The organism is Streptomyces sp. NPDC093064, assembly GCF_044754605.1.
Lineage (GTDB): Bacteria > Actinomycetota > Actinomycetes > Streptomycetales > Streptomycetaceae > Streptomyces.
On record NZ_JBIVPK010000005.1, the window covers coordinates 112,394 to 167,943 of the forward strand.

51 protein-coding genes and 7 pseudogenes (2 of these 58 running past the window's edge) are annotated in these 55,550 nt (G+C 69.9%); 22 read left to right on the top strand and 36 right to left on the bottom strand.

From position 1 onward, the window contains the following. The 5 genes from egtC to ACIQFZ_RS08595 form a co-directional block, all read right to left on the bottom strand. Positions 1 to 688 carry the 5' portion of an ergothioneine biosynthesis protein EgtC gene (gene egtC, locus ACIQFZ_RS08575; RefSeq protein WP_365424234.1) on the bottom strand. The gene continues 104 nt to the left of window position 1, outside the view, so the window shows 688 of its 792 coding nt (coding positions 1-688); its start codon is at positions 686 to 688; its stop codon lies off the left edge, out of view. After that, the gene (gene egtB / locus ACIQFZ_RS08580) at positions 688 to 2,079 is read right to left on the bottom strand and encodes an ergothioneine biosynthesis protein EgtB (protein WP_402690877.1); all 1,392 of its coding nucleotides are present in this window, start codon (positions 2,077 to 2,079) and stop codon (positions 688 to 690) included. The genes egtC and egtB overlap by 1 nt, the downstream gene beginning before the upstream one ends. Continuing rightward, the gene (gene egtA / locus ACIQFZ_RS08585) at positions 2,076 to 3,425 is read right to left on the bottom strand and encodes an ergothioneine biosynthesis glutamate--cysteine ligase EgtA (RefSeq protein WP_402690878.1); all 1,350 of its coding nucleotides are present in this window, start codon (positions 3,423 to 3,425) and stop codon (positions 2,076 to 2,078) included. The genes egtB and egtA overlap by 4 nt, the downstream gene beginning before the upstream one ends. Positions 3,426 to 3,720: 295 nt before the next feature. After that, positions 3,721 to 4,176, bottom strand: a complete 456-nt coding sequence (locus tag ACIQFZ_RS08590) for a type II toxin-antitoxin system PemK/MazF family toxin (protein WP_383058014.1) — start codon at positions 4,174 to 4,176, stop codon at positions 3,721 to 3,723. A gap of 23 nt (positions 4,177 to 4,199) precedes the next feature. Further along, the gene (locus tag ACIQFZ_RS08595) at positions 4,200 to 4,613 is read right to left on the bottom strand and encodes a hypothetical protein (RefSeq protein ID WP_402690879.1); all 414 of its coding nucleotides are present in this window, start codon (positions 4,611 to 4,613) and stop codon (positions 4,200 to 4,202) included. A 150-nt stretch (positions 4,614 to 4,763) separates the two neighbouring features. Here ACIQFZ_RS08595 and ACIQFZ_RS08600 point away from each other — a divergent pair, with 150 nt between their 5' ends. After that, positions 4,764 to 5,456 (top strand): helix-turn-helix transcriptional regulator, encoded by a 693-nt coding sequence (locus ACIQFZ_RS08600; protein ID WP_383058011.1) that lies wholly within the window; start codon positions 4,764 to 4,766, stop codon positions 5,454 to 5,456. Between the two features lie 168 nt (positions 5,457 to 5,624). Then, positions 5,625 to 6,065 carry a hypothetical protein gene (locus ACIQFZ_RS08605; protein ID WP_365424222.1) on the top strand — a complete coding sequence of 147 codons (441 nt, stop codon included), beginning with the start codon at positions 5,625 to 5,627 and terminating at the stop codon, positions 6,063 to 6,065. A 61-nt stretch (positions 6,066 to 6,126) separates the two neighbouring features. Here ACIQFZ_RS08605 and ACIQFZ_RS08610 read toward each other — a convergent pair whose 3' ends face one another. Together ACIQFZ_RS08610 and ACIQFZ_RS08615 are read right to left on the bottom strand one after the other, a co-directional pair. Beyond that, complete coding sequence (locus ACIQFZ_RS08610) at positions 6,127 to 7,326, bottom strand: glutathionylspermidine synthase family protein (RefSeq protein ID WP_402690880.1); 1,200 nt, start codon at positions 7,324 to 7,326, stop codon at positions 6,127 to 6,129. 3 nt (positions 7,327 to 7,329) lie between these two features. Continuing rightward, complete coding sequence (locus tag ACIQFZ_RS08615) at positions 7,330 to 7,689, bottom strand: hypothetical protein (RefSeq protein WP_365430324.1); 360 nt, start codon at positions 7,687 to 7,689, stop codon at positions 7,330 to 7,332. 382 nt (positions 7,690 to 8,071) lie between these two features. Between ACIQFZ_RS08615 and ACIQFZ_RS08620 the strand changes: the two genes are divergently transcribed. After that, entirely contained in the window at positions 8,072 to 8,725 is a 654-nt protein-coding gene (locus ACIQFZ_RS08620; RefSeq protein ID WP_383058008.1) for a PASTA domain-containing protein, read from the top strand. A gap of 85 nt (positions 8,726 to 8,810) precedes the next feature. On the opposite strand, the gene ACIQFZ_RS08625 is transcribed toward ACIQFZ_RS08620, so the two are convergent. After that, positions 8,811 to 9,374 (bottom strand): NAD(P)H-dependent oxidoreductase, encoded by a 564-nt coding sequence (locus ACIQFZ_RS08625; protein WP_365774632.1) that lies wholly within the window; start codon positions 9,372 to 9,374, stop codon positions 8,811 to 8,813. Positions 9,375 to 9,495: 121 nt separating this feature from the next. Here ACIQFZ_RS08625 and ACIQFZ_RS08630 point away from each other — a divergent pair, with 121 nt between their 5' ends. Together ACIQFZ_RS08630 and ACIQFZ_RS08635 are read left to right on the top strand one after the other, a co-directional pair. Beyond that, positions 9,496 to 10,185: a TetR/AcrR family transcriptional regulator gene (locus ACIQFZ_RS08630; protein ID WP_365430318.1), complete on the top strand. Its 690-nt coding sequence runs from the start codon at positions 9,496 to 9,498 to the stop codon at positions 10,183 to 10,185. A 529-nt stretch (positions 10,186 to 10,714) separates the two neighbouring features. After that, entirely contained in the window at positions 10,715 to 11,749 is a 1,035-nt protein-coding gene (locus ACIQFZ_RS08635; protein ID WP_402690881.1) for a LacI family DNA-binding transcriptional regulator, read from the top strand. Positions 11,750 to 11,968: 219 nt separating this feature from the next. On the opposite strand, the pseudogene trxA reads toward ACIQFZ_RS08635, so the two are convergent. Further along, positions 11,969 to 12,352: pseudogene (trxA, locus tag ACIQFZ_RS08640) on the bottom strand (thioredoxin); the annotation flags it as partial. Positions 12,353 to 12,481: 129 nt separating this feature from the next. Between trxA and ACIQFZ_RS08645 the strand changes: the two are divergent. Further along, on the top strand, positions 12,482 to 13,912 hold the full coding sequence (locus ACIQFZ_RS08645) for a dihydrolipoyl dehydrogenase family protein (protein WP_402690882.1): 1,431 nt from the start codon (positions 12,482 to 12,484) through the stop codon (positions 13,910 to 13,912). A gap of 67 nt (positions 13,913 to 13,979) precedes the next feature. Here ACIQFZ_RS08645 and ACIQFZ_RS08650 read toward each other — a convergent pair whose 3' ends face one another. Next, positions 13,980 to 14,624, bottom strand: a complete 645-nt coding sequence (locus tag ACIQFZ_RS08650; protein WP_402690883.1) for a peptide deformylase — start codon at positions 14,622 to 14,624, stop codon at positions 13,980 to 13,982. 224 nt (positions 14,625 to 14,848) lie between these two features. Between ACIQFZ_RS08650 and ACIQFZ_RS08655 the strand changes: the two genes are divergently transcribed. Both ACIQFZ_RS08655 and ACIQFZ_RS08660 read left to right on the top strand, forming a co-directional pair. Then, positions 14,849 to 15,283, top strand: a complete 435-nt coding sequence (locus ACIQFZ_RS08655) for a BlaI/MecI/CopY family transcriptional regulator (protein ID WP_402690884.1) — start codon at positions 14,849 to 14,851, stop codon at positions 15,281 to 15,283. Positions 15,284 to 15,289: 6 nt separating this feature from the next. Continuing rightward, positions 15,290 to 16,219, top strand: coding sequence for a M56 family metallopeptidase (locus tag ACIQFZ_RS08660; RefSeq protein ID WP_402690885.1), 930 nt, complete (start codon positions 15,290 to 15,292; stop codon positions 16,217 to 16,219). 21 nt (positions 16,220 to 16,240) lie between these two features. On the opposite strand, the gene ACIQFZ_RS08665 is transcribed toward ACIQFZ_RS08660, so the two are convergent. Continuing rightward, positions 16,241 to 16,588 carry a tetratricopeptide repeat protein gene (locus ACIQFZ_RS08665; protein ID WP_365774629.1) on the bottom strand — a complete coding sequence of 116 codons (348 nt, stop codon included), beginning with the start codon at positions 16,586 to 16,588 and terminating at the stop codon, positions 16,241 to 16,243. Positions 16,589 to 16,743: 155 nt separating this feature from the next. Between ACIQFZ_RS08665 and ACIQFZ_RS08670 the strand changes: the two genes are divergently transcribed. Further along, a complete protein-coding gene (locus tag ACIQFZ_RS08670; RefSeq protein ID WP_365437680.1) occupies positions 16,744 to 17,709 on the top strand; it encodes a pirin family protein in 966 nt (321 codons plus the stop codon). A gap of 456 nt (positions 17,710 to 18,165) precedes the next feature. Then, a complete protein-coding gene (locus ACIQFZ_RS08675; protein ID WP_402690886.1) occupies positions 18,166 to 18,633 on the top strand; it encodes a DUF5959 family protein in 468 nt (155 codons plus the stop codon). Positions 18,634 to 18,707: 74 nt separating this feature from the next. Here ACIQFZ_RS08675 and ACIQFZ_RS08680 read toward each other — a convergent pair whose 3' ends face one another. After that, positions 18,708 to 19,118, bottom strand: coding sequence for an SgcJ/EcaC family oxidoreductase (locus ACIQFZ_RS08680; RefSeq protein WP_365774626.1), 411 nt, complete (start codon positions 19,116 to 19,118; stop codon positions 18,708 to 18,710). Positions 19,119 to 19,584: 466 nt separating this feature from the next. Between ACIQFZ_RS08680 and ACIQFZ_RS08685 the strand changes: the two genes are divergently transcribed. Further along, positions 19,585 to 20,775 carry an FAD-dependent monooxygenase gene (locus ACIQFZ_RS08685; protein ID WP_402690887.1) on the top strand — a complete coding sequence of 397 codons (1,191 nt, stop codon included), beginning with the start codon at positions 19,585 to 19,587 and terminating at the stop codon, positions 20,773 to 20,775. Between the two features lie 140 nt (positions 20,776 to 20,915). Here the strand turns inward: ACIQFZ_RS08685 and ACIQFZ_RS08690 are convergent, their stop codons facing one another. Continuing rightward, entirely contained in the window at positions 20,916 to 21,161 is a 246-nt protein-coding gene (locus ACIQFZ_RS08690) for an antibiotic biosynthesis monooxygenase family protein (RefSeq protein ID WP_402690888.1), read from the bottom strand. A 73-nt stretch (positions 21,162 to 21,234) separates the two neighbouring features. On the opposite strand from ACIQFZ_RS08690, the gene ACIQFZ_RS08695 reads away from it, so the two are divergent. After that, positions 21,235 to 21,600 (top strand): winged helix-turn-helix transcriptional regulator, encoded by a 366-nt coding sequence (locus ACIQFZ_RS08695; protein ID WP_402690889.1) that lies wholly within the window; start codon positions 21,235 to 21,237, stop codon positions 21,598 to 21,600. Positions 21,601 to 21,786: 186 nt separating this feature from the next. On the opposite strand, the gene ACIQFZ_RS08700 is transcribed toward ACIQFZ_RS08695, so the two are convergent. Then, positions 21,787 to 23,430, bottom strand: a complete 1,644-nt coding sequence (locus ACIQFZ_RS08700) for a multicopper oxidase family protein (protein ID WP_383060236.1) — start codon at positions 23,428 to 23,430, stop codon at positions 21,787 to 21,789. A 75-nt stretch (positions 23,431 to 23,505) separates the two neighbouring features. Continuing rightward, positions 23,506 to 23,913 carry a DUF6153 family protein gene (locus tag ACIQFZ_RS08705; RefSeq protein ID WP_365421613.1) on the bottom strand — a complete coding sequence of 136 codons (408 nt, stop codon included), beginning with the start codon at positions 23,911 to 23,913 and terminating at the stop codon, positions 23,506 to 23,508. Positions 23,914 to 24,648: 735 nt separating this feature from the next. Between ACIQFZ_RS08705 and ACIQFZ_RS08710 the strand changes: the two genes are divergently transcribed. Both ACIQFZ_RS08710 and ACIQFZ_RS08715 read left to right on the top strand, forming a co-directional pair. Continuing rightward, the gene (locus ACIQFZ_RS08710) at positions 24,649 to 24,948 is read left to right on the top strand and encodes a heavy-metal-associated domain-containing protein (RefSeq protein ID WP_402690890.1); all 300 of its coding nucleotides are present in this window, start codon (positions 24,649 to 24,651) and stop codon (positions 24,946 to 24,948) included. Between the two features lie 399 nt (positions 24,949 to 25,347). Next, on the top strand, positions 25,348 to 27,504 hold the full coding sequence (locus tag ACIQFZ_RS08715) for a heavy metal translocating P-type ATPase (protein WP_402690891.1): 2,157 nt from the start codon (positions 25,348 to 25,350) through the stop codon (positions 27,502 to 27,504). 208 nt (positions 27,505 to 27,712) lie between these two features. On the opposite strand, the pseudogene ACIQFZ_RS08720 reads toward ACIQFZ_RS08715, so the two are convergent. The 6 genes and pseudogenes from ACIQFZ_RS08720 to ACIQFZ_RS08745 all read right to left on the bottom strand — a co-directional run. After that, positions 27,713 to 27,860, bottom strand: a pseudogene (locus ACIQFZ_RS08720) (IS630 family transposase); the annotation flags it as partial. A gap of 329 nt (positions 27,861 to 28,189) precedes the next feature. Then, the gene (locus ACIQFZ_RS08725) at positions 28,190 to 28,780 is read right to left on the bottom strand and encodes an AAA family ATPase (RefSeq protein ID WP_365421620.1); all 591 of its coding nucleotides are present in this window, start codon (positions 28,778 to 28,780) and stop codon (positions 28,190 to 28,192) included. 486 nt (positions 28,781 to 29,266) lie between these two features. Beyond that, a pseudogene (locus ACIQFZ_RS08730) lies at positions 29,267 to 29,440 on the bottom strand (CPCC family cysteine-rich protein); the annotation flags it as partial. A 21-nt stretch (positions 29,441 to 29,461) separates the two neighbouring features. After that, on the bottom strand, positions 29,462 to 30,391 hold the full coding sequence (locus ACIQFZ_RS08735) for an ADP-ribosylglycohydrolase family protein (protein ID WP_365421625.1): 930 nt from the start codon (positions 30,389 to 30,391) through the stop codon (positions 29,462 to 29,464). 732 nt (positions 30,392 to 31,123) lie between these two features. After that, positions 31,124 to 33,088, bottom strand: coding sequence for an ABC transporter ATP-binding protein (locus ACIQFZ_RS08740; protein ID WP_402690892.1), 1,965 nt, complete (start codon positions 33,086 to 33,088; stop codon positions 31,124 to 31,126). A gap of 23 nt (positions 33,089 to 33,111) precedes the next feature. After that, positions 33,112 to 33,402: a hypothetical protein gene (locus tag ACIQFZ_RS08745; protein WP_402690893.1), complete on the bottom strand. Its 291-nt coding sequence runs from the start codon at positions 33,400 to 33,402 to the stop codon at positions 33,112 to 33,114. Positions 33,403 to 33,794: 392 nt separating this feature from the next. On the opposite strand from ACIQFZ_RS08745, the pseudogene ACIQFZ_RS08750 reads away from it, so the two are divergent. After that, a pseudogene (locus ACIQFZ_RS08750) lies at positions 33,795 to 33,938 on the top strand (pirin family protein); the annotation flags it as partial. Between the two features lie 624 nt (positions 33,939 to 34,562). Here the strand turns inward: ACIQFZ_RS08750 and rox are convergent. Together rox and ACIQFZ_RS08760 are read right to left on the bottom strand one after the other, a co-directional pair. Further along, positions 34,563 to 36,107 (bottom strand): rifampin monooxygenase, encoded by a 1,545-nt coding sequence (rox, locus tag ACIQFZ_RS08755; RefSeq protein ID WP_402690894.1) that lies wholly within the window; start codon positions 36,105 to 36,107, stop codon positions 34,563 to 34,565. A gap of 729 nt (positions 36,108 to 36,836) precedes the next feature. After that, entirely contained in the window at positions 36,837 to 37,601 is a 765-nt protein-coding gene (locus ACIQFZ_RS08760; protein WP_402690895.1) for an MBL fold metallo-hydrolase, read from the bottom strand. Between the two features lie 331 nt (positions 37,602 to 37,932). Here ACIQFZ_RS08760 and ACIQFZ_RS08765 point away from each other — a divergent pair. Next, a pseudogene (locus ACIQFZ_RS08765) lies at positions 37,933 to 38,247 on the top strand (Tn3 family transposase); the annotation flags it as partial. A gap of 192 nt (positions 38,248 to 38,439) precedes the next feature. Here the strand turns inward: ACIQFZ_RS08765 and ACIQFZ_RS08770 are convergent. The 7 genes and pseudogenes from ACIQFZ_RS08770 to ACIQFZ_RS08800 form a co-directional block, all read right to left on the bottom strand. Next, positions 38,440 to 39,666, bottom strand: coding sequence for an acyl-CoA dehydrogenase family protein (locus ACIQFZ_RS08770; protein WP_383060242.1), 1,227 nt, complete (start codon positions 39,664 to 39,666; stop codon positions 38,440 to 38,442). Then, on the bottom strand, positions 39,663 to 39,830 hold the full coding sequence (locus ACIQFZ_RS08775) for a hypothetical protein (RefSeq protein ID WP_365421640.1): 168 nt from the start codon (positions 39,828 to 39,830) through the stop codon (positions 39,663 to 39,665). The genes ACIQFZ_RS08770 and ACIQFZ_RS08775 overlap by 4 nt, the downstream gene beginning before the upstream one ends. Further along, positions 39,827 to 41,425 carry a type I 3-dehydroquinate dehydratase gene (locus ACIQFZ_RS08780; RefSeq protein ID WP_383060244.1) on the bottom strand — a complete coding sequence of 533 codons (1,599 nt, stop codon included), beginning with the start codon at positions 41,423 to 41,425 and terminating at the stop codon, positions 39,827 to 39,829. Before ACIQFZ_RS08780 ends, ACIQFZ_RS08775 begins: the two co-directional genes overlap by 4 nt. After that, complete coding sequence (locus ACIQFZ_RS08785) at positions 41,422 to 41,592, bottom strand: hypothetical protein (protein ID WP_383060246.1); 171 nt, start codon at positions 41,590 to 41,592, stop codon at positions 41,422 to 41,424. Before ACIQFZ_RS08785 ends, ACIQFZ_RS08780 begins: the two co-directional genes overlap by 4 nt. A gap of 8 nt (positions 41,593 to 41,600) precedes the next feature. Continuing rightward, positions 41,601 to 43,037: a hypothetical protein gene (locus ACIQFZ_RS08790; protein WP_402690896.1), complete on the bottom strand. Its 1,437-nt coding sequence runs from the start codon at positions 43,035 to 43,037 to the stop codon at positions 41,601 to 41,603. Positions 43,038 to 43,495: 458 nt separating this feature from the next. Beyond that, positions 43,496 to 43,735 (bottom strand): hypothetical protein, encoded by a 240-nt coding sequence (locus ACIQFZ_RS08795; RefSeq protein WP_365421656.1) that lies wholly within the window; start codon positions 43,733 to 43,735, stop codon positions 43,496 to 43,498. Next, a pseudogene (locus ACIQFZ_RS08800) lies at positions 43,629 to 43,913 on the bottom strand (DUF6207 family protein); the annotation flags it as partial. The gene ACIQFZ_RS08795 and the pseudogene ACIQFZ_RS08800, both read right to left, overlap by 107 nt. 197 nt (positions 43,914 to 44,110) lie before the next feature. On the opposite strand from ACIQFZ_RS08800, the gene ACIQFZ_RS08805 reads away from it, so the two are divergent. Next, a complete protein-coding gene (locus ACIQFZ_RS08805) occupies positions 44,111 to 44,818 on the top strand; it encodes a hypothetical protein (RefSeq protein ID WP_365421654.1) in 708 nt (235 codons plus the stop codon). 129 nt (positions 44,819 to 44,947) lie between these two features. On the opposite strand, the gene ACIQFZ_RS08810 is transcribed toward ACIQFZ_RS08805, so the two are convergent. Beyond that, on the bottom strand, positions 44,948 to 45,097 hold the full coding sequence (locus ACIQFZ_RS08810) for a hypothetical protein (RefSeq protein WP_365424656.1): 150 nt from the start codon (positions 45,095 to 45,097) through the stop codon (positions 44,948 to 44,950). A gap of 119 nt (positions 45,098 to 45,216) precedes the next feature. Next, complete coding sequence (locus tag ACIQFZ_RS08815; RefSeq protein WP_365424658.1) at positions 45,217 to 45,387, bottom strand: hypothetical protein; 171 nt, start codon at positions 45,385 to 45,387, stop codon at positions 45,217 to 45,219. A gap of 280 nt (positions 45,388 to 45,667) precedes the next feature. Here ACIQFZ_RS08815 and ACIQFZ_RS08820 point away from each other — a divergent pair, with 280 nt between their 5' ends. After that, a complete protein-coding gene (locus ACIQFZ_RS08820) occupies positions 45,668 to 46,459 on the top strand; it encodes a hypothetical protein (RefSeq protein WP_402690897.1) in 792 nt (263 codons plus the stop codon). 1,132 nt (positions 46,460 to 47,591) lie between these two features. Here the strand turns inward: ACIQFZ_RS08820 and ACIQFZ_RS08825 are convergent. After that, on the bottom strand, positions 47,592 to 47,744 hold the full coding sequence (locus tag ACIQFZ_RS08825) for a hypothetical protein (RefSeq protein ID WP_365424661.1): 153 nt from the start codon (positions 47,742 to 47,744) through the stop codon (positions 47,592 to 47,594). Between the two features lie 351 nt (positions 47,745 to 48,095). Here ACIQFZ_RS08825 and ACIQFZ_RS08830 point away from each other — a divergent pair, with 351 nt between their 5' ends. Beyond that, positions 48,096 to 49,616 carry an amino acid permease gene (locus tag ACIQFZ_RS08830; protein WP_365424663.1) on the top strand — a complete coding sequence of 507 codons (1,521 nt, stop codon included), beginning with the start codon at positions 48,096 to 48,098 and terminating at the stop codon, positions 49,614 to 49,616. 108 nt (positions 49,617 to 49,724) lie between these two features. Beyond that, positions 49,725 to 49,859, top strand: a complete 135-nt coding sequence (locus ACIQFZ_RS08835; protein WP_402690898.1) for a hypothetical protein — start codon at positions 49,725 to 49,727, stop codon at positions 49,857 to 49,859. A gap of 62 nt (positions 49,860 to 49,921) precedes the next feature. Here ACIQFZ_RS08835 and ACIQFZ_RS08840 read toward each other — a convergent pair whose 3' ends face one another. Then, complete coding sequence (locus ACIQFZ_RS08840) at positions 49,922 to 51,523, bottom strand: hypothetical protein (RefSeq protein ID WP_402690899.1); 1,602 nt, start codon at positions 51,521 to 51,523, stop codon at positions 49,922 to 49,924. A 402-nt stretch (positions 51,524 to 51,925) separates the two neighbouring features. Next, a complete protein-coding gene (locus ACIQFZ_RS08845) occupies positions 51,926 to 53,494 on the bottom strand; it encodes an MFS transporter (protein WP_402690900.1) in 1,569 nt (522 codons plus the stop codon). 192 nt (positions 53,495 to 53,686) lie between these two features. On the opposite strand from ACIQFZ_RS08845, the gene ACIQFZ_RS08850 reads away from it, so the two are divergent. Beyond that, on the top strand, positions 53,687 to 54,283 hold the full coding sequence (locus ACIQFZ_RS08850) for a TetR/AcrR family transcriptional regulator (RefSeq protein WP_383060254.1): 597 nt from the start codon (positions 53,687 to 53,689) through the stop codon (positions 54,281 to 54,283). A gap of 194 nt (positions 54,284 to 54,477) precedes the next feature. On the opposite strand, the pseudogene ACIQFZ_RS08855 reads toward ACIQFZ_RS08850, so the two are convergent. Then, a pseudogene (locus ACIQFZ_RS08855) lies at positions 54,478 to 54,819 on the bottom strand (sensor histidine kinase); the annotation flags it as partial. A gap of 336 nt (positions 54,820 to 55,155) precedes the next feature. On the opposite strand from ACIQFZ_RS08855, the gene ACIQFZ_RS08860 reads away from it, so the two are divergent. Further along, positions 55,156 to 55,550: the 5' portion of a PepSY domain-containing protein gene (locus tag ACIQFZ_RS08860; RefSeq protein ID WP_383060255.1), read on the top strand. The gene runs 145 nt beyond the window's last position; only the first 395 of its 540 coding nucleotides appear in the window; it begins with the start codon at positions 55,156 to 55,158; the stop codon falls past the right edge of the window.

The window sequence follows — 55,550 nt, forward strand, 5'->3', positions numbered from 1 at the left end:
CGGGCGCCTGAACCCAGTGCGGGTCGTCGTCGTAGGGTTCGGAGGCCACCACCGTGCGCCGGCCGGGCTCGGCCAGGTACCACAGGCTGTCGCCCCAGGCGGTCGCGGTGATCGTCTCGCCGTTGGTCAGCAGCAGGTTGAGCCGCGAGTCGGGGGCCGCCGCCGCGACCTCCAGGACGGTGTCGGCGAGCGCCTGCCCCTCCTCGTCGCCGCCGCGGAGCCGGGCCAGCACCAGCGTCCACACGAGCGCGGAGTCGTTGCGGGCCTCCAGCGTCAGCAGGTCCCGCGGCGGCAGGGTCCGGGACACCGCGGCGAGCGAGTCCGGCCAGCCGGTGACGGCGCCGTTGTGGCTGAACAGCCAGGTGCCCGCGGCGAACGGCGCCGCCGCGGCCTCCGCGTCCGCGCCCGAGAGGGTCGCGTCCCGCACCGCGGCGAGCAGCGCCGAGGTGCGTACGACCCGGGACAGGTCGGCGAAGGACAGGTCGGCCCAGATGGGCCCGGCGCGGCGGTAGCGGGCCGGCACCGGGTCGCCCGCCGCGTACCAACCCACCCCGAAGCCATCGGCGTTGACCGTCCCGTGCCGCTGGTGCCGGGGCGCCCACGCCTGCCGGTACAGGCCGTGCGCCGGTTCCACCAGATACCGGCCGAGCGGCTCCTCGGGTCCCAGGTAAGCCAGGTGACGGCACATCAGATAGCCTCCGAGCGGGCCGTGCGGAACCCGGAGAAGATCTGCCGCCGCACCGGGTAGTCCCAGTTGCGGAACGTGCCCCGGCAGGCCACCGCGTCCACGGCGAACGAACCGCCGCGCAGCACCTTGTACTCGGGCCCGAAGAACACCTCCGAGTACTCCTTGTACGGGAACGCGGTGAAACCCGGGTAGGGGAGGAGGTCGCTCGCCGTCCACTCCCACACGTCCCCGATCAACTGCCGTACGCCGAGCGGCGACTCCCCGGCCGCGTGGCTGCCGGCCGGGGCCGGGCGCAGATGCCGCTGGCCGAGGTTGGCATGCTCCGGCGTGGGGTCGGCGTCGCCCCACGGGTAGCGCGTCGAACGCCCGGTCACCGGGTCGTGGCGCGCCGCCTTCTCCCACTCGGCCTCGGTGGGCAGCCGGCGCCCGGCCCAGCGGGCGTAGGCGTCGGCCTCGTACCAGCACACGTGCAGAACCGGCTCGTCGGGCGGTACGGCCTCGGTGGCGCCGAAGCGGCGGCGGAGCCACTGCCCGCCGTCACGCCGCCAGTACAGCGGCGCCTCGATGTCGCGCCGCCGTATGTGGGCCCAGCCGTCCGGTGCCCACCAGCGGGGCTCGGTGTAGCCGCCGTCCTCGACGAACGCCTGGTAGGCGGCGTTGGTCACCGGGGTGGTGTCGATCCAGAACGGCGGGACCTCGCGCACGTGCGCGGGCCGCTCGTTGTCCAGCGCCCACGGCTCGGTGGAGGTGCCCATGGTGAACGGGCCACCGGGGACGAGGACTTCGGGCGGGCCGGTGAACGGCGGGGCCGGCTCCGGGTCCGGTGCGGTCAGGGCCTGCGGGCCGCGGCGGAGCTGGTGGGTGATCAGCATGGTCTCGTCGTGCTGCTGCTCGTGCTGGGCGATCATGCCGAAGGCGAAGCCGGCCTCGGTCAGCCGGGTGCCGTGAAACGCGGTGGACTCCAGTACGGCCAGCACCCGGCCGCGTACCTCGGAGGCGTAGCCCCGGGCCTCGTCGGGGGCCATCAGCGGCAGCGAGGGGCGTTCGGCACGCGGGTGCTCGAAGGCGTCGTAGAGGCTGTCGATCTCGGGGCGCATCGCCTCGCGGCCGGCGACCGCCCGCAGCAGCCACAGCTCCTCCTGGTTGCCGATGTGGGCGAGGTCCCACACCAGCGGGGACATCAGCGGCGAGTGCTGGGCGGTGAGGTCGGGCTCCTCCACGCAGGTGGTCAGCAGCGTGGTGCGGTCACGGGCCGTGGTGAGCGAGCGCAGCGCGCGCTCGCGCAGCGTCTCGGCGTCGAACGTCTCGGCGTCGAACGTCTCGGCGTCGAACGTCTCGGGGTCGAACGTCTCGGAGTCGATCGTCTCTGCGTCGAGGGCGGGATCGGTCATGGCGCGATGTCCTTCCCGTGGGCGGTGGGGGTTCCCCGGGTCGTACGGAGGCCGGACCTGGGGTTCTCCGAGCCGTGCAGCCGGTCCAGCAGGTCGTCGGCGGGACAGCGGCCCCGGCGGACGTAGCGGTCCTGGAACGCCGCGACGGCGTCCGTGACCTCGGTGGTGGCACCGAGTCGGGGCAGGGCCTCCAGGCCGGCGGCGAAGCAGGCGACGGCCGCCTCGCGCAGGTCGGGGTCGGCGAGCCCGGAGCGGGCCGCCTCGGTCCACAGCGGATTGTGCGGCGCGGGCAGCGGCCCGGACTTCTCGGCGAGGGGCTTCACCACCCGGTAGACGGTCTCCGCCGCCTCCGGGTCGTCGAAGAGGGCCGCGGTGACCGCCAGCGGCACGATCCACCCGTCGTCGCCGGGCTGCGCGTCGATCATGCGCAGTTCCAGATGGCCCCGCGGCCGGATCGGCGGAAACAGCGTCGTGAGGTGGTAGTCGAGATCCTCGCGGGTCGGCGGCCTCGGCCGGCGCGAGCTGATCCACCTGCGGAAGGTGAGCCCGTCGGGCACCTCCCACGGCCCGTCCTCGTGCCGTACGCACATCACCGGCGCGTCCAGCACGTGCCGGGCCCAGGCGGTGCGGGGGCTGCCGTTCAGCGCGGGGGCGCCGGCCCGGCCCGGGCCGATCTCCATCCACATCAGCTGCCGCGTGGAGAGCCAGCCGCTGGGGCGCCGCGCCACCAGCGGGGAGTGGGCGAACGCGGCCACCAGCACCGCGCCCAGGTGGTGCGCCAGCCACCAGCGGCGCCCGTGGCCGAGCGGTCCGGGCTCCTCGTGGCCGGCGTCCACGCAGACCTGCACGGACGCCGAGGCGCACATCATGTGCCGGCCGGCCGGGCCACCGCGGTCCAGGCAGGCCTCCAGGGCGTCGTAGCGCTGCTCGCGCAGGAATCTGCGGGGGGTGTGCCAGGGATCGTGGCCGACACCGACGAGACGGAGTCCGTCCTCGGCCAGTACGGCGCGGACGGTGTCGAGGTCGGCGGAGACGGTACCGATGCACTCCATCAGGGAGGCGGCGGGCGGCGAGCTCAACTCCAGCTGGCCGCCGGGTTCGACGGTGAACGCCGACCTCAGGGGCATGGTCCGCAGTGCGGCGTAGGCCGCTTCGAGACGTTCGGGTGTCACGGGGAGCCGCGGCGTACGCAGCTCATGGACGAGCCATTCCACTTCGACCCCGAGGGCGCGGGGCGGTCCGGTCTTGAAGCAGATGCCGCTGACCAGAGCCTCGGCCTCGGCTTCGGTGACGGCGGTACGGGGTTCCGCACGGCCGGCCGCCGAGGTGGGTTGCGCATCGGACATGTCGGGATCCTCCTGAGATTCCACCATGCCACCGGCCCGGCGGTCGGAGGGCCGGGCCGGGGCCGCACCGTCCCAGCCAAAACCCTCCGGCCGATTCGCACAAGGGTGCAAATCGCGACAATCGTGGCGCCAAATCTCCGTATCCGCGATATTTCAGACGCTCACCCGCGGTGCCGAGGCCCGGTTCATCCGCATGGGTCCGCCCCCTTTGCGGGAGTCCCGCGGGCAGACCGGGCCCCGTGCCCGGTTCTACTCCGACCGGGTGACGTGGGCGCCGTGGCGCGCGGCCCGCGCGTCAGTTCCAGTCGTAGCGCTCCCGCAGGCGGTGCACCACGAGGCCGAACCGCATCCGGTCCAGCGCGCACGCCTCACGGCGCATGCCGTCCTCGTGCAGCCGCAGCACCCGGTCGACGTCCACCCACGAGTCCCGTCCCGACCGGTCCCAGGGGCCGCTCCCGATGGCCACCCACTCGCGGTCGGCGTCGTGCGCCTTGCTGGACAGCTGCACGGCCAGGAGCGTTCCGGTGACCTCCCGGGCCACCACCAGCACCGGCCGGTCCTTGCCCCGGCCGTCGTTCTCCTCGAAGGGCACCCAGGTCCAGACGATCTCCCCGGGGTCGGGGTCGCCGTCGTGCGCGGGCGCGTACTCGGTGTGCACCCGGCCGACCTCGCGCGGGTCGGCCTCGGTGGTGGCGGTGGGGCCGTAACGGCCGGGCACGTTCTCATCGGTGTCATCGGTAAAGGCAGTCACGGGGGAACCCTAGAACGTACGTATCAAGCCCCGTCACGGGGGCGGATCCGCATGCCGGGGCGGCGCCGGTGGACGGTGAGGTAGGCCAGGCCGTCCGGGCCGGCGGTGAGGCTGCGGGTGGAGCCGTGCGGCAGCCAGACGGTCGCGCCCTCCGTCAGCTGCCGGGGCTCGTCGCCGGTGCCCGCGCCGAGCACGCCGCCGCCCGCGACGACGCACAGCAGGACGTCCAGGTCCGGTTCGCGGTGCGGCGCGACGCCCGTGCCGGGTGCCAGCCGTACGACGTTCGCGTCGAGCTGGCGCCCGGACTCCGCCAGCTTCCACAGCACGCCGCCCGGTGCCGGCGGGGCGTCGGCCAGCGCTCGGGCGTCGCACAGGACCCGCGGTTCCGGCTCCGCCGGATCGCCCGGCCCGGTGCCGTGCTCGGAAGGCGATGTCATCGTGCACCCCTCATTTCCCCGGACCGTCATTCCCCATCGGGGCCGTCATTCCCCCCGGGGTCCGCGTCCCGGGTCTACGATTATTACATGTAGAATTCGTGAAAATTGCTTCGAGTGAGAAGAACTTCGGGTGAAAAGAGCTGAGTGGACGTGACCACCCCACGGGAGAGCCCCCGCCGGCGCGAGGTGCTGGACATGCTGCGGGCCGCGGCCGAGCCGCTGGGGGTCGCTGAGGCGGCCGAGCGGATCGGGCTGCACCCCAACACCGTGCGCTTCCATCTCGACGCCCTGGTGGCCGAGGGCGTCGTCGTACGCCAGGTCGAGGAACCCTCGGGGCCCGGCCGCCCCCGCACCGTCTACGCCCCCCGGCCCGGCATGGACCGCCGGGGCACGCGCAGTTACCGGCTCCTGGCGCAGATCCTGCTCGGGCAACTGGCCTCCCAGGGGCCCGGGGCGCGGGAGGCCGCGACGGAGGCGGGCCGCGCCTGGGGCGGTTTCCTGGTCGATCCGCTGCCGCCCTCGCCGCCGCCCACGGCCGAGCGGGCGGCGGCCCGGCTCGTCGCCCTCCTGGACGACCTGGGCTTCGCCCCGGAGCCCGAGGGCGGCGGCGCCGGAGAACCACCGGAGCGGATCCGGCTGCGCCACTGCCCCTTCCTCGAACTGGCCGAGGAGCAGAGTCAGTTGGTATGCCCGATCCATCTGGGCCTGATGCAGGGGGCGCTGGCCGAGCTACGTGCACCGCTGGTGGCGACCGGGCTGGAACCCTTCGCGGAACCCGACTCCTGCCTGGCCCACCTGTCCACCCGCCCGGCGGGGTCGCCCGCGCCGGCGCCGGGTGGCTGACGTGAAGGGCGGCGAGGGCCGCGCTTTGGCGGATCTGGTGGAGCCCGGTGGCTGTGGCGGGCCGGGTGGCCCTGGTGGGCCCGATAGGCCGATGGCCCTCAGCGGCGGCCCCGTCGTCCCGCCAGGCCCCGGCAGTTCCTGCACACCTTGCAGAAAGGCGATACATCGATGAACACCACGGCGGCCGCCATCGCGAGTGCGGTCACCTTCGTCTGGCTCGGTATGGTGCTGGCCATTTCCTTTCTTGAGGCCCCGCTGAAGTTCCGGGCCCCCGGCGTGACCATTCCCATCGGACTGGGTATCGGCCGGCTGGTCTTCCGGGCGCTGAACCTCGTCGAGACCGCCCTGGCCGTCGTGGTGATCGTCGCGGTCGCCGCGGGCGGGTCTCCGGCGGGGGTCGCCGGGCTGACCGCGGCCGTCGCCGTACTGCTCCTCGCCCAGTTGGCCTTCGTGCGCCCCCGCCTCAACCGCAGGTCCGACCTGGTCCTGGCCGGTGAAGAGGCCGGCGAGGACGGTCCCCGCTCGCGCGGCCACCTGGCGTACGTGGCCCTGGAGATCGCCAAGGTGGCCGTCCTGATCGCCCTCGGCATCAGCCTGCTGACAGCGTGACCGGCGGCCCCTCCGCCCTGCCGCCGGTCCCTACGGGCGCCTCGCCGATGCCGTGCCGCGGTCAGCTGGTCCGCAGCCAGTGCGCGACCTGCTCCGGAGTGGAACGCGGCGCGTCGATGAGGTGGGGAATGAAACGGGACCGGCGGTCGGTGACGATCTCGTTGGACTCGCGGATGCCGACCCCGGCCGACCTGCCGTCGATGACCCACGAGCCGATCACCATGTGGTTGCCGTCGAAGGACGGCGGCCGGTGGAACTGCTGGAACAGGAACGGGCCGTCGTCGAACGGGCCGGCCTGGTCGAAGTGGTGCTCCGCGGAACGGACCTTGATCGAGGCACCCTCCCAGCCCCACAGGGGCTTGGCGACCCATTCGGTCAGATCGCGGGGACCGTCGAGGTAGGACGGCAGGAGGTTCGGGTGCCCGGGGTACAACTCCCACAGCACCGCCAGCAGCGCCTTGGTGGACAGCAGCGCCTTCCACATCGGCTCGAGCCACTGCGTCGAACGGGGCTCGGCCTCCAACTGCGGGGCGTAGGCGCTCTCGAACGCCCAGTCCCACGGGTACATCTTGAAGCAGGAGTCGATGGGTACGTCGCTCAGATCCACGAAGCGCCGGATGCCGCTGTGCCAGCCGACGTTCTCCATCGTCAGGCCCACCGTGGGAAGGCCCGCCTCGTCGGCCGTGTCCCGCAGGTACGCCGCGGTGATGATGTCCTCGTCGGGCTCGTCGACGGAGTGCGCGAAGTGGACCTGGCCACCCAGCCGCGGTGCCAGCCGCTGCCACGTCCGCACCAGGCGCTCGTGGATCGTGTTGAACTGGTCGCGGTCCGGATGCACGTCCTCCAGCCACTGCCATTGCAGCACAGCGGCTTCGAGCAGCGCCGCCGGAACGTCGCCGTTGTACTCGTACAGCTTGGCGTCGCCCGTGCCGTCCCAGGCGAAGTCGAACCTGCCGTAGATGCTAGGCGACTCGTTCTCGAAGGTCTCGAGCATCGGTCTCGCCCAGCGGGGGTCGATGCCGAGGCGTTCGACGTCGCCCTTCTCCAGGACGTGCCGGGCCGCCGCCACGCACATCGCGTGCAGCTCCTCGGTGACGTCCTCCAGGTAGTCCACCTCGCGAGAGGTGAGCACGTAGGCGGCGCTCTCGTTCCAGTAGGGCAACTTGCGGCCGTCGGGCAGTATTTCGGTGTGGAACGGAAGGCCTGATTGGAGCACCGTCTGCTCCCAGCCGGCCCTCGGGGTGCGGGGTTCGCGTCTCATGGCTCAGCCGCCGACCGATCCGCCCTTGGCGGAGAAGCCGCCGCGGACGACGCTTCCGGACTTCGGCGCGGTGAACGAGCCGTTGCCCTTGCTGAGGTCGACCTTCTGCCCGACGGCGGGGGCGTTCTTGCCCCGCGGGGTGTACCACCAGGCGTAGTTGCCCCCGCCTGCCCCACCGGCCCCGCCGGAGCTGCAGTGGTGGTCGGTCACGCGTTTCTGCGTCAGCCTGTCCATGCATGTGCCCTGGTAGTCCGGGCCGCTGGAGCAGCCGCTGAGGGCTATCGCCATCGCGACCGCACCCACGGCGCCGACCGAGACCTCGAAGGAGCGGCGACGTGAACTGGTGTGCTGCTGACTCGTCACGAACAGATCCCTCCGGATATGTCTGCTGATCCGCGGCAGTGGTGTGCCGCGCGATACGGCGTCGCGACGGGCGGAGTCACCGGGGAACGGCCAGGCCACGTAAGCGACTTGAAATCGCCCGCGACAGGTCGACATGCCCCGTTCATTCCGACCGTCCCTCGCCATGTACAGGTACTTGGCCTGTCAAACATACCGTTGGCGCATTTGCGTAAGGACGGCGGAGTCATGTTCCGGTTGTCGTACGGGGCTTGCCGGAAGGGCAGGGAGTGGCCTGAGCCGTTCTCCGCACGGCCGGTGTCCGGGACCCGACGGTGGGATTTCCCCCTCTTTCATGACTGGTCTACCGTTATTCGCCTGTACCAGCACCACTTGGGGGGAATCCGTGCGAACCCGTCTCGCCCTCGCCGTTCTGACATGTGCCGTGGCCGGCGTCCTCGTGGCCTGTGAACCCGCGGACGGCACCAAGTCGCCAGGCGGCGCCACGCCTTCGGCGGAGGCCTCTGTCGCCCCGGGCAGCAGCGAGCCGGCGCGGGACGGCAAGCCGGGAGCGGACCAGCGGAAGAAGGTGCCGGCCTTCGTCGGTATGGGGTTGCAGTCCGCGCAGGACGCCGCCAAGGAACAGGGCTTCCACTCGCTGAAGTCGCACGACGCCCTGGGCCGCGGCCGGATGCAGGCGTTCCACCGGAACTGGAAGGTGTGCAGCCAGAACGTGGCGGCGGGCACGACGGTCTCGACCGGTACGACCTTGGACTTCGGCGCGGTCAAGCTGGAGGAGTCCTGTCCCGCGAAGGACGAGGCTCCGCCCTCGGCCAAGGGCGGGAAGATGCCCGACTTCAAGGGGAAATCGGTGAAGGCGGCTCGTGCTGCCCTGGACGCGAGCACGTCGCTCACGGTGAAGGACGCGTCGCCGGACCACCGGTGGGTGCTGGTGGAGAGCAACTGGCAGGTGTGCTCGCAGACTCCGGGCCCGGGTACCGCGCTGAAGGGGCAGCCGGTGTCCTTCACGGCGGTCAAGTTCGGGGAGTCCTGCCCGTAGACACGGGCGTGGGACTGGGGCGCGGAGCCCCGCGGAAAGCCGGAAGGGGCCGGCGCCCACCGGGCGCCGGCCCCTTCCGGGGGGCTCAGGCGGCAGCCACCTCGCCGGTGTGGCCGTGCAGGCGCGCGACGACCTCGGTGAGCTGGGCGGCGACCTCGGCGTCGTCGACCGGGTGGGTCTCGGCGAAGCGGGTCACGGAGCCGGGGATGGAGAGCTTGATGTCCTCGATCACCTTGCCGCCGGCGATGCCCACGGCCTTGCGGGTGTCGTCCTGCGCCCACACGCCGCCGTACTGGCCGAAGGCGGTGCCGATGACGGCGACGGGCTTGCCGACGAAGGCACCGGCGCCGAACGGGCGGGACAGCCAGTCGATGGCGTTCTTCAGGACGGCCGGGATGGTGCCGTTGTACTCGGGGGAGAAGAGCAGGAAGGCGTCGGCGGACCCGGCGACCTCGCGCAGCTTGGCGGCGGCGGCCGGCACGCTGCCCTCGACGTCGAGGTCCTCGTTGTAGAACGGGACGTCGGCCAGGCCCTCGAACAGCTCGACCTCGGCGCCCGCGGGGGCGAGCTTGATTGCGGCCTCGGCGAGCTGGCGGTTGTGCGAACCGGCGCGGAGGCTGCCGACGAGCGCGAGGATGCGAACAGACATGGGGGACTCCAAGGGGGGATGACACAATTGCGTTACAGATCCGGACCGAGGTCCGTTTAATTTTCTACCACCATAAGCGGACCACGGTCCAGTTCTGTTCCCGATGCCTTACGCTGTCTTCATGTCCCGCCCCCTGTCGCCCCTTCCGAAGCCCCAGGAGCCTCAAGAACCTCAGGAGACCCGGGAGCTGCTGACACAGCCGGTGTTGCTCGACTTCGGCGCCGGCGAGGACGAGCCCTGTCTGCGGGCCGACGCGGCGCGCAACCGCGCCCGGCTGCTGGACGCCGCCGCGCGCCTGGTCGCGGAGCACGGCGCGGCCGGAGTCACGATGGAGGCGGTCGCCGCGGCGGCCGAGGTGGGCAAGGGGACGGTCTTCCGCCGCTTCGGCGACCGCACCGGCCTGCTCAGGGCGCTGCTGGACCACTCGGAGCGGAAGTTCCAGGCCGCGTTCCTCAGTGGGCCTCCGCCCATGGGCCCCGGCGCGCCGCCCGCCGAGCGGCTGCGGGCCTTCGGCTGCGTGGCGTTGCGCCGCGCGGCCGACGAGCTGGAACTGCAACTGGCGGCCGATCCGGGACCGGCCCGCCGCTTCGGCGTACCCGCCCGCCAGGTCCAGTACGCCCATGTGGCGATGCTGCTGCGGCAGGCGGCCCCGGACGCGGACAGCGAACTCCTCGCCCACACGCTGATGGGGTACCTCGAGCCCGCCCTCATCCACCATCTGACCCGGCAGTGCCAGATGCCGATGGAGCGGCTGCAGGCGGGCTGGCACGACCTGGTCGCCCGAATCACCTCCACGGGACCGACCTGCTGAGAGCCGGGGGACCGGTGCGGCCGACTCGGCCGTGAGTGGCTTTCCCGTCCGTCGACCTGCGTGCGCGCGGCTTTCCCATCCGTCGGCCGCCGCGCGCGAGCGGCCTTCCCGTACGCGGACACGGCGGCCCCGACATCACCCGGTCGGGCGACGTGGGCGGGCCGCGCGCCGGTCGGCCCGGTGAGGCCGGCGGCGATGTCCCGGGGTCGTGTCGCGGGGCCGGCATCGGCACCGACACGGGCACCGTTTCCTCGCCCGCCGCCCGCCGCCCGCCGCCCGCCGCCCGCCGCCCGCCGCCCGCCGCCCGCCGCCCGCCGCCCGCCGCCCGCCGCCCGCCGCCCGCCGCCCGGGGCTTCGGACAGGCGGTGCGGCCCCGCAGGGCGCCTGGCAGGGTCCGGCTCGGCGGGCGACCTACGCGTCCTCGCCCTCCGTGTGCCCGCCCCGCATCTGGTGCCGTTTCAACTTCGGTCTGGAATAGGGCAGTTCACCAGACGGGCGGCCCACGGCTTCTGCCAAGATGCCGTACGTCATGGTGCAGATTCCCAAACCCGCCGCGCCCCCGTCGCCCGCTCCGCGCTCCGTGCCCACGAGCGCCGACGTGGCCCGACTGGCCGGCGTCTCGCGCGCGACCGTCTCCTACGTCCTGAACAACACCAGAGCGGTCCGCATCAGCGAGCCCACCCGCCGCCGGGTCCACGAGGCCGCCGAAGAACTCGGATACGTGCCCCACGCGGCGGCGCGCAGCCTGCGCGCGGGGCACAGCCGTATGGTCCTGATGCCCGCCCCGGCCATCCCGGCCGGCCCGCTCTACAGCCGCTTCCTGGAAGAACTCCAGTGGGCGCTCGGCCTCCTCGACTACACCGTCGTACAGCACGCCACCGCGGGCCTGCCCGGTGACGAGGCCGTCCGGGCCTGGGCCGAACTGCGCCCGGTAGCCGTCCTGGTGTCCGGCGTGGGCCTCGGACCCGCGGGCGTCTCGGTGCTCAAACGCTCCGGCGCGCGTGCCGTCGTCACCCTCGGCCCGGAGCCCGTCGAGGGGGCCCACGCGCTGCTCATGGACCACGAGAGCGTCGGCCACCGGGCCGGTGCCCACCTGCACGCCCGTGGCCGGCGCCGTATCGGCGTGGTCGTGCCCGAGGAACGCGGACTGGACATGTTCTCCCGGCCCCGGCTCGCCGGCGTACGGCGCGCCCTGCGCGGCACCGACGGCAGCGTGACCGAACTGCCCCTCGGCTACGACGAACGGTCCGCCGCCCATCTGGCCGCCCGCTGGCGCGACCTCGGCCTCGACGCGGTGTTCGCCTACAACGACGAGTACGCCATGCTGCTGATGCGGGCCCTGCAGGACGGGGGCGTACGCATCCCCGAGGAGACGGCCGTGATCGGCGCCGACGACCTCATGCTCGGGCGGCTGCTGCGGCCCCGGCTGAGCACCGTCCACATCGACCTGCCCTCCGGCCGCGACCTGGCCGAACTGGTCGACCGCGCCGTACGCGACCCCGGCGCCCGGCCCGAGCGGCACGCGGTACTGGGCGCGACGGTGGTCCACCGCGAGTCCACATGACCCGCGAGTGCACATGACCCGCGAGTCCGCGTGACCGCGAGTGCGCGTGCGCGACCCCCGTATGACTGAACCGCGACAGGCCGGCCGACGCTACGACAAAGCGGTGGGCGCCACTCCCTCAGGGAGGACACCCACCGCCCGGCACGCTCGGAAAGCAGCCCGTCGAGACCTCACGGTCCGATCTACCGACCGATCCAGCGACCGATCTACTGACCGTTTCTACTGACCGTTCTGCTGCTCGGCGACCGCCTTGCGGACCTCGTCCATGTCCAGCTTGCGGGCCTGGCCGATCACGTCCGCAAGAGCGGCCTCGGGCAGCGCACCCGGCTGCGCGAACACGGCGACCTGGTCACGGACGATCATCAGTGTCGGAATGGACTGGATACCGAAGGCCGCCGCCAGTTCCGGCTGGGCCTCGGTGTCCACCTTGCCGAACACCAGGTCCGGGTTCTCCTCGGCCGCCTTCTCGTAGACCGGGGCGAACTGACGGCACGGTCCGCACCAGGACGCCCAGAAGTCGATGAGGACGAATTCGTTGTCCGTGACCGTCTGGTCGAAGTTCTCCTTGGTCAGCTCCACGGTGCTGCTCATGGCGTATCCCTCTTCCTGGTGCTTCCTGGTGTCGGCTTACCGGCGTGGGGCGAAGCCGTGGGCACAACACGGCCGACCCTACGGGTATTCCGCGCACGTACCCGTGTGGCCAGGGCGCACACCACCCACCAGACTGACCCCATGACCGAAACGGAAACCATCGCGTACGACGTCGTGGTGCTGGGCGCCGGACCCGTGGGGGAGAACGTGGCCGACCGCACCCGGGCGGCCGGCCTGTCCACGGCGATCGTGGAGAGCGAACTGGTCGGCGGCGAGTGCTCGTACTGGGCGTGCATGCCCAGCAAGGCCCTGCTGCGCCCGGTCATCGCCCGCGCCGACGCCCGCCGTCTGCCGGGCCTGAGCCAGGCGGTGCGCGGCCCCCTCGACGCCCCCGCGGTCCTCGCCCGCCGGGACGTGTACACCTCGCACTGGCACGACGACGGCCAGGCGCGGTGGCTGGACGGCATCGGCGCCGACCTTTACCGCGGGCACGGCCGGCTGGCCGGTCCGCGCACGGTCACGGTCGACGGCCCCGACGGCACGCGCAGGACGCTGACCGCCCGGCACGCCGTCGCCGTCTGCACCGGAACCGGCGCCCGGTTGCCGGACCTGCCCGGGCTCGACGCCGTCAAGCCGTGGACCAGCCGCGAGGCCACCAGCGCCGAACAGGTGCCCGGGCGGCTGATCATCGTGGGCGGCGGTGTCGTCGCCACCGAGATGGCCACCGTCTACCAGGCGCTCGGCTCCCAGGTCACCGTCCTGGTCCGGGGCAAGGGGCTGCTGGCGCGCATGGAACCCTTCGCCGGCGAACTGGTCGCCGACGCCCTCGCGGAGGCGGGCGCCGACATCCGCACCGGCACAACAGTGGAGTCGGTCGCCCGCGAGAACGGCACCGTGGTCGCAGTCACCGGCAACGGCGACCGTGTCGAGGCCGACGAGATCCTCTTCGCCACCGGGCGCGCGCCGCGTACCGACGACATCGGCCTGGAGACGGTGGGCCTGGAGCCCGGCTCCTGGCTGCCGGTCGACGACAGCCTGCGCGTACAGGGCAGCACCTGGCTGTACGCCTGCGGCGACGTGAACCACCGCGCGCTCCTCACCCACCAGGGCAAGTACCAGGCCCGGATCGCGGGCGACACGATCGGCGCCCGTGCGGCCGGTGTGCCCCTGCTGGAGACGGACCCGTGGGGCGCGCACGCCGCCACCGCCGACCACCACGCCGTACCCCAGGTCGTCTTCACCGACCCGGAGGCCACGGCCGTGGGTCTGTCCCTGGCCGAAGCCGAGCAGGCCGGCCACCGCGTCCGGGCCGTCGACGTCGACCTCTCCTCGGTCGCCGGGGCCGGCCTGTACGGCGACGGCTACCGCGGCCGCGCCCGCATGGTCGTCGACCTCGACGCAGAGATCCTGCGCGGTGTCACCTTCGTCGGCCCCGGCGTCGGCGAACTGCTCCACTCGGCGTCCGTCGCCGTCGCCGGCCAGGTTCCGATCAGCCGCCTGTGGCACGCGGTCCCGTCCTACCCGACGATCAGCGAGGTCTGGCTCCGCCTGCTGGAGGCCTACCGGGGCTGACCACGCGACCACGGAACCGCCCCGGCCGTTGCGGCAGTTCCCGCAGGGGCGGTGCCCCGGTGCTCGCCTACGGCACCTCGAAGCCGAGCGCCCGCGCGGCCTCCGCCGGGGTCGGCTGGGTCCAGCGGTGCGCCATCGCGTCGTTGGAGGAGAGGGAACGGAGTTCGGCGCGGTCGAGGTAGAGGGTGCCGCCGAGGTGGTCGGTCTCGTGCTGGACGATCCGGGCGGGCCAGCCCGAGAACACCTCGTCCACCGCGCGCCCGTGCTCGTCCAGGGCCCGCAGGCGCACCTCGGCGTGCCGTGCCACCACGGCCTGCCAGCCAGGGACGCTCAGGCAGCCCTCGTAGAACGCGGCGCGCGCGGTGCCGACGGCCTCGTACGACGGATTGACCAGCACGCGGAAGGGGAGCGGCACCCGTCCGCGCGCCACTCGTACCTCGTCCGGCACCGGTGCCGGGTCCTCCACGACCGTGATCCGCAGTCCCACCCCGACCTGCGGCGCGGCCAGTCCCACGCCCGGCGCCGCGTGCATGGTCAGGCGCATTGCCTGAACGAAGCGGGCCAGCAGCTCGGGCTCCAACTGGCCGTCGAACGGTTCGGCGGCGCGTCGCAGCACCGGGTCGCCGGCGGCGACGATGGGCAACGGGCCGCCGTCGGCGAGGAGTTCCTCGACCTGCTCGGCCAGGGGCGTACGCGCACGGGGGGAAGCCATCTCGCCAGGATGCCACGGCGCTCGCCCGGCCCGGCCTGCCTGGCGCAGGCAGGCCACCAACCTGGCGCGTAACCGGCGCCGGTACGGCCTGACGGGGGTGAGGCGGCGCCGGTTTCCCGCAGGGCGTGCGGGAACCGGCGTGCGGCACCTCCGGCGGCACCCCCGACCGGGCCTCCGGTGTGAAGTAGCGTGGTGCGACACGCCGACGCCGGAGGGAGACGCACATGACGACACAACACCGGCGTGCCCGGCGCGGGCAGGGCGAACTGGAGAGCCAGGTGCTCGGCGCGCTCCGCGAGGCGGACGGCCCGGTCACCGCGGCCTGGGTGCAGCAGCGGCTCGGCGGCGACCTCGCCTACACCACCGTGGTCACCATCCTGACCAGGCTGCTCGCCAAGGACGTCGTCTCCCGCGAGCGCCGGGGCCGCTCCTTCGTGTGGATCCCGACCGCGGACGTCGCCCGCCTCGCGGCGCTCCGGATGCGCCGCCTGCTGGACGGCGAACGGGACCGCGAAGCCGTGCTGACCAGCTTCGTCACCACGCTGCCGCCCGGCGACGAGCAGGTGCTGCGCGCACTGCTGGACACGGCGGACGCCGCGGACAACGCCGACAGCGCCGACAGGGCTCGACACCCGAGGGACGACGGTACGGAACACTGACGCCTCATGGGGCTCTACGTCTTACTGCCGCTGGTGCTGCCGCTGTCCGCCTGGCCCGTCGCACGCCTGGCCGTATCGCGCCTGCACCCGCGCACGGCCACCCGGCTGCTGACCCGGGTGGCCGCCGTCATGGGCGGATGCAGCACGCTGTGCCTCGCCCTCCTCACGGTCGTCGGCAGCGCCCAGCTGACCGGCAGCCCGGTTCCGGACGAATGGGCTGATCCCGACTTCAGGGCGGCCGTCTCGCGCGACCGGGTCGCGGGCCGTGCGGCCATCCCCGCCCTGGGACTGGTCGCGGTGGCCTGCGGGCGCACCCTGTGGCGCCACCGGCGAGTGGCCCGCCGCGCCCGGCGGGCACTGACCGGGCTGCGCGGGACACCCGTCGTGGTCCTGCCCGACACCACGCCGTACGCGTACGCCCTGCCCGGCAGCCTTGACCGGATCGTCGTCACCACGGCACTTCTGGACGGCCTCGCCCCGGACGAACGGCGGGCCCTGTTCGCGCACGAACGCGCCCACCTGGCGGCCCGCCACCACCGTCACCTGCTCACCGTCCACCTGGCGGCCCGCGCCAACCCCTTCCTGCGACCGCTGCGGTCCGCCGTCGTCTACACCGCCGAGCGCTGGGCCGACGAGGACGCGGCCCGCGCGGTCGGCGACCGGCGTGTGGTCGCGCGGGCGATCGGCAAGGCGGCCCTGCTGTCGTCCGCCGCGCCCGCGCCCACCCTCGCCGCGGTGGCCGCCGGCGGCCCGGTGCCGCGCCGGGTCGCCGCCCTGCTGGCGCCGGCACCGGCGGGCCCGGACCGGCCGTCGGTCTTCACGGCGGTCGGCGCCGCCGTGTGGGGCGCCGCCGCCGGTGCGGCGGTGTCCGCGATGTCCTCGGCGAACTCCGCGGTCACCCTGTTCCTGCTCCTCCACCCGGCGGCGCCGCTCTGACAGCCTATGCGCTCCGGCCGTTCACCGGTCCCCGAAGTCGCCCGCGAGGGCGGAGGCGACGCGCAGGTGCGTCTCGGCCTCGTCGTGGCGGCCCTGCCGCTGGAGGGTGCGGCCCAGCATCAGCCGGGCGTAGTGCTCCACCGGGTCGCGCTCGACGATGACGCGCAACTCGGTCTCGGCCCGGCGCAGTTGGGCCGAGTGGTAGTAGGCACGCGCCAGCAGCAGCCGGGGGCCGGTCTGCTCCGGCACCTCCTCGACCAGCCCGTTCAGCACGCGGGCCGCGGCGGCGTAGTCCCGGGCGTCGAAGAACATCTGCGCCCGCTCCCAGCGCTCCGCCGGGGTTCCGTGCTCGTAGTACGTCGTGTCCACCAGTGACCTCCTTCGGTGCCTCGTTCGGAGCCACCGGCCGCAACAACAGGCACGATTGGTTGAATATTCCACTATGCTGCCGTCGTCGGCCGCGAGGGCCCGCGAACGACGGCAAGCGGGGACTTTCGGCGTCCCCTGGGGCTAGGTTGGGCGCCATGAGCAATCTTGACCGCGAGTCGGTCCCCGCGGTGTGCGGCGGCCGTGGCTTCGTGGTGGCGGAGCCCGTACGGGAACTCCTCAGCCCCCGCCGCGTCAAGCTCGGCGAGTCCACCGAGGTGAGGCGGCTGCTGCCGAACCTGGGCCGCCGCATGGTGGGCGCCTGGTGCTTCGTCGATCACTACGGCCCCGACGACATCGCCGACGAGCCCGGCATGCAGGTCCCGCCGCACCCGCACATGGGCCTCCAGACGGTGAGCTGGCTGCACGAGGGCGAGGTGCTGCACCGCGACTCGACGGGCAGCCTCCAGTTGATCCGCCCCGGCGAGCTGGGCCTGATGACCTCCGGCCGGGCCATCAGCCACTCCGAGGAGAGCCCCAGGTCGCACGCCCGCTTCCTGCACGGTGCGCAACTGTGGGTCGCCCTCCCGGACACCCACCGCCACACCGACCCGCGCTTCGAGCACCACACCGAACTGCCGACGGTCACCGCCCCCGGCCTCAAGGCCACCCTGATCCTGGGCGACCTCGACGGCGCGACCTCGCCGGGCACGACGTACACCCCGATCACGGGCGCCGACCTGGCCCTGACCCGCGGCACCGACGTACGCCTCCCGCTGGACCCGGACTTCGAGTACGCCGTGCTCTCCATGTCCGGTGAGACCCATGTCGACGGCGTACCCGTCCTGCCCGGCTCGATGCTCTACCTGGGCTGCGGCCGTACCGAACTCCCCCTGCGCGCCGAGTCGGACGCGGGCCTGATGCTCCTGGGCGGCGAGCCGTTCGAGGAGGAGCTGATCATGTTCTGGAACTGGATCGCCCGCTCCCAGGAGGAGATCGCCCAGGCCCGCCGGGACTGGATGGAGGGCACCCGATTCGGCGAGGTGAAGGGCTACGACGGCGCCCCGCTGCCGGCCCCCGAGCTACCGCCGACGCCCCTCAAGCCGCGAGGAAGAGTTCGCTGACCTGCCGAAATAGCTGATCGGTGGTGACTGGTGGGCGACTCGCCGTCTCGCGTTGCCCCCAGCCGTTCCGTCGCATGCGGGAAGGCGGCTGGGGCGGGCTGCAAGCTCGATGCGCGGGCTTCGTCATTCCGCGGTGTGTCAGTCTGTGGCTAGTGCTGTGACCGGAAAGCTCGCGGCGTCAGGTGCGGTGCATCGCAAGGCGGAGCATTGCCCGCGTACTGGATGTACTCGGGTGATGCGACAACGCGGCGAGGTGCCGTGCCGGGCGTCGCGAGCCGGTGAACCTTTCCGGTCGCAGCACTAGCTGAGGCAGGACTCTTGCTAACCGTACTGACGCGTCATCAGGTGTCGGCGTCCGCGCTGGATCCCGCTTCGGACGAGGACACCTCGTCGAACGCCCCGAAGCTCACGCGGCCTGACGCACCTCAACCGTTTCTGTGTCCGTGCCGACGATTAGTGTTCGACAGCATGCGCGAGTCGGGAGGGGCAGTCATGGCTGAGGATCCGATCGACCTGATCCGCCTGGAGGGGGATGGCAACAGTGTCATTCTCCGGATCGCGGGGAGGGAGCAGCGGAAGCGTCCCACCGAGGCCGATGCCCTGGTCGGAGAGTTCGCGGTCGATACGCCCTTCGTCCGTGGCACCCTCAAGACCTGGCTCTTCCCCGAGGACCTGCGGCAGTGGCAGCAGGCCCTGGACTCGCTCGACGCGGGACAGGACATCGCCTGGTGCGAGGGGAAACGCATCCCGTGGCTGTTCATCGAACTCGACGAGGACGATGACCGGTGCCAGGTCACGATCAAGGACCACTCCATGTCTCTGACGACGGTGACGGTCACCGTCCCACTGGTCGATGCGTGGTTCGACGACGCATACCGACGCCTGGACTTGATCTGGGAAACCTGGCCCATGACCGAAGACTGAACCATGGCCAACGAACGAGATCGCCAGCCTCATTAGGCTGGGGGCTCGCCACGGGCTTGATCCACAGGTCTTGACTATTGCTCGTCGGCGACGACCGCCGTGTTCTGGCAGGCGGTCAGCAACCAGCGGCCGTCGTCCTGCTTGGACATCACGTACAGCGGGGCACCCTCGCTCGCATCGCCCGGGGTCAGGTAGAGCTGACGGACCTTGACCGCCGCGACGTCGGGGCGAATGAAGAACACGTGGACCACCTCGTAGGTGACCTTGCCGTCCCAGTCGTCCGCGGGGAGAACCTTGCGGGTGAACTCGGAGATCGCGTCGAGGCCTATGAGGACCTTGCCGCCGCTCGTCGTCCAGACCGCGTCGGGGTGGAAGAGGGCGAGGAACTCGTCGGGGTCCTTGTGCTGCTGTGAGTGCTCGACGGTGGCTACGACCTGTTCGATGGCTTCGATGTCTGCGGCGTGCGCCGTGGATTCCGTGTTCATATGAACCACGGTGCTACCTCAAGCGCGGTAGAGGTCAAGACGTGATCGACCACTGACGCCTTCATCGCCACGGCGGTGTTCTCGCTTCCTCCGGATCGAGCAGATCCAGTTCAGCGTGTCCACCACTCAGGGGGGACGCGCCCTCCTCGCCCTGGCCACTGCCCGCATCAGGCGTGCACCACAACCCGGAGCATCACCGGCCAGTGCCGGGACGACACTCACGGGAGCACCAGCGCGGCTTGGAGACTGATGGTTCCTCATCGAAGACGGGGGTGTAGCGCGATCGCCGCCGTGAAGCCCTCAAAGCCACCGGCGGGTTACTTGTTCCCTGGTGCCCAAGTGGGCACCACAGGGCCAGGACGGCCTGTCCGACGCCAGGCGCTGAAATCTGATTACACAGGCGTCTTGTACAAGCGTATAAGACGCCTGTATGTTCTCCGTGTCGAACCGATCGAAGGAGTGCGCGATGAACGTCCTGATCTCCGGAGCCGGCGTCGCCGGCATCACGCTCGCCCACTGGCTGCGCCGCCACGGCTACAGCGTGACCGTCGTCGAGCGCGCCCCGGCGGTCCGCCCCGGCGGCTACAAGGTCGACATCCGGGGTGCAGCGCTGAAGGTCATCGAGTACATGGGCCTGCTCGACGCGGTTCGCGCGGCGCGTACCGACGTGCGCAGCGGCTCGGTTGTTGACGCAAGCGGCAAGCGCGTGGCCGGCATGGACGGCGACACCTTCGGCGGGCGCCGGCACGACGACGCCGAGCTGCTGCGGGGCGATCTGACCGGACTGCTGTACGAGGCGACCCGCGACGGTGTGACATACCTCTTCGACGACTCGATGGCCAAGCTGTCCGAGCGCGCCGGCGGCGTGGACGTGGTGTTCGCCTCCGGACGCACCGGCACCTACGACCTGATCGTCGGCGCGGACGGACTGCACTCCAACACCCGCGAGCTGGCCTTCGGCCCAGTGCAGCAGTACGTGCGCGACCTCGGGTACTACGTGTCGATCTCCACCGTGCCCAACCACCTCGGGCTGGACCGCGAGGAGTTGACGTACGTCGGGCCAGGCCGCACCGCCCTGACGTACAGCACGGCCGGCGAGACCACCGCCAAGGCGATGTTCCTGTTCTCCTCGGAGCCGCTGTCCTACGACCGCCACGACCGCGCCGCCCAGCAGCGGCTGCTCACTGACGCGTACGCCGGTGAGGGCTGGGAGGTGCCACGCCTGATCGAAGGCGCCCAGGCCGCTCCGGACCTCTACTTCGACTCGCTGTCGCAGGTGCACATGGAGCGTTGGTCGACCGGCCGGACGGTGCTCGTCGGCGACGCCGCGTACTGCGCCTCGCCCGCCTCCGGGCAGGGCACCAGCCTGGCCCTGGTCGGCGCGTACGTACTGGCCGGCGAACTGGCCTCCACGGCCGTCGACCACGCCGCCGGCTTCGCCGCGTACGAGCGCGAGATGCGCCCGTTCGTCAAGGCCAACCAGGACCTCGGCCCGGCGAACATCAAGCGGATGGTGATGCGCACCAAGGGCCAGGTCCGGATCTCGATGACGATGCTGGCGCTGCTCAACCGGATGCCCGGCAAGGACCGCATCATGGCCAAGGCGATCGAGCCGATCCACAAGGCCGCCAACGCCATCGCGCTGAAGGAGTACTGAGGACACATCGCCGGCCTGCCCGAGTCAGCGAATGACCGCGGCTCGGGCGTCGCGTGGACCGATCACCTGCTTTGTCTGCTTGCGGTCCTCTACGCCGTCAGCACTCGGACGCCTGGTCGTGAGGATGATGAGTGACCAGTTCAGGTCAGCTTTGGAGTGCTGTGGGAGGCGCTCGGTCGCGTGCGTTGCGGCGGGCATTCATGATGCACCCCAGTCGAAGCTATCTGGCAGAGGATGTAGGAGCCCGGATCCTCGGTGCATCGGGCCAGTTCGTAGTCCACGCACTGCTCGGCCTGGCCGAGTGGCACGGAGGCCCGTAGGTACGCCTTCTCGAATTCCGCCCGTTGCCGTTCGGCAATCCGGTATCGGATGTGCTCGACAATCATGCGAGGACTGAACAGCACCCCCGGGCCCCTGGCAAGGACTGACCGGGCGGTAAGCACCCGGAACAGGACAGCGATGACGACGCCGACACCCACGCCCGAGAACGGTCAGCGCTTCTGCTGCCCCGTCGAGTTGACCTTGGAGGTGCTCGGCGGAAAGTGGGCCACGGTCGTGCTGGCGCACCTGAAGGAGGGCGTGCACCGATACGGGGCGCTCCGTCAGCGGATACCCGAGGTCAGCGAAAAGGTACTGGTCCAGCGGCTGCGCGGGCTGGAGGCCAGGGGGCTGATCGAGTGGTGGTCCGACGCCGGAAGTCCACCGGCCGTCGAGTACCGGCTGACCGAGGAGGGACTGAGCCTGGTGCCCGTACTGGAGGCGCTGTACGCCTGGGGCAAGCAACGCGCGGCACGCACCGGTGTCCGGATAGCACCCCCGGAATGACCGCATCCGCTGGCAGCACAAGCCCCACGGCCATCACTCGTCAGGACACTCTGAGCCCTGAGCCGGTTTCCGTTTCCCCGCGGCTCCACACTGGGCCGGCAGCTACCTGTCTTCAACTTCACGTGCGTCCGGACGTGCCCATCGATCATCAGTCGATGAGCCCGCCCGGACAGCGAACGTCGACCGTCAGGCCTGGTAGGCCACGTTCGCCATCATCCCGGCCTCGCCGTGGTACGCGTTGTGGCAGTGCAGCATCCACTGGCCGGGGTTGTCGGCGTCGAAGAAGACGGAGATCTTCTGCTTGGGCAGAACGATCGCGGTGTCCTTCCTCGGCCCGGAGGTGCCGATCTGGTAGGTGTGGCCGTGCAGGTGCATCGGGTGCCACATGTCGGTCTCGTTGACGAAGTCGAGCCTCACGCGCCGGCCTTCCTCGATGAGGATGGGGTTCGCCGCGGGGTCGGCCATGTCGAACGGCTTGCCGTTGATGGCCCAGTCGTAGTTGGCCATGCCGCCGGTGAGCCTGATCTGGTGTGTGACGTCGGTCTTGGCGGTCTTGAGCCGTACGTCGTCGGCGGCACGGAGCTGGGACGCCGTCATGATCTTCCCGTCGAGTTCCTTCGGGCGGATGGTCGCGGACGGCTTGCTCCCCGAGCCGGTGCGCATCAGGGCCAGGCCGTTCGCGTCCTTGCCCTCCGCCAGGGCGACCAACGGGAAGACACCGTCGCCAAGGGTGACGAGGACGTCGTAGCGTTCGCCCATGCCGATGAGCAGCGCGTCCACCTCCTGGTGCCGGACCGGGAAGCCGTCGGTGTGGGTGATGGTCAGCTTGTGGCCGCCGAGGGCGACCCGGTAGGCGGTGTCCGAGCCGGCGTTGATGATGCGCAGCCGCACCTTCTTTCCCGGCTTGCCGGTGTAGACGGCCGGGTCGTTCGCCACTCGGCCGTTGACCAGGTGGTGTGGGTACTTCACATCACCGGCGTCGCCGCCGAGCAGCTTGCTGGTGGCCCCCATGTGCATGAACTTCATGGACATGCCGCCGGGCGAGGCAGAGGTCGAAGGCGAGGCGGAATCACCCATGTCCATCCTGCCCATGTGCCCCATGTCGCCGTGGTCCATACCGTCGTGGTCCATACCGCCGGACGGCGAGCTGCTGCTGGCGGCTGAGTGTCCACCCATGCGCCCCATGCCGCCCATGCCCTGCTTGACCTCGGCGAAGACCTCGTCGGGCGTGCCGGTGACACCGTCGACCCAGTCGTCGAGGACGATCACCCACTCGTCGTCGTACGCGAGGGTCTCCTTGGGGTCCTCGACGACCAGAGGGGCGTACAGGCCGCGGTCGAGCTGGACGCCGACGTGCGGGTGGAAGAAGTAGGTGCCCGGGGCGTCTGCGATGAACTTGTAGGTGAAGGTGGAGCCGGACCGGACCGCGGTCTGGGTCGCCGGGGGCACGCCGTCCATGTCGTTGCGCAGCGCAAGGCCGTGCCAGTGGATTGAGGTGGTGGTCTTGTGCGGGAGCTGGTTGGACAGCTCGGCGACGAGGGTGTCGCCGACGGAGAGCCGGACCTCCTTGCCCGGGGCGCGTCCGTCGAAGGCCCAGGTCTTGGGCATGACGCCGCCGCCCAGGTCGATCGCGGCGGGTGCCGCGGTCAGGGTGAGCTTCTGCTGCCGCCCTGTGCTCTTGCGCTTCCTCTCGGCGGCGGCGACCGCCGAGTCTGACGGGTTGACCAGCGCGTCACCACTCGTGGAGCCGCTGCTGCACGCGGCCAGCGCGCCGGCGCCGGCCGCTCCCAGTCCGGCGAGCAGGACGGAGCGGCGGTTGATGCTGTTCATTGTGTTGTTGTCCTCTGTGTTGTAGCTGCGACGTGGCCTCGGAGGGACGACACATCACGCGTCGTCCGGCGCGGCCTACAGGCGCAGTTGGCAGAGGACGGACAGATCGGGCGGGGCGCGGCCGACCGCCGTGGAAGGCGCGCGGCCTTCCGCTGCTCGCTGCAAGAAGGCGAGAGAGTCGAACACGCTCTGACTGGGGACGGCGAGCTGCACGGAGTCGACATTCGCCGTCGTGCAGTGCTGCATGCCGGGCCCGGAACAGGCGCCGTGGTCGGCATTGCACGATGAGGTGTCAGAGATGAACGGTGCGGCGCCGTCCGGCATCACGTGTACGGCATGGGCAGCCCCAGGCATGGAGGACGAGGAGCCCATCGTGGTCGTCTCGTGGTGGACGAGCACGGCCAGTACGACGCACAGGGTGAGGAACACCCCGTACGTCCAGCGGACGGCTGTGCCGCCGCGATGAGCTGTCCATCTCGTCATAGGCTCCACCGATGCCGTGCTGATCGATCAGCAGAATTGCATACTACCCCCCGGGGGTACCTACGGCTCGGTGGGCTGATGCTCCCGTGCTTCAAAGGATGCCGTGCAGATCGCAGCCGTCTCCCCGGCCTTCCCGGCAGGTGACGGCTTGGAGTACCCGACCCTGCACCCTCGGATCAACCGCCGCCCACAATCACGCCGAGGCGGAACCTCCTGCTCTTGTGGTCGGTCGCTGCCCGCGGCGGCTGGCAGCGGTCTCAGGCAAGAGACATGGCCATGCCCGCCAGCAGCACGTTCCGTGCGCTCTTCGCGCCGTTGTGTCGTCGCCGGGTTCACCCAGGTGTTCCGCCAGATGGAAGAGGGTGAGCAGTGTCGCGATGGCACCCGGTCCGCGTCGTCGAGGGCGGAGAGGGGCGCACTCATGCGGCGCTCACGGGCGGCGGTCCACGCCGCGAGCCGGCGCGTCCGGTGTTGGTGAGAGTGACCACGGAGGCTCGGCGGTCGGCGGGACCTGGGCACGGCGCAGGCGTGTCACGGTCTCGGTGAGCAGGCGGTCGTCCGGCGCCTCACCGGAGCACAGCACGGATATCGCGAGGCCGGAGGCAAGCAGTCCAAGCGGGTGGCGTTACGATCCGGAATACCCCCGGGGGGTATAGTGTTCTCATCAGTCGGGAGGGCCGGGACACCGCGCCCCTCTCGTCGACGCCCCACGCATACACACCCCTGGGAGAAGCCTTGACCACCGAGGCGAACTCCGGCTCCTGCTGCGGTACCGGTTCCTGCAGCTCCAACGCCAACGTCACGATCGATGTCCAGGGCGCCGGTGTCACCACCATCTACAAGGTGTCCGGCATGACCTGTGGACACTGCGAGGGCGCGGTCTCCCAGGAGGTATCGGCCTTGGAGGGCGTGGCCGCGGTCACGGCGGACGCCAAGACCGGCGAGGTGACCGTCACCTCCGCCGCCACGCTCGACGAGGACGCCGTGCGCGCCGCCGTCGACGAGGCGGGCTACGAGCTCGTCGGCCGCGTTTGAGTGTGCCGCCGGGCTTCTGAGCCCGGCCACGGGGTGGCTTTCTTGTCGGTCTTCGTCGTCACCAACAGCCTGCGCCTGCGGTCGTTCAAGTAAGCATGGGGGCAAGCCCGTTGACTGAAGTGCCCGGCCCTCCTGCCGTGCCGCCGTCTGGGGCGGGCCTGGATCGCGGTCTTCAGCGCATGGGAAAGGCCCGGCCTTCTCCCTGCACGCCCGGGCTCATGACGCCCCCGCATGCCAAGCCGACCACTGACGCCATGAGCACCGCATTCGCCAACAGAAGCGCTGACGCGTCGTCCGGAGCGCTCAGCCCCGAGGCACCGCTCCACGAACTTCTGCGGAGCAGCACCACCACTACCGTTTCCGGCAGCTACTGAGCATCACTGGCGAGGAGAAGTGATCATGACCAGTCGCGAGCATCACCCCCATCATCACGACAACCGGCGCGCGCTCCTCGATGACGTGCCGTCGGCCGTTCCCTCTGCCCACGCCGGGCACGCGGAGCACGGCATGATCGAGCACGACGGGCACCATGGGGCCGATCACACCGACAACGCGGGTCATGCGCACCACTCGGGTCACGGCGCCCATGGTGATCATGCCGGGCAGTTCCGGCGGCTGTTCTGGGCGATGCTGGTACTGGCCGTGCCCGTCGTGGCGTTCTCCGGCATGTTCGCCTCGCTGCTGGGCTACCGGCTGCCGCAGGACGACTGGGTGACCTGGGTTTCGCCGCTGCTGGGCACCGTGATGTACCTGTGGGGTGGCTGGCCGTTCCTCAACGGCGGGGTGTCCGAGGTGCGTTCTCGCCGACCCGGGATGATGTTGTTGATCATGCTGGCCATCACAGTGGCTTTCGTCGCCTCCTGGGGCGCCAGCCTGAGCATCCTCGACCACCACCTGGACTTCTGGTGGGAGTTGGCGCTGCTCATCGACATCATGTTGCTCGGGCACTGGCTCGAGATGCGCTCGCTCGCTCAGACGACCTCGGCCCTGGACTCCCTGGCCGCGCTGCTGCCCGACGAGGCCGAACGACTCGACGGCGACCAGGCCGTCACCGTGCACCCGGGTGAGCTGCGGGTGGGCGACACCGCCCTGATCCGGCCCGGCGGTAGCGTCCCCGCGGACGGCCGGATCGTCGACGGTACGGCCGAGATGGACGAGTCGATGGTCACCGGCGAGTCCCGAACGGTACGCCGCGGCGTCGGCGACCACGTGGTGGCCGGCACTGTCGCCACCGACTCCGGCCTGCGGGTCGAGGTCACCGCCACCGGAGAGGACACCGCGCTCGCCGGCATCAGGCGCCTCGTGACAGAGGCGCAGAACTCATCCTCCCGCGCGCAGCGGCTGGCCGACGTCGCCGCGGGGTGGCTGTTCTGGTTTGCCCTCGGAGCAGCGGTCATCACGGTCCTGGTGTGGGCCCTGCTGCTCGACCGGTCCGATGACGCGGTCACCCGCACGATCACGGTGCTCGTGATCGCTTGCCCGCACGCGCTCGGACTTGCGATACCGCTCGTGGTGTCCATCGCCACCGAACGCGCCGCCCGCGGCGGAGTCCTCGTCAAGGATCGGCTCGCGTTGGAGAGCATGCGCACCGTCGGTGCCGTCCTGTTCGACAAGACCGGCACCCTCACCAAGGGCGAGCCGACCCTGGTCGCCGTCGAACCGGCCCACGGTCTCGCCGGCGATGAGGTGCTCGCGTTGGCCGCCGCGGCCGAAACCGACAGTGAACACCCACTGGCCAAGGCCATCGTGCGCGCCGCCCGCGAGCGCAACCTCGACATCCCTCAGGCAAGCGGCTTCACCTCGGCACCGGCCCTCGGGGTCACCGCCACCGTCGGTGACCGGACGGTCAGGGTCGGCGGTCCGCTGCTGCTGAACGAGGAGCACCAGCAGGAACTTGGGGCAGCCGAGCAGTGGCGGGAAGAGGGCGCCATCATCCTGCACGCGTTGCGTGACGGTGTGGTGATCGGAGCACTGAAACTGGCCGACGAGATCAGGCCGGAATCCCGCCAGGCCGTCGACGCGCTGCACCGGCGAGGCATCGAGGTCGTCATGATCACCGGCGACGCCCAGGCGGTCGCGGAATCGGTCGGCAACCAACTGGGCATCGACCGGGTGTTCGCCGGCGTCCGGCCCGAGGACAAGGCAGCCACCGTCAAGGCGCTGCAGGTCGAGGGCAAAACGGTGGCCATGGTCGGCGACGGAGTCAACGATGCCCCCGCGCTGGCCCAGGCCGACGTCGGCATCGCCATCGGCGCCGGCACCGACGTGGCCATCGCCTCCGCCGGGGTGATCCTGGCCGGCGACGACCCCCGCTCCGTCCTGTCGGTGATCGACCTGTCGCAAGCCAGCTACCGCAAGATGAAGCAGAACCTGTGGTGGGCCACCGGCTACAACCTGATCTCCGTGCCACTCGCCGCCGGCATCCTTGCCCCGATCGGGTTCGTCCTCCCCATGTCGGTCGGCGCCATCCTCATGTCGCTGTCCACCATCGTCGTCGCCCTCAACGCCCAGCTGCTGCGCAAGCTCGATCTGCGGCCAGGCGCCACACACGGGTGATCGGGCCGCGGCAGGGTCGGTGATCGACGATCCTCGGAGCGCGGGCCCTCGCAGGGGGAGGTGCGAGATGCACCCCCTGAACGAGTACCTCGGGCGCGATCTCGCCGGGGCCGCGTTCGCCGAGGCGTTCCACCTCCTCCACACGGAGATGGACGCCCGCCAGGTCGAGCCCGACTCCGACGCCCAGCCCATCTTGTTGCCCGGCCTTGATCCGTCGGCAGTATCCGGCGGGGGGATTCGAGGATCTGATCGCCGGTCTTGGCCCAGACGCAGGGCCGGGGGTTGTCGTTCCAGTCGGCGACCCAGGCCCGGATGTCGCGTTCGAGGGATTGGACGGAACGGTGGACACCGCGCCGACCTCAGACGAAACCGCGCTGAGCGCCTCAGCACCCGCCCCCAGCGGATCCCGCGCGCACACCGGCGCTGGCGCTACCCCGTGGCTCCTCGGCGGAGCCGGACTGCTCCTCGTCGCTGGGGGTGGCGCTGTCGTAGCCGTCCGTCTGCGCCGCACCGGCGACTCCGACCGATCATGGCTCCGGCGAGAGCTGACCGCCCGCCCCACGGAACCCTTCCCCCGGAATCCCCGCGATTTCGAGGGTTCTGGCATGCCAGCAGCCTGCATCCGGCAGGTCCGCAAACCTCCTGGCGCGGAATCGGAGGCGCCCTACACCGGCAACCGATGTCCTCAGCGGTCGATGGCCGGCACCCGGTCCAGGCCGGTCTCGCGCATGATGCGCTCCACGGTCTCGCTCAGGGCGCTGCCGGCGTCGATGACGGTCTCGATCCCGCTGGGCAGCAGGTCCCGCTCGCGGTACCAATCACGCAGGTGCTGGTCGGTGACCTGGGCCAGGTACGCCGGATCGGGCTTCGTCGCATGCCGAACGAGCGTTTCCTGGAGCGGCACGTCCAGGTAGTAACAGCGAGAAGTGCCCCGGTGGTTGCGCACGAGGTCCTCCAGCATCGCGCCGTAACGGTCGGCATACAGGATTCCCTCGACGACTGTGTGGAATCCGGCGTCCAGCGCGTAGCGAGCTGTCATACCGATCAAGCCGATGTTGGCTGCGCCGGGTCGATCGCGTTCGCGCAGCACGACGCGGCGCAAGTTGTCCTGGCCGACCAGGGCCAGGTTGCGGCCGAACTGCTCGCGCAGGCGAGCCGCGATGGACGACTTCCCCGAGGCGCTGTTGCCGCGCAGGACGATCAGCCGGGTCTCTTCAGTTCCTACCAACACGACGGGCACGATACCGACGGCCGCTGACACCAGGGGCCATCTCATACTGGACGGCACGGGAGCCGGTCGCCTCGAGGGCTGCCAAGCTGCCGCGGTGATCGAGTCCTCACTGTAGAGGATGGCCACGCTGCCGAGAGTTTTGGGCAGTCCAGCCAATTCGCGGAGACGGTAAGGGTATTCACCGCCCAGAGCGAACATCTTTGCCCCTCCGGGGCACGGAAGATCGAACGCCGCGCGAGCCCTTCGGTGCGCGCCACACTCCTGCAGCAACAGCGTTCTCGTACCAAGGGCCGTGTTGAGTGGAACTGCGTGAACGCCAAGATCGCCCACGGAAGGGAGCGGAGCGGGTCTCGCCTTTGCCGGTTCAATGCCCTTGGAGGTCCGGCTGGTAGTCGGGCCAGGGTGCGGGGTCGTCGGGGTCCTCGAATGAGTCCTGCTGCGGGTCGATCGGGTGCCAGAGGGGGCGAGTGGTTCGTCGGGGAGTGGGCGGCGGGCGAAGCGCAGGCCGCGCTGGTCGCAGATCCCGAAGCGCTGCACGTTGCGCTGCGCTTCTCTCAGTGAGACGCGGCTGACGCCGGTCGTGGTCGGCCAGCGCAGTTGCGAGAGGTCGTCCTCCCAGAAGCACACCGGGCAGATGTCGTTCGAGCCGCGCGGTTCGTCGTGGATGAGGTGGCCGCAGCAGGGGCAGGGGTGGCGGTCGGCCATCGTGGCGGTGTGGGAGGTGTTTTAGGACTGGCGTCCGTGCAGCCAAGCGGGCAGGGTCTCGGTGCGGTTGCGCCAGGGGGTGGGGATGCCTTCGGTGCCGACGCGGGAGGCGACGATGCCGCCGACGATCGCGCAGGTGGTGTCGACGTCTCCACCGGCCGAGGCAGTGGCCCACAGGGCAGTCGCGTAATCGGTCAGATTCCGGGCGGCGCACCAGAGGGTGAAGGGGACCGTGTCGAAGGCGCTGACCTGGCGTCCGTTGCCGAGATGATGGGCGGCGAGTTCGACGTAAGGCTGGTCCAGGAGCGTACGGGCCTCGACGATGCCGTCGCGTACCCGGCTGGGCGGGACAAGGTCCAAGACGGTGGCGAGCAGGTCCGTGCCGGTCACGGGTTCGGTGCGGCGGTGCGCGGCGCGGCTGGCGGCGACGGCGACTGCGACGGCCCCGGCGACGGCCTCGGGGTGGGTGTGGGTCACTTCGGCGGACATGGCAGCTTGCCGGGCTGCGTGTTCCGGGTCGCCTGGGTAGCGGGCGCCGAGAGGGGCGACGCGCATCGCTGCCCCGTTGCCCCAGGAGCCCTGCCCGTCGAACAGTCCGGCCGCGAGTTCGCGCCAGTTGCCGCCCTGGCGGACCAGGCGCAGCAGGCGGTTCATCGCGGGACCGTAGCCGCGGTCGAAGTCGTGCCGTTCGGCGAAGGAACGGGCGAGTTCATCTTGGTCTACCTCGCCTCGTTGCACGACGAGTTGGTGGATGGAGCAGGCCATCTCCGTGTCGTCGGTCCATGGCCAGGGCGCTTCAGGCAGTTGCTGGTCACGCAGAGCGGGGAGGTTGTCGGGGACGAAGAACTGGGCTCCGAAGGCGTCGCCGACGGCCAGGCCGTTCAAGGCGTGGCGGGCGGTGGCGATGGGATCGATCGAAGGACTATTGAAGGAGTACGAGTGGGCGGCCATTGCTGGGCATCGTGCCAATCCCAGCCCATGCCCGCCACTGGTTTCATCGCGTGGAGGAACTGCACTGGCGGGCCCGCCTATCGCATCGGGGACGGTGGAGGCTACGGAGGGACCGCGTCGAGGCACGCACATCGCCGTCGCCCCCGCTGAGCGACCCTCAGCTGATCAGGTCGGGACGGATGGCTGCCGGTCCAGGAGGTGGTGCATCACGTGCTCCGGGATGGCCGGGTCAGCGGCTGCGGACATGGCGGTGGTGGCGTCGTGGAGCAGGCTGGTGAGCGCGCGCGTGGTCAGGCGCGGGTCGCGCTGCCGCTTCTCTGATGGCCCAGTCGGGGTCGTCGAGGAGACGGATCACCGAGGTCGGCGTGAGGCGCGGGTCGCGAAGGGCCCGCTGGCGCACACCGCGGTCGGGGTCACGGCTGAACCTTTCGACCAGGTCCGCCGTAGTATTGGGCGCTGTGACCGATCCGGGCAGGCATACATCTCTGCCGGAGGGGAGTACGCGGCGCGTTGTAGTTCACGGCTCGCTGCAGTGGTAGCGGAGGTCCAGCGCCAGCAAAGGCGTCAGCGCCGGCAGCAGGCTGCCGCTCAGAGATCTGCCGCGGCAGCACAACGTCAGCAGGCCCAAGCGCGGGAGCAGGCGTACCGGGCAGCGCGCTCGTGGCGCAGGGTGCTGGCTTCGTCGAGCGGCGGTGGAATGAGTCGTCACGGTGAGCCTTTCGCGATCAGGGGTCATGCGGGATCCACGACGGTGGGCGCGGCGGGGTTCGGGATGCTTCCGCCGGGGGCGTACTGGGCGGCCTGCGCGGCGAACATGGCGGCGTAACGGCCTCCGGCGGCCATGAGTTCGTCGTGGGTTCCGTGTTCGGCTAGGTGTCCGTGGTTGAGGACGTAGATGCGGTCGGCGTGGCGGACGCCGGACATGCGATGGGTGACGAGGACGACGGCCCGGTTCGGGGCGGCGAGTCGGCGGATGCGGTTGAAGGCTTCGATCTCGGCTTCGGGGTCGAGGGCGGAGGTGGGTTCGTCGACGATGAGGACGCTCTCAGCCTGAGATGTCGAGCTGCGCCAGTGGGTACGGGCGAGCCCCACTTTTTGCCATTCGCCGCCGGACAGTTCGATGGCTCCGCGGAACATGCGGGCCAGCAGGCTCCGCAGCCCGTCGGGAAGCCTGGCGATGACGGGGCCGGCCCCGGCGTAGTCCACAGATGGCTGCAGGTCCTGTGGTGAGGCGTCGTGGTCCGGGCGACCGAGGCGGATGTTCATCGCGGCGGTCACCGGCCAGCGCTGGAAGTCCTGGGTGAGCAGGCATACGCGTTCGAAGACCTGGGAGCGGTCGAGGTCGCGGATGTCCTCGCTGCCCCACCGCAGGGTGCCGTCCTGGGGCAGCAGCAGGCCCGAGAGGATCTTCATCAGCGTGCTTTTGCCCGAGCCGTTCTCGCCGACGACGGCGGTGACCGAACCCATGGGCAGGGTGAGTGTCACCTGGTCCAGCGCAGGGGTGTCACGGTCGGGGTAGAGGTAGGTGACGCGGTCGAGGACGATCTCCTTGATCGTGTCGGGGACAGGAGCGCCGCCCTCGGGGATGGCTCGCTGGGCCGCTCGTGCCAGGAAGCGTCCGTGGTCGCGGACGTAAAGGGACTCCTCGTGCAGCTGGTTCACGTTCATCACCAGCGCGCCCAGGCTCGCCGAACCTGTGCGCACAGCGATCACGGCGGTACCGGCGACGGCCAGACTCATGTGCCCGCCGATGATCAGCCAGAACATGGTGCCGTAGGTCGCCGCCATCGCCAGGCCGGACAGCGCGGCAGCGACCCACTCGGTGAGGGCCTTGCTGGAAGCCAGCCGCTCCTGCTCGGCCTCGGCGCTCTCGGCCATCCGCTGGTACCGGCTGAGGAGGAAGGCGCCGACGGAATGGATGCGCACCTCCTGGGCCGCGCTGCGCTCGGTGAGCAGGTTGCCGATGAGACGGCTGGCCCGGACGTGCTCGATCCAGCTCATCAGCGACACGTATCGCTCCTGTGCCACGCGCATGGCGCCCCAGCCGCGAGGGGCGGCGATCAGGATCAGCATGGGCAGCAGGGCCGGGTGCAGCACCGTGAGCACGCCGGCCGTGGTGAGCAGCGAGATGATCCCGTTCAGCGCGGCGACGCAGGACCCGATCATGCGGCGGGCGGATGCCGGCCCGTACTGGGCGATGTCGACGAGTCGGCGGAAGTTGGGGTCGTCGATGGCTTCCAGTTCGACGGAGGCTGCGGCAGCCAGGTACTGGGTGGTCGCGATCCGTTCGACGAGGGGCTCCAGACGCCCGGCCCTGGAGGTGGACCACGCAGCCAGGGCGGAGTTGACGACGGCGATGGCGCCAGCGGCGATCAGACCGGGCAGCAGGGCGTGCAGCCGATGGACGGCGCTGCCGTTACCGCCGAGCAGGGCGTGCATGACGGCGTTGACGGCGAGCAAGCCGACAGCCGCGGCGATGCCCTGCCCGACCTCGCTGGCTGCTACCGCGATGAGCGCTCGGCGGTCGGCGTTCCAAGACATCCGCAGTGTCGCGCCGACCAGCGCCGGCATGGAGCGCAGCGCGGACATCATGGTCAAGTCGAGAGTGGCGTGCTCGTGTTGAGACCAGCCCATGTCGTAGCGCAAGGGGCCGCCGAACAGTTCCTGTTCGGCGTCAGAGACCTGAGGTTCGGCCATCCGTACTCGTCCGAAGAACCTCTTCACCGGCCGCCTCCTGAGCTGAGCCGGTTCAGCGCCCCGTACGACGGACCTTCGGTGAGCATCTGGAAGATGACAGCGGCGTAGGAGTGGCAGCCGAGCAGGAGTCGCACAGCGCGCCGGTCGGTCCGCCACGCGATCCGGCATGGGACGGCCGGGATCTGTGCGCACATCCGCCGGAAGTCGACCTCGGCGAGCGGATTGACGGAGTACTGCCTGCTACAGGTGATCTCCGCCGACGGTGCCGGAGGCGGCGCGGCGGTCTGCTGTTCGTTCGTGGCGGCCGAGGTCAACGTTGGTCCCCCTTGACGGTCGTCCAGCGTGGTCGTGAGTCTCAACGACCCAGCCGGGATATCGAACACATGTGTTTCGGTCGGTCTCGGAACCCCGAGGTATCGCGCGTGGCAACGCGTGGAGGATGCATGGACCCGCCCCCTGCAACGGGTCTGCGGAGCCATGAGGTTGGCCGAAACGCCGACGACGGTACGCGTGATGTCGTGATGGGCGTTGGCGCGCACCGGCTCGGGCCGACTTGTGGAGTGCGAACCTCCTCGTACGCCACGCGCTTTCTATGGAGCTGACTGTGTTGGTGCTCGTTGCTCGCATCCGAGTAGCCGGTCGCGGAGAGCTTCGCTCTCGGACTGGTGTGGAGGTGACCCGTGGCGATCAGTGATTCCGACACGCCCGCTTCCAGGAGGAGATCGCCCAGGCCCGCCGGGACTGGATGGAGGGCGCCCGATTCGGCGAGGTGAAGGGTTACGACGGCGCCCCGCTGTCGGCTCCGGAGCTCCCACCGGTCCCACTGAAACCACGGGGAAGGGTGCGCTGACCTGTGGAAACGTCTGAGCGTCGGCGGCTGGCGGGTGGGAGGCGGTTGGGTGCTGCCTTCTACTTTTCGATCGCTTGCGGGAGGACGGCTGAGCGGGTTGCGGAGCTGAGTGGGGGTGGCGGGCGATTCCATGGTGTGGCCGTCTGTGAGCAGCTAGGAGGCGCCTCCGGCGCGTGCCGGTACTACATGGCACAGGTCGCGACCGTCCATGGGCATCCAGCGGGAAGAGGCGCCTGAATCAGGATCGCCTTCGCGCCTGAGGGAGGTTCCTTCCCTGGAGTGGTTGGCCAACTACTTCACGTCGGAGTCGCTGCCTACCTCTATCCCGTGATGCCGCTGACAGTTGTGGCGCAGGAGGCACGGAGATCCTCCTGCGTGCTCGTCCACAGGTGGTGGCCTGGAGCCGCGCCGAGACCACAGGCACGCTCGCGAGCGCCTGCAACCGGCAGGCGTGACGCGGACGGGGCACGCCCAGCCACCGGCCCGCGAGGAGGATCGGACCGGATAGCAGGCCGACCCTGGCACCAGAGCACCACGGCTGACGTTTCCTCCAGCCTTCCGATGGTCAGTCGCTACGGGCCGTTCCGATCCTCCGTACGGGCCTTTTCGGTTGCTCGGGCGAAATCAGTTGGCGGGCTTGCCGAACCAGCGGGAGAGGTGGTCGTCCAGGTCCTGCTGATCGTCGCCGATCCAGGCGACGTGGCCGTCGGGGCGTAGCAGGACGCACGGAACATCCAGTGCCGCAGTGGGGTCCGCGAGGTAATCGACCCGGTCTGACCAGCCGTCGACGGTCAGGCGTTCGGTGCGGTCCAGCAGCAGGCCGCGGCCGCGATGCAGCAGACCGTAGAGGTGGCCGTGTTTCACGTCGATGTCGGGCAGGCGGCGGCCGAGCAGGTCGGGGCCTTCGCCGAAGTCGTAGCGGATGCCGATCGCGGTGATCTTTTCGATGAGATAGCGGTTCACCTCGTCGAAGTCCATCAGTTCGGTGAGCAGCCTGCGCACGGCCTGCGGGCCCGGTTCGGTGGAGTGCAGTTCCATCTGGGCGCGGGTGTTGTCCAGCACGTCCTCGGCGACCGGATGGCGTTCGGCCTGGTAGGTGTCCAGCAGTGTTTTTGGCGCCCAGCCGCGGATTTGTGCGGCCAGTTTCCAGCCGAGGTTGAATGCGTCCTGAACGCCCAGGTTGAGGCCCTGTCCGCCGGTGGGTGGATGGATGTGTGCCGCATCGCCGGCCAGCAGCACCCGCCCGACCCGATAGCGTTCGGCCAGCCGGGTGGCATCCCCGAAGCGGGACAACCAGCGCGGGGAGTGCACGCCGAAATCGGTTCCGGCGATGGTGCGCAGCTGTTGTTTGAAATCCTCGAGGGTGGGTGGTTCCGCGCGATCGCTGACTCCCGCGGCGGGGACTACGACGCTATATGCCCCTTTGCCGAAGGGCCTGAGCCAGAATCGCTGATTGGTCTCGCCGATTTCGTTCACCTTGGCGGCGATCTCCTCCTGCGGCACACCCACTTCCATCTCGCCCATCAGCGTCTCGGTCCGCGAGGGCTCACCGGGGAAGCCGACGCCGAGCAGTTTGCGCACCGTACTGCGCCCGCCGTCACAGCCGACGAGATAGCGCGAACGCAGCTGTTCGCCGTCGGCCAGCTCGACGGTCACACCCTCGTCGTCCTGCTCGAAATCGGCCACCGCACAACCGCGCCGGACCTGCGCACCCAGTTGGGTCGCATGTTCTTCGAGCAGGTGAACGATGACCGGCTGCGGGATGCCCAGCAGATAGGCGTGCGCGGAATCCAGGCCCTGAGGCGCGGGTTTGTTGATGGCGGCGAAGAATCCGCCGGCCGGACGCTGTCTTCCGTGTTCGCGCATGCGATCCAGCAGTCCGCGCATTGCCATCAGCTCGAGACTGCGAATGTGCAGACCGACGATGCGGACGAACGACACGGGCTCGGTTTCCTTCTCCAGAACGAGTACCCGCACATCGTGCAGCCGCAGTTCGGCGGCCAGCATCGCACCAGTCGGCCCGCACCCGGCAATGATCACGTCGAACATGAGGGGCGCTCGATCGGCGCCGGAGGTCGACGACCGGAGTCCGGGGACGTCGCTCACGGTGAAGTCGCGCTCGACCGTATCGTTCGACGACGGCTCGGCGGTGAACTGCGAAGAGTCCATAGGTGTTGCCTTTCGGGAGTGCCTTGTTGTGGAGGCGCTCCCGGCGACACCTACGTCAATCGCCGGCCGTGACGGGAAGGGGGAGCACCCACGTCGATACTGCGCTCATGGGTCTCACCTCCTCGGGCGGTGTCACGGTCCACTGCAAGCTACAAGCCCGAGCATCACCCCGTCCAATCCTTTTCCAGCCAGGTGATCATGACTCCGAACGGGCCCGTTCGGTTGCAGGGCGAATCCGGCGTGGCGGCCCGGCTGGTCCCGGTCACGGTCGACGCTCTGTTCCTGGCTGCCCCGAGGCTGACCGGGTCTCGGAAGGCGCTGCGCCGGCCAGGGAGGCGTTCAGCGGCCCCACCAAGGCGACTCCAACTGGCCCCAGTTCGCCGGTGGTTTGTGAAGATCAGGCGTTGTGAAGTGGCTCCGGGTGGCGGCTTGTCCTGGGACCACCGGTCTCCAGATCGGTTGCCGGGCCTGGCGCAGTTGTCACCGCGCGAGTCCCGGCTCGCGGACCTCGGCGCCCGGGAGCCGCCCGCGAAGCGTGCCCGTCTTTGGCCTTGCGGCCGGCCGTCAGCCGCAGTCGGGCCTGTTTGCGTGGCCTTCGACGAGCACACAGTCATCGTTTCCCCCGGTGAGCGCTCCGTCGACTCACACAGGTCTCCCGGCGGGACCGCCATCGAGCCGACCAGCTTGGTCAGGTGTCGATCCGGCAGACCGACCGGGGACCCGCGGGCCCTACCGCCCTCGGGCCTGCTCCAGGTTCGACCGGTGGGGGCCGGAGAGCCAGTCCGCATGCGGCCCCAGACGCGCCTCGACCGGTTCCTCTCCTCGCCGGAGCGCGTCGATGTAGACATGATCGGCGGCGAGGCGGGCCGTCACCTCGGGACCTTCGGCAACGGCGCCGTGGCCGGGGACCACGACATCGATGTGCCCGGCGGCCTCACCCAGGCGGTCGAGCGCGGCCTCGTAGGCTCCCACCTGATCGTCTTGGCGAAAGTCGAAGAGCGGGATCAGGACGTCGGAGAGCATGTCCCCGGCGAGCAGGACGCCACGGTCCGCGAGGAGGACGGCGGCGTGGCCGACAGCGTGTGCCTGATGCTCGATGATCTCGCCCGGCACCGGTCCGCGGTCCGCGGGCAGCGGGGTGACTAGCGCGACCACGTCGAGAGGGATGCCGGACGCGCTCTCCGCCGCCATCGCCTGCGCCCGCTCTCGGGCTTGACTGGCAACGTGGGCGGCGGCGGGGGTGGCGTAGCGCGGCACGTCGCCGAACCGGGGATGCCAGAGCAGGTGGTCCCAGTGGGGATGGGTGGAGAACCCGGCGACCACCGGAATGCCGAGCCGGTCCACGTCATCGGCGAGTTGGTTCAACTCGGAGCCATCGATGCCGGGATCGATCAGGATCAACCCATCCTCCCCGCGCACGGCGATGGAATTGGTCCAGACCCACTCGCTCTGCCGGACCCAGACGCCGTCGGCCACCTGATTCAGCTTGCCCATCTCCACTCCAATCGGTTGGTCAGAGTGCTGAGACTGCGATCCGCAGCCAAATTCATCGCTTTCAGCGCCCACTGGGCGCGATGCCGTGGTTGAGGTGAAAGACGTTGTCGCCGACGTTCAGGTCATCCGCTGATCGGCCGTCCGCAGGGCGAGTTGGCCCGGATCTTGCATCAAGGTGACCGCCCCGGCCAGGAGGTGGTCTCGAACGCCGCCTTCAGGTCATGGACGAGCTGATCGAGGAGGAGCTGATCCGCCTCTGCGGCCCGAAGGGCAAGCACGACCCGGAGCGAGGCGCGAAGCGCCACGGCGCCAGGCAGGCCAAGGTGGTGCTCGGGGGGCGAAGCTGCTGGCCTGGGAGGCGTGGGAGCAGGCCAAGCCGACCGTGCTGGCCTCTCTCGGCCTGCCCGAGAAAGCGGGCGAACACCTGGCGGCGCGTGCCGCGCTGCTGGACGGCACCTACAGGGAGGTCGCCTCCCGGCTACCGGCGAACGTGCAGATCGTCTTCGACGACGCCGGCCGGCTGCACGTCGCCGCGCTGGAGCCGGAGCCCGAACCGGCCTCGCTGCTGGAGCTGCGGGCGGCGGTGAACGCGATGCTGCCCAGGGTGGACCTGCCGGAGGTGCTGCTGGAGGTGGGTGCTTCCTGGGGCAGTCCGTCGTGGGTGAGCGGGATGCTGCCATCGGCCAGACCCCGCAGAAGACGGACGACGTTGGGGTTGCGGAGCCAGATCAGGCGGCTCTTGGGCCGGTCCGTCCCCAGCAGGGCGGTGACCAGTGGTTGCAGCGACGGAGCGAGTTCCCCGAGGGGCGTAGACGAACGCCCCAACGATGAGGGTCTCTCACATTCTGTGGAAGGACAGGTCGTACTGCTCGCCGAGCACGGCACGGCCTATGGTGGCCAGAACGTGATCGCGGTTGTCATGGAGTTCGTACAGCGTCAGGTCGCGCAGGATCCGTTCCACGGGGCTTGGGCGGATCAAGCTGCGGGCGCCGCACGCGTGGATGACGTGATGCACCGTTTCTTGTGCCAGATGCGCGATCGTATGCCAGGCTCTGGCGCCGGCGATTCGGGCCTCGTCGAGCCTGGCCTCGTCCCACAGAGCGGCGACGTGGCGCAGCCAAAGGCGCCCGGTTTCGACATTGACCGCCATGCTGCCCACTCGCTGCTGCACATAGGGGTCACCGCCCTTGCCCTGCCGCTTCAGATACGCGAGCCCGTATTCATATGCGGCGAGGGCGCCGCCGAGGAAGCTGGCCGCGTAATGGGGGACGAAGGCGGTCTGCCATTGCCCGGCGAAGTAGCTGCCGGGACCGCCGATGACGTGTTCGCGCGGTATGAAGGTGCCGTCGAAGCGCACCGCGTGGCTGACCGTCGCTCGCATGCCGCCGGGGTCCCACCAGGAAGCATCCACGCTCACGGTCGGATCGGACAGGTCGCAGGCGAGCAGCAGCAGTCTTCCGTGGGCCTCTGAGGTCTGGCGGGCTCCGCCGGGTGTCTCCGGATCGACGAGCAGGACCGCCCACTGCGCTCCGGTGGCGCTGGTGGCGAACGCTTTGCTGCCACGGAGGACCCAGCCGTTGTGGACGGGGACCAGCGTGGTGCCGAAACGAAGCCTCTCGCCCGCCTTCGGGGCTTGGGGTTCGCCGCTCCAGGCGGCCCACTTCTCCCCGTGTTCCACCACGCCGGCGAACCAGCGTCGCTTCTGCTCCGGGGTGGCCAGGGCGTCGATGAGGACCAGTGCGTTGGCGTGCCCTTCCCAGCAGCGGGCCAGCGACAGATCTGCCTTGGCCAGCGTGGTGGTCATCTCCCACAGGGGCAGGGTGTGGCGCTGCTGGGGGCCGTAGCCCAGGCCCCCGTATTCGCAGGGCACGGTGACGCCCAGAAAACCGCTGGAGAACAGATCGTCGAAATCCTCGGCGGGGAAGACGGCCTTGCGGTCGTACTCCACAGCGCGGGGGGCGAATTTGTCCGCCGCGAGCTTCGCCACGGTGACGAGAACAGCCTGGTCGTCTCCGATCGCCGGACTGCGGGCCGATCCGGCGGCGCGGGGCAGGTCGTCGGTCATGTGGGGGTGGCCCCCTCCAAGTGCCACGTCACGTTCAGCAGGCGGGCGCCCGTCGAACTGTGCTGGTTGGCGCTGCCCCACTCGCCCAGCAGCACCGAAACACCCGGCCTGCCTGCCGGGCGGGCGGTGGGCAGGCCGGACGGGGACGTCGAACGGATCGTCATGGTGCCTCCCGCCCCACGCGGTGTGTTCGTGCCGGTCCCCCCGATGCGGTGAGGCCGTGGCCGGCGGCCTGCTCGGCCAATCCGAAGCAGATCGAGCGCAGGGGCAGCGTCTCGGGCATCGAACGACCCGTCATCAGCCTGAACTGCTCGCACACCTCGACGAACAGGACCTGCCAGCCGTCGATGCCGACCAGCCCGCGAGCACGGGTGGCGCGCGTGAGCGCAGTCGGCGGATCGCGGTAGGCCATCTCCAACACCACCGCGTCCCCACCGGCTGCGGCAACCGGGAACGGCTCCCGCTCCACCAGTGGCGTGGCATGGACGAGCAGGTCGTACCCCGCCGGGGAGAACCGGGACAGCGGTACGTAGGGAAGCCCGAGCTGCGAGGAGCCTTCCCGGCCGTGTGCGATCCCCCGGTTGACCAGAGTCACCCTGGCTCCGGCCGCGCGCAGGGCCCAGGCGACGGCCCGTCCGGCGCCGCCGCAACCGATGACGGCGGCCGTACGGCCGCTCGGTTCGACTCCACCCAGGGCAAGAGCGCGCAGGGCACCGACGGCGTCGGTGGTGGCCGCCCGCCAGCGCCCGTCGTCGAGCCACAGCAGATTGGCCGCACCGCACCCCAGCGCCTCCGGGTCGGCGACGTCGGCCACTTGGAGCGCGCTCTCCTTGTGCGGGGCGGTCACGGTCAGCCCGCGCAAGGGCATCCCACCCAGCGACCCGAAGTCGAAGCCCCACTGCCAGAACCGGGAAAACCCGTCCACCTGAAAGGGCAGGTACAGCGCGGGCAGCCGCAGTTCCCGCAACGCCGCGTTGTGCAGCCGCGGCGACAACGACCGTCCCGGCGCACGCCCGGCAATGCCGAACAGGCCGCTGAGCGGAGGCAACGCGGGCAGGCCGTAGTCGGCCAGGAGCCGGCCCACACTCGGCGTTCCGTCTTCCCCCGGCGCACCGACCCGGCCGAAGACGACCGGCGCCCCCAGCCACGGCGCCAGCACCCGGGTCCACATGCCGACCGGACCGGACGCAAACGCCGTCACGTCGGCACGTCCGAGCCCGGTGAGCAGTAGCGGCGCGGCAGACCCGTACTGTCCGCCCGCATGCGGCACAAGGAGGTACAGCGCCGCCGGCACGGCGGACATCGCGGCGAACCGCTCGCGGAGTCTTCCTGATGCCTCCCGCAGCTCCGCTCGACAGCGCCCCTCGGCCCTCCCCGCATGCCCGGACGCGTGCCAGGAGACACGCCGCTGCCGGGCGGGGACGGCTGCCAGCAGTTCCGGCTGCACGTCGTCCATCGCCTCGAGGTCGACCAGTTCATAGTGGTCCGCCGCGCGCAGGAGCCGGGTGCGCCGTTCCACCGGGCCGGCAACCGAGCGGCCACCATGTCGAGCAGAGCGCAGGCTGTAGGTCAGCTGCCCTCTGAAGTGCCGCCGCAGCCAGGACGGATCGGGATCGCCGACCAGATCGGCACGGACCTCCAGCTCGTCCGCGACTCCAGCGAGGCCACGCAGCGAACGGGGGGTGAGGTCCTCCGGTTCGGTGGCCACCGCGACCAGCCGGGCCCGACGCCCGAGGGCGGCACCGTATCCGCTCGTCACTCGCGCCACTGGACGTACACCTCCAGACAGGGTCGCCGCGGAACGAGCCGATTGACCGGGGCTGTCTCGTCCGCGTGGCCGACAATGCTGAGCCCCCTGGCCACCAGGCCGAACATCACCTTCTGCAAGGTGGTCGGGGACAGGCCGTCGCAAAGCCCGAGCGTCATCCCACGCCTCACCGCCGTCCCAAAGTGGTGCGGCAAACGCCGTAGGAGTCGGCGAGCTCGCACAGGCGGACGCGGACGGAGCGCTGGATGTGCTGGGCGCACCGGCGGTACGCCTCCGGAGACTGCCCCTCCGGATCGGGGATGTCACAGTACGGGTCCAGCCGGAGGGTACGGTCCTCTGCTTCGGGCGCCATGGCGATCACCCTGTCGCGATGAGCTCGGGTCATGCAGTAGATGACGGAGTTGACCCGGCACAGTTCCAAGGTGACCGAGCGAGCGCGGTGACGGCGGGGATTTCCTCGGCCCGGCACCCGTTGCAGGTCGAGTTCAACAAGCGCGGACCGGGCGCCGGGGGCCATCGGACGCGGGGGCAGCGGCGTCGCGACACCCGCGCTGGAGAACCGGAAGGCGTGTGCGACGCCCGCCTCCGCGGCTTGGCCCCAGGCGATGACCTCCGCCATGGGCGAGCGGGACGTGTTCCCACCGCAGACGAACAGCACCCGGCATGCCGCGTCGGTGCCGCGGGTTCGCCACCAGAGAGCGGCGGACGGGCCGGACAGGGCCGCAGCCGCGCCGACCCCGAACACGAGCGCGATCAACTGGCTGCTTCCCGGAGCCCGGAGCCCGGCCAGCCAGGCAAGCGCAAAGGAGCCGACCAAGCCGGACAGGAGGCTGGCGAACGCCCAGGCCGACACACCCCAGGTGTATTCACGCCGATCGAGGTAGATCAGCGTGGCGAAGACGAACAGGATCTCGTAGGCCACTCCTGTCCCCGCTGCCCCCAACGCGGCAGGCGTACCGAGGAACGTGGTGAAACCCGCGCCCAGTTGTGGTTGCCCGGCCAGCGCTCCTGAGCCCAGCAGCACGACCAGCCAGACCGGTGCCGCGACATGCTCCTCCACGAAGAATCGCCGGTTCGTTGCGACAACCCCGTTCTTGGCAACACGGCTCATGATTTCGAAGCGGCCGAGGTAGCCGACGAGGTAAATGAGGACACTCACAACGGCGGCCAGCGTGAGGTGATAGCTGTTCACGTCACCGAGAGCCACCGAAATTGCTATCAGGCTGAGGAACAGCGCCGACCAGGAATATTTCATGACGGGACGCTTGCCCGCCACGTCGATCAATGGGGAGAGAATGAGAACTCCGCCCCTCATCAGCAACAGCATGAAGAGGATCGAGACGCCGGCAAAGGTGTAGTTCATCGTGGTGGCGCCAATGATGAGCGAGGTGAAGAAGCCGGCCGCCAGTGTCTCCCGCCCCGCCATCGGAATCCGGCGCCCGCCGATCCCGCTCCGACGCATGTACCGCCACCGACCCGAGACGCCCAGGAAAACCATCATCGCGGCGATCTGCCCGAAAACGGATGCAGGTAGCATCTCATAGCCGCTGACCGGCTGGGACGACAGTGGAGCCACCCCGCTGGCCAGTGCCTTCACCAGCATGGCGTAAGGAATATACGATACGAAGTATCCGAAAGTGAGCCAACCCATGTGAGTCCCATTACTGGTTGAACGTCAAGGCTCTAACGCCGCAGGTTCGGGATCGGCACGGCTGGTCGAAAGCTCACTCGAACAAATCTGCATGCTGTTCAGGATTTTTCGCCGCGCGGTCCGTAAACAGCCCTTCGGTATGGTGGGGCGGCCTGCAGGATTCTGGTGAGCTGTGCTCACATTCAGGACCGCTTCGGATTAAAATCCACGCCCGAGAGATGTTACACACATCAATGGCCCACCAAAATTGCGAAGGCAATCGCATTCACTTTCCCCAAAATCGTACCCCCCATAGCTACCCACAGCCAGCGCAGGAGCAAAATCCGCAGGTTGAGCAGGAGATCAGTCATGAGGACAACGACCAGGAAAACGACCTCACGCTGACCAGCGCCGACGCGCTGGACTGCTGGTCAGGTGCCCACCCCTGGGCCGCCGAGGTCCACGCCTACCAGCAGGCCGCGATGCCGGAGCTGCTGGAGGGCCGCACGACCGGTCCAGCGACATGGATGCGCACGCCGGAGAACCTCGCGCGGTTCGCCGCCTTCACCCGCGAGGCCGATGCCCGCCGCCGCGCCATCGCCGACCGGCCACAGCCCGAGCAGCCGACCGACACGGTCGACCCCGCCGACCAGCGGCAGAAGCCCCGTCATGGCCCGGCACGAGCACGGCCAGGTGCCTGCCGCGGGCCCATGTGTCGGCGTCTTGCTGAAGGTCCAGGAAGAACCGCACCTGCACGCCGGGCTCGTCAGGCTCCCGGGTCGTACGCTCCGCCGGCGCGACGGCGCACCGCGCGGCGAGCAGCTCCTGGACCGCGAAGGCGGTCTCGTCATCCGCGGAGGCAGTGGGGGCATGCCAGGCCGGCGGGGCGGCTGATCGAGGAGCATGGCGCCGACGTGTCCTCCCCGATGGTCAGGCGGGCCCGTCCGCTCCCGCTGAGGCGGTCACGGCACCTTCCCCGCGGTGCAGCCGTGAGCGGTCCTCAGGCATCATGATCATCAACCAGTGATCCACGAGAAGGGGCATCCGTGCACGCAGACAGGCGCTGGGCCAGATTCGCCGTCGCCGCCGCAGGAGCGGTGATTCTCTTCGCCACCGCCTGCGAGGGGCCGGCAGCCTTGGCAGACGGAGACAAGGGCAACCCCTCGCCCGGTCCTTCGGCGGCGCAGGCGACGCGGACGCAAAGCCCTCCGGCGGCCGCGAAGAGCTCGCCGAACCCCGGCTTCGCGGCCTTCCAAGGCAAGCCCTGTCCAAAGCTCACCGCTGCCGACAGGACCAACGGCTACCTGATCACCACGGCCGCCAGCCCGCGCGAAGGCATCACCGTCCACCCCGGCGGCGAACCGCAGAGCGTCCTCGTCAAGCTCTGCAACACCACCGGCAAGGCACTCCGCGACATCGCGCTCTCCGCACAGGTCGAGTGGAACTACGCGGGTGAGCGGCCGCCCAAGCTGACGGTGGAACGACGCGAGGCCCCCGATGGCGACTGGCACCCCGTCGAGCTGGTCGTGGCCAACGACTACCAGCCTTTGACCGGCGCTTCCGGTGCGCGGGACCTGCCCGCCCACGGCACCCGCACCGTGGAGTACCGGATCAGCGCCGCCAAGGACGCCCCCGCGGGCCAGGGAGCGCTCCATGTCCATGCCATCCGGGCCGACGCGGACCCGTTCGACATGGAGGACATGCGGGGCGGCGGCAACGGAGGGTTCCCGCTCACCACCGCCCCTCGCGAGTGATGGGCCCAACAGCATCCCGCCTACGGGGTCCACTGGGAATCCCCACGATCGGGTGCGGGAGCTACACACGACGAGAGCCGCGCTTCAGCAGGCCAGTGAATTCCTTCGGCCCCCCACCCGCTCAGGGCACTAGCTGGGGGCGTTGACCATGTGCTCGTGGTGGTGCTTGAGCTCACGGAGCGTGAGGACATCGGCTGGGGCGGGGCTGTTCCAGTACGCGTGCGTGAGGATCGTCCCGGCGAGTTCAACTTCCCGCGCCTGCAGCCGGGCGATCTCCACCGCGTCCTGGGGATCCCACCGGAGGGACGGGCGGGATGGGCTTGCGGCCGCAGCCAGGGATCGGGGCGCGCTCGTCACGCCGGCGCGTCGGCTCCGCTGCCGCGCCGAGGCCCCGGCGATCAGGAGTCGCCGTCACCGATGTGCTCGAAGCCTCGCAGCAGGGGCGTGAGCTCCGCCGTGCAGCCGCACAGATTGCACCACCGCGTCGCCGGGTTCTGCGCGACGTTCAGGGCGTGCTCCACATCGAGCAGCGGTGCACCCTGCGGCGCATCCGCCGGCCTGCACGCCACGTCTGCGAACAGGGCCTGTCCGGTGACAGGCGGAGAGTCGCGGGCACTTCGCAGGACGTGTGACTGAGCACAGGATCTGTTCCAAATCGCATTGCCCCCGGTCACCGAGATGGTTCGCGGCTGTTCGCCGTGATCACTGCCCTCTACTGTCGTCCTTCTCAAGGGTGGGTGTCGGTGGCGCAGGAGCGTCGAGTTCGATGGCCCTCCGCCTCGCCAGCCGCAGCTCGGGCGGGGCGTCCGGGCCGAGTGCCGGCCACCGCAGGGGAAGGGGGAGGTACTGATGGCGGGCAGCCGCAAGACGAACGAGGACAGGCACCAGGCCGATCACGCAGTACGGGGGCGCCACGAGGAGGTCCGGGCCGACATGAGCCCACTGCAGGCTCTCGGCCTCTCCGCAACGGCGGAGGCTGTCTACCTCGTGCTCGTGCAACAAGGTCCGCAGACCTTCACCGAGCTCAGCAACCGGCCGACGCTGGTTCGGTCGTCTGTCGAAGGGCTTCAGGGGGCGGTCACCGCGCTCAGCGACATCGGTCTGGTGTCCCGCACCGACGACCGGCTGACCGCCCAGCCACCGCGCGCGAGGCTGGAGGCAGCCGCCGAGCGACACGCACGTGAAGCCCGGATCGCATACGAGAGCGCGATGGTCCTGTCCCGGTTCTGGCTCGACCACACGGCGGGATCGAGCTACGTCGAGGTCGTCGACACCTCCGAGCGGCCCGAGGCGGTCTGGCGGCGGGTCCACGACGAGGCCGTGACGGAGGTGCGTGCGCTGTGGATCGGACCGGTGGGCGGGGGCGGCCGTGTGCCGGAGACCGATACCTATGCGTTGCAGGCCCTGGCCCGCGGGATCGCCTATCGAGTGGTGTACAGCGCGAGCATCCTGCGGGACCCCACCGCAAGGATGCCGTCACCCATGATGATGCTGTCCGGAATGCCGAGCGACTCCGGCGAGCCCTGCTCGGAGAACGCGAATGCGTTGAAGGTGAACATCGGGTTGTTGCCGCCTTGGAGGGCGGGCATGTCGATGAGCGCACTGGCTAGGAGCAGCGAGTTCTCGGGCGAGGTGCCGTAGGCGAAGGAGACGACGGGGGCCAGGCGCTCCGGCGAGGAGAAGAGGTCGCCGCCGTGCATCGGAACGAGCTGGATGTCGTCGGAGGGGATGTCCCAGAAGCGCTTCAGGTTCTTCATCTCGGACGTCAGCTTGTTGGTGTACTCGCCATCGACGCCGAAGGCGTTGGACTTCGACTCGGACCCGAACAGCAGCGAGTCGCGCGGGCAGGTTGAACACCCCGAGGAAGTTCAGGACGAGAGGGACGTCGGGGTTCTTGATTCCGTCCAGCAGGTGGTCCGCGTAGTTGCCCAACGCTGTGCGTCGGCACTGGTAGTCGGCCGAATTGATGGCGCTGCGCAGAAGGCCGGCGAACTGAGTGTCATTGATGCCGTACTTCGCGGCGAGCGCCGTGGCGTGCTGCTGCCAGCCGGCGGGCAGCTTGGCCAGCACCTGGTCGATGAGGGCCTTCTCCTTTGGGGAGAACCGGGAGGTGTCGATCACCGAGTCGGTGGAGGAGACGGAGCTGACGGCGGCGGTCGGCGCACCAGCAGCGGCCGTGGCGGGCAGGGCGCTGCCCAGGGCGCAGCTGGCGCGGCCACGGCGGTGACAGCCCGGATCAGGGTCTTCTTCACGGGGAACTCCTTGAAACTGTACGGAAGTCGACTCCCTGGGGAGTCGAAGGGTGAGAGGCGGCCGATCGGGCGGTGCCCAGAGTTTGTGGAGCGTTCACTTCCAAGGAGAAGCCCTCGCCGCTGTCCTAAACGGGCACGGCACGAACATGACAGCGCTGTTCGGGCTGCCGTCGTCCGAGCCGCCCCTGGGATCTGTCGCGCTTGCCCGGCTCGCGACGGTCGGCCGCAGGACCTGCTCGCATCCCCGCGATCCAGGGCGGGGCCAATTCCCTACCGACGGCTCCGCGCCCGCCTCCCCCTGGGCCCCGCCTGGGTCCCGTCCCGCCCGGGCCACTTGTGGCTCCCCTACACACAACGGTGACGTTCTCCTCGCCGTCGCTATCTGCGCCACGACCGGGCTGAGTCAAGCGGCGACGGGGTCACGACCGCTGTGACGAACAGATGGGGAGGTTCCGCCTGAGTACGAGTTCGAGTATCGGAGTTGTCCATTGAGGTCATCTCGGGCGCTCGGCCGCACTGGCTCAGATGCAGCACGCCTGAGGCACATCCCGGTACTCGCCTGCCTTGCGGTGCTTGAGCCGTTCGGAGCGGCAGGTGGTGCGGTTGACTTGTTCGGTGATGCGGTAGACGTCGTCGGCGGCGAGGTTGACCGCGAATGCCTCGCCGTTGCGCATGCCGCATCCGTTCACGGGTGCGGGCACTTCGACCCGCGACCGCGGATGCCAACAGTCCTCGCAGCTCTGTCGCGGGCCAAGCTCCGATTTCCGGTGCGAGACGGGTGGAGCGGGAACAGTCGGGTGACGGCGGCTGCAGCCACGGGCATGCGGTGGGCGTGTGGTGGGGTGATGGTCTTCCCGGTTGCCGTAGCCGGCAAACAGACAGGGCCTGCGGGCGTGGGCATCTTCCTGGTGGCCCGGTCGAGCCGGTGTGTCGCGGCCGGAAAAGGTTTGAGAACAAGCCATTGACAAGAGGTGTGTCGTACGCCACTTTGTTCGCCGTCGTCCCTCGTCGATGAGGAGTCGTGGATGGCTGCGCAAGAGGAAGTCCAGCCAGAGATAGAGCTGGACGAGGATGCTGCCCGTCTCGCAGAGATGGGCTACAAGCAGGAACTTCATCGCGGTATGTCCGCGTTCTCAAACTTTGCCGTGTCGTTCTCGATCATTTCGATCCTGGCGGGCTGCATCACGTCGTACGGGATCGCGCTGAAGTCGGGTGGTCCGTCGACCATCGTGCTCGGCTGGGCGGTGGTCGGTGTCTTCGTGACGTGTGTGGCGCTGGCCATGGCCGAGGTGTGTTCGCGCTACCCCACTGCGGGTGGTCTCTACTTCTGGGCCGGTGAGCTTGCCAGGAACAACAAGCGTGCCTGGGCCTGGTTCGTGGGCTGGTTCAACTTCATGGGCGAGGTCGCCGTGACCGCCGCGATCGACTTCGGGTGCGCCACGACCTGGATGGCGTTCATGAACCTCGTCTGGGGCACCGAGGTCACTGCCGGCCGTACTTTCCTGCTGTTCCTCGCGATCATTCTTCTGCACGCGCTGCTCAACACGTTCGGCGTGAAGCTCGTCGCGTTCCTGTCGAACGTCTCCGCCTGGTGGCACGTGGTGGGCGTCCTGGTCATCGTCGCCGTGCTGTGGGCGCTGCCCGAGCACCACCAGTCCGCCGGGTGGACGCTGACGGGCTGGCACAACGCCACCGGCTGGACCTCCGGCATCTACGTCTTCCTCATGGGCCTGCTGATGGCGCAGTACACCTACACCGGGTACGACGCGTCGGCCCATGTGGCGGAGGAGACCAGGGGAGCGGCCCGCAGCGCGCCGCGCGGGATTGTGATGAGCGTGGTGATCTCGGTCATCGGCGGTTTCATCCTGCTCTACTCCATCACCGCGTCGATCCAGGACAAGAGTGCCGCGGGGCTGGACAAGCTGGCCGCGTCGAGTACCGGGCTGCCGCCGGCGCAGGTCTTCCTGGACTCGCTGAACAGTCCGGGCACGGCGAAGTTCCTGCTGTTCATCGTGTGTGCAGCGCAGTTCTTCTGCGGGATGGCCTCGGTGACGGCCAACTCCCGGATGAGCTATGCGTTCTCGCGCGACAACGCCCTTCCGGGGTCGAGAATCTGGGCGAAGGTCAACCCGCGCACCGGGACACCCACGAACTCGATCTGGTTCTGCGTGACGCTCTCGGCGATCCTGACGGTGCCGGCGCTGTTCAACACCACGGCATACCTGGCGGTGACCTCGATCGCGGTGATCGGCCTTTACATCGCCTATGTCACGCCGGTGCTGTTGCGTCGTCTGCGCGGCAACGAGTTCGTTCCGGGACCGTGGCACCTGGGCAAGTGGAGCAGCCTGGTCGGCTGGGTCGCGATTGTGTGGGTGGTGGTCATCTGCGTGCTGTTCGTGCTGCCGCCGACGCGGCCGGTCAACGTCGACAGCTTCAACTATGCGCCGATCGCGGTGGCCGTGGTCGCTCTGTTCGCGCTGGTGTCCTGGTATGCGGGCGGCCGTAAGCACTTCATGACCAGCCGTGACAACCTGAACGAGCTGTGACGTCGGGGCGCCTGCGGCCCCGTTGGGTGTCACGGCCGCGGCCCTGTCGTCGTCCCCCGGCCGCTGAGGCCGGGGGAGGGGCCGCTGTCGTTCTCGCGCGAGGAGTTGGTGGGCGGCGAGGCCGACACCATTGCGTTCCATGGTCTGGATGAAGTCCTCGACGACCCCGTGGTCGAACGTGTTCATCCGCCGGCTGCCCAGCAGCGGCAGCAGGCGGATGGCCGGCAGGGTTTGGCGAGTTGAAAGGCTGCGACGGCGCTCCACTGCCCGCTCCCAGCACCCTCGTTGCAGCGTTCGTTCGACCGTCAGCGGCTGCTGAAGGTCACCTCCTTCGAGCCCTCGGCGCGCTCGAAGGTGCCGGCGAACCCCCAGTTCTGCCAGCCGCCGTCACCGTTGTTGGAGAGGGTTCCCTCGTCGATGGAGAACACATCGACACCGTGCACCACCGCAAGGTGCTCGAGGCCGGACACCCTTGAGAAGGAGAGGTCGTTGAACGACTTCACCGCGATGATGTTCGTGTCGGGAAAGCTGCGGCTGTACTCGTCGATCAGCGAATGGATCAACTCGGCGCTGTCGCCCGGCACATCGCCGGCGTAGTCGGTACCGGGGTACGGCCCGCCGTCCGTGTACTTCGGCGTCCCGTCGTTGAAGTTGACCGTGCCCGTCCCGGTGGGGAGGGAGTCGGCGTCCAGGTCGGCGGGTTCCGGCTGCTCGAAGGTCACCTCCGTGCCGTCGCGGGTGAAGTCGCCGTAGAAGGCCCAGTTGGTGTAGCCGCCGTCGCCGTCATTACTGAACGTGCCCTTGTCGAAGACGTAGATGTCGAACACGGCCCGGCCCGAGTCGATGTCATCCCCCTCCTCGTCGGCGTGGTACTCGTTGGAGTTCAGCCGGTATCTGCCGTGATGGACGAACGAATCCGGCTGCTCGACCCAGTGCGACGACTGCTCCGAGTGCATCGCGACCACGTTGTAGTCGGGGAAGCAGCGGCGCATGTCGTTCACGAGCATCCGGACAGCCTGAGCCGACGCCTCGTTGCCCAGTGGGGAGTACGTGTTGTAGTACCGGCTCCGGTCGGGCAGTTCTTCCCCCTCGATCTCGCAACCCTCGTCACCGGGCTTCCAGCCCTGCTTCCGCTGGGGGCGGGGCGGCTCTTGGAACGTGACCGTGCGGCGGTCCTCGCTGACGTCGAACACGCCGTAGAACCCGCGGTTCTTCCAGCCGAGGTCGGCGTCGTCCGCCCAGGTGAACTTGCCGGTCCTGAACGCGTAGACGCGGTACGTCGTACCGCTGATGCTGACGGTCTCGATCAGTGCCGCACCGTCCATCTGCTGCAGATTGCCCTCATGCGGCTGCGCGATGACGATGTTGTAGTCGGGGAGGCAGTAGGCGAGGTCCGCAAGCGCCTCCTGGACCCGCTTCTCCTTGTTCTTCTCGTTGTCGACCTTGTCGATGACGAAGTTGACCAGCCAGGAGTAGCCCCAGGCAGCCGCCGTGCTGACGGGGCCGTTACCCGGAACGGAGACCGATGACTTCGATGACCGTTCCCGCGGCTCGAAGCACAGGTCGGGAAGTGCGTTCCCCTTGCTGCCGTCGGGCTTGTCACCGGATTCGCCATCGGGCTCGCCGGTCTGTTCACCCGGGGCGGCGGCGGGCTTGACGGGTTCGCCGGGATCGGACTGCCCGTCGCGGTCGTTGACATCGTTGTCGTCGGCGCAGCCGCTGCCGCCTGTCATCTCCACGATCCGGCAGATCTGCCGGTGTGCGGAGTGGGAGATGTCGCCCCCGATGACGGTGCCGACGATCGCGCCGACCACGAGGGTGACGAGCCCGAGCATTCCCAGGTACTCGACTGCTGTCTGCCCCGTGCTCGTGCGTACTCCTCGGCGTATGCGGTCGTTGCGGTTCACGCGTCACCTCGTCGTGGCTTGCTCGATCCGGTCACCAGGGCCGGCCGTACGCCCGCCGGGGGTCGAACCATAACGACGACACCTGGGCCCATGGACAGGGCTCAGAGGCCTATACCAGGACCCAAATCGGCAGGCGGGGCCCAGTAATCGAGGTGGCAGTGCCACGGTGCGGGCAGCAACTGGCCGAGCGTGCCACCGTGGTGCGTCCGCCGCGCGCTCGCCTCCGAGCGCGGCCGCTGTCTGCGTCGGAGGAAGCTGCCGTCACCGGCGGTGGCGGAGTTCCGCTGCCCGCTCCGGAGTTCCCGCCGGTCACGCTGAAACCACGGGGAGGGGTGCGCTGACCTGCGGGAAGCCTCCGAGTGCCGGCGGCTGGCGGGTGGGCGGTGTTCGCCTCATCCAGTCTCAGTCGTCGGTGGCCTGGCCCGGCAGGTCGACGCTGTCGCGGAGGGTGACGGGGGTGAGGAAGAGCGTGGCGACCACACCGACCATGGCGATGATCGCGGAGATCAGGAAGATGTGGCCGGTGGCGTCTCCGTAGGCGGCGCGTACGACGTCCTGGACCGGGGCCGGCATCGCCTTGATGTTCAGAGTGGATCCTCCGCCACCGCCCGTGCCGGCGTCGATGCCGAGCTTGGCCAGACCTTCGGTGATCTTCGTGCTCACGGTGCCGGCCAGTACCGCCCCGAGCACCGAGACGCCGATCGTGCCGCCGAGGGAGCGGAAGAAGGTGATGGCTCCGCTGGCCGCGCCGAGTTCCTTGAGCGGGACGCTGTTCTGCAGGACGAGGACCAGGTTCTGCATGGACATACCGACGCCGACACCGACCGCGGCCATGCCGGCCGACACCGCGACGAGGGACGTCTCGTGGTCGATCATGGACAGGCCCAGGAAGCCGAGCGTCAGGACGACGACACCGACCACGACGACGGGCTTGGGCTTGCCGGTCGTGGAGACCATCCGGCCTGCCACCGTGGAGGAGACGAGTACCCCGGCCATCAACGGCATGGTGAGCAGGCCGGCTTCGGTGGGCGAGTAGCCGCGGCCGATCTGGAAGTACTGGCCGAGGAAGACCGCTCCGCCGAACATCGCCATGCCGACCGCGAGGCTCGCGATGATGGCCAGGGCGGGGTCGCGCCGCTTGATGATGTGTAGCGGTATGACCGGCTCGGCGACCCGGGACTCGACCGACAGGGCCGCACCCAGCAGTGCGACGGCGCCGGCCACCATGGCGGCGGTCTGCCAGGACAGCCAGGCGAACGAGTTGTCGACGAACGTCACCCACAGCAGCAGGAGGCTGACGCCGGCCGCGATGAGCGAGGCTCCCCAGTAGTCGACCTTGGTGTCCGGACGCCGGACGTCCTGAAGGTGCAGAGTGCGGTTGAGGATGAAGGAGGCGACGACGGTGAAGGGCAGCGCGATGAAGAAGCACCAACGCCAGCCCAGCCAGGAGACATCGGTGATCGCCCCGCCGAGCAGCGGGCCGCCGACGGTGGACACCGCCATGACCGCGCCGAGATAGCCGTTGTAGCGGCCGCGCTCCCTGGGGCTGACCATCGCGGCGATGACGACCTGCACCAGGACCTGCAGTGCGCCCATACCCAGGCCCTGCACCGCGCGGAAGCCGATGAGTTGAGCGGTGTTCTGCGAGAAGCCGGCGCCCAACGAGCCCACCACGAAGATCGCGATCGACATCTGGAGCAGGAGCTTCTTGCTGAAGAGGTCGGCCAGCTTGCCCCAGATCGGCGTCGAGGCGGTGGAGGCCAGAAGGGTCGCGGTGACCACCCAGGTGAACTGCGACTGCGTCCCGTTCAACGAGCCGATGATCTGCGGCAGCGCGACCGAGACCACGGTCGAACTGAGCATCGCGGCGAACAGCACCGTGAGCAGCCCGCTCAGTGCCCGCAGCACGTGCTTGTGGTCCATGGTCGCGGAGCCGTCCGGGCCCCCGGATACCGCTGTGTGCGCACTCACGCGCAAACCTCCGGATGAAGAGAGAACGAGGTCGACGAGGACAAGGTCAGGGCCGGCGGGAGGACGGCACGAGGGCCGGCCGTCAACGCGGTCTGGACACGACCGGGACGCCGACTGGCCCAGAATACATGCGCAGTGAGCAATTTTGCGCACTGCGCAATGTTTTTGCCGCTCTCATAGGATGGCTGCACCATGGAGCACTCAGCGGGACTACGCGAACGCAAGAAGGCCGCCACCCGGCAGGCGGTCCACGAGGCCGCCCTGCGCCTGGTCGTGGAGCGCGGATTCGACGCGGTCACCGTGGAGGAGGTGGCCGACGCGGTGGGCATCTCACGCCGGACGTTCTCCAACTACTTCGCCACCAAGGAGGACGCCGTCCTGTGGGGCGACGAGCGCTACCTCGAAGAACTGGTGGCCGCCTTCCGCGCCCGCCCACCCGAGGAGAGCGCCTGGGCAGCCCTGTGCACCACCGTCCTGGACTGCCTGCCGGAGAGCGGCGCCCAGGAGTGGGAGACACTCGTACGCACCCGACTTGCGCTGCGCCACCCCGCGCTCCTGGCCCGTCAACTCGCCAATCACGCGGGGCTGGAGGCAAGCCTCACCGAGGCGATCGTCGAGCGCTGTCCCAGCCGGGACGCGGACACCGCCCTCGACGCCCGGGTCATGGCGTCGGCCTTCCTCGTCGCGCTGCGCATCTCGATGCGCCGCTGGATCGACAGCGATCTCACCGACGACCCGCGTGAGCTTGTCGTCGACACGATGAACCGCATGGCGCGCCCCTTCGTCTGACGCGCCCTTGGGCCGGCGGATCCGTCATCTCCGCCACGGCGAGTTGAGCAGGCTGTCGCCCGGTCGGGTGAGATTGCGGTAGTTGACGCCTGCGCAGGCGGAGCAGCACGCCGAGCGTGTCCCGGCGCGGGCAGGCCGGCGGACGCCGCCGACCACCTCACCGCCGCGCAAGGTCGCTGGGTCCTGCCGCGCTGTCAGCGGGCGCGCGGGAGTCCAGCCTGGAAGAGCGCGCCGCCGTCGGGTGCGTCGGTGAGGGTGAGTGTGCCGCCGTGGCGCCGGACGACGTCGCGTGCGATGGCCAGGCCCAGGCCCGCGCCGCCGTCGTCGCGGCCGCGGGCTTCGTCGAGGCGGACGAAGCGTTCGAAGACGCGCTCACGGTCGGCCGGGGCGACGCCCTGACCGTCGTCGGCGACGCTCAGGGCGATCGCGTCTCCGGCCGCCCGCACGGTCACGGTGACCGCGGTGGCTGCGTGCCGCTGGGCGTTGTCGAGCAGGTTGCCGAGCACGCGGGAGAGCTGGGTCCGGCTGCCCTTCACCTCCAGTCCGGGGTCCTCGACGGTGACGGCGGGGGCGATGCGGTCGGTGGAGGCCCGCTGGGTCACCTCCTCCCGCACCAGAGCGGCGACATTCACCAAGGCGTCGGCCGGGCGTTCCCCGGCGTCGAGGCGGGCGAGCAGCAGCAGGTCGGCGGCCAGGTGCTGGAGGCGTACGACGTCGTGGAGCAGATCGTGATGAAGGCCCTCAAGCGCTCCCTGGCCGGTCGCCGACGCACTCTCGCCGCGGTGGCCGCGGCCACCGTCGTCCTGGGCGGAGCCGGCGCCGTATCCGCCATCGCCTTCGCCGACGACGACCACGGCCGCGCGCATGCGACCGTGGGCACCATCCTCGACCCGCACGACGACTCAGACCACGACGGCAGGCTCGCCGGGAGCACCGAGGTCGGTCTGAGGCAGGCTGCCGACGCGGCCGCCAAGTCCCTCGCGGGCACCGTCACCGAAGTCGAGACGGACGGACGGCGGGGCGAGGCCGTCTGGGAGGTCGACATCGTCGACGCCACGGGCATCGAACGCGAGGTAACGGTGAACGCCGCCGACGGCGAGGTCATCGCCGGCAGGGCCGACCGCGTCGTGGACACGGCCGACCGCGGCGACGCCGTGCTAGCCGAGTCCGCCAGGACGGGCCTGGGCCAGGCAGTGGACACGGCGCTCGGCCAGGTCCCGGGCACTGCGACGTCGGCCGAGCTCGACGGCCACCACGGCGGGACGGC

Coding starts and splice junctions, on each gene's coding strand:
- ACIQFZ_RS08760 (WP_402690895.1), bottom strand. CDS start 37,601: ATGGGCAAGCTGAATCAGGTGGCCGACGGCGTCTGGGTCCGGCAGAGC.
- ACIQFZ_RS08705 (WP_365421613.1), bottom strand. CDS start 23,913: ATGACGAGATGGACAGCTCATCGCGGCGGCACAGCCGTCCGCTGGACG.
- ACIQFZ_RS08645 (WP_402690882.1), top strand. CDS start 12,482: ATGACCGAAACGGAAACCATCGCGTACGACGTCGTGGTGCTGGGCGCC.
- ACIQFZ_RS08660 (WP_402690885.1), top strand. CDS start 15,290: ATGGGGCTCTACGTCTTACTGCCGCTGGTGCTGCCGCTGTCCGCCTGG.
- ACIQFZ_RS08790 (WP_402690896.1), bottom strand. CDS start 43,037: ATGCTGGTGAAGGCACTGGCCAGCGGGGTGGCTCCACTGTCGTCCCAG.
- ACIQFZ_RS08655 (WP_402690884.1), top strand. CDS start 14,849: ATGACGACACAACACCGGCGTGCCCGGCGCGGGCAGGGCGAACTGGAG.
- ACIQFZ_RS08680 (WP_365774626.1), bottom strand. CDS start 19,118: ATGAACACGGAATCCACGGCGCACGCCGCAGACATCGAAGCCATCGAA.
- ACIQFZ_RS08690 (WP_402690888.1), bottom strand. CDS start 21,161: ATGATTGTCGAGCACATCCGATACCGGATTGCCGAACGGCAACGGGCG.
- ACIQFZ_RS08670 (WP_365437680.1), top strand. CDS start 16,744: ATGAGCAATCTTGACCGCGAGTCGGTCCCCGCGGTGTGCGGCGGCCGT.
- ACIQFZ_RS08830 (WP_365424663.1), top strand. CDS start 48,096: ATGGCTGCGCAAGAGGAAGTCCAGCCAGAGATAGAGCTGGACGAGGAT.
- ACIQFZ_RS08785 (WP_383060246.1), bottom strand. CDS start 41,592: ATGACGCTCGGGCTTTGCGACGGCCTGTCCCCGACCACCTTGCAGAAG.
- ACIQFZ_RS08625 (WP_365774632.1), bottom strand. CDS start 9,374: ATGTCTGTTCGCATCCTCGCGCTCGTCGGCAGCCTCCGCGCCGGTTCG.
- ACIQFZ_RS08605 (WP_365424222.1), top strand. CDS start 5,625: ATGAACACCACGGCGGCCGCCATCGCGAGTGCGGTCACCTTCGTCTGG.
- ACIQFZ_RS08825 (WP_365424661.1), bottom strand. CDS start 47,744: ATGCGCAACGGCGAGGCATTCGCGGTCAACCTCGCCGCCGACGACGTC.
- ACIQFZ_RS08820 (WP_402690897.1), top strand. CDS start 45,668: ATGGCGGGCAGCCGCAAGACGAACGAGGACAGGCACCAGGCCGATCAC.
- ACIQFZ_RS08725 (WP_365421620.1), bottom strand. CDS start 28,780: ATGAGATGGCCCCTGGTGTCAGCGGCCGTCGGTATCGTGCCCGTCGTG.
- ACIQFZ_RS08595 (WP_402690879.1), bottom strand. CDS start 4,613: ATGACATCGCCTTCCGAGCACGGCACCGGGCCGGGCGATCCGGCGGAG.
- ACIQFZ_RS08610 (WP_402690880.1), bottom strand. CDS start 7,326: ATGAGACGCGAACCCCGCACCCCGAGGGCCGGCTGGGAGCAGACGGTG.
- ACIQFZ_RS08715 (WP_402690891.1), top strand. CDS start 25,348: ATGACCAGTCGCGAGCATCACCCCCATCATCACGACAACCGGCGCGCG.
- ACIQFZ_RS08685 (WP_402690887.1), top strand. CDS start 19,585: ATGAACGTCCTGATCTCCGGAGCCGGCGTCGCCGGCATCACGCTCGCC.
- ACIQFZ_RS08775 (WP_365421640.1), bottom strand. CDS start 39,830: ATGACGATCCGTTCGACGTCCCCGTCCGGCCTGCCCACCGCCCGCCCG.
- ACIQFZ_RS08650 (WP_402690883.1), bottom strand. CDS start 14,624: ATGGCTTCCCCCCGTGCGCGTACGCCCCTGGCCGAGCAGGTCGAGGAA.
- rox (WP_402690894.1), bottom strand. CDS start 36,107: ATGGACTCTTCGCAGTTCACCGCCGAGCCGTCGTCGAACGATACGGTC.
- ACIQFZ_RS08850 (WP_383060254.1), top strand. CDS start 53,687: ATGGAGCACTCAGCGGGACTACGCGAACGCAAGAAGGCCGCCACCCGG.
- ACIQFZ_RS08740 (WP_402690892.1), bottom strand. CDS start 33,088: ATGGCCGAACCTCAGGTCTCTGACGCCGAACAGGAACTGTTCGGCGGC.
- ACIQFZ_RS08635 (WP_402690881.1), top strand. CDS start 10,715: ATGGTGCAGATTCCCAAACCCGCCGCGCCCCCGTCGCCCGCTCCGCGC.
- ACIQFZ_RS08700 (WP_383060236.1), bottom strand. CDS start 23,430: ATGAACAGCATCAACCGCCGCTCCGTCCTGCTCGCCGGACTGGGAGCG.
- ACIQFZ_RS08795 (WP_365421656.1), bottom strand. CDS start 43,735: ATGACGGGGCTTCTGCCGCTGGTCGGCGGGGTCGACCGTGTCGGTCGG.
- ACIQFZ_RS08695 (WP_402690889.1), top strand. CDS start 21,235: ATGACGACGCCGACACCCACGCCCGAGAACGGTCAGCGCTTCTGCTGC.
- ACIQFZ_RS08770 (WP_383060242.1), bottom strand. CDS start 39,666: ATGACCGACGACCTGCCCCGCGCCGCCGGATCGGCCCGCAGTCCGGCG.
- egtB (WP_402690877.1), bottom strand. CDS start 2,079: ATGACCGATCCCGCCCTCGACGCAGAGACGATCGACTCCGAGACGTTC.
- egtA (WP_402690878.1), bottom strand. CDS start 3,425: ATGTCCGATGCGCAACCCACCTCGGCGGCCGGCCGTGCGGAACCCCGT.
- ACIQFZ_RS08630 (WP_365430318.1), top strand. CDS start 9,496: ATGTCCCGCCCCCTGTCGCCCCTTCCGAAGCCCCAGGAGCCTCAAGAA.
- ACIQFZ_RS08735 (WP_365421625.1), bottom strand. CDS start 30,391: ATGGCCGCCCACTCGTACTCCTTCAATAGTCCTTCGATCGATCCCATC.